42 protein-coding genes are annotated in these 48,043 nt (G+C 71.0%); 17 read left to right on the forward strand and 25 right to left on the reverse strand.

Going from position 1 to position 48,043, the window contains the following annotated elements:
• The 4 genes from ACLBXX_RS17960 to ACLBXX_RS17975 form a co-directional block, all read right to left on the reverse strand.
• A partial coding sequence (locus tag ACLBXX_RS17960) for a translation initiation factor IF-2 N-terminal domain-containing protein (RefSeq protein ID WP_447659142.1) occupies nt 1-216 on the reverse strand: 216 nt, incomplete at its 3' end.
• Nucleotides 217-325: 109 nt separating this feature from the next.
• Nucleotides 326-577 (reverse strand): YlxR family protein, encoded by a 252-nt coding sequence (locus ACLBXX_RS17965; protein WP_447659143.1) that lies wholly within the window; start codon nt 575-577, stop codon nt 326-328.
• 34 nt (nt 578-611) lie between these two features.
• Nucleotides 612-1,601 (reverse strand): transcription termination factor NusA, encoded by a 990-nt coding sequence (gene nusA, locus ACLBXX_RS17970; RefSeq protein WP_116193892.1) that lies wholly within the window; start codon nt 1,599-1,601, stop codon nt 612-614.
• A gap of 131 nt (nt 1,602-1,732) precedes the next feature.
• Nucleotides 1,733-3,592, reverse strand: coding sequence for a lipase family protein (locus ACLBXX_RS17975; protein WP_447659144.1), 1,860 nt, complete (start codon nt 3,590-3,592; stop codon nt 1,733-1,735).
• Between the two features lie 116 nt (nt 3,593-3,708).
• Between ACLBXX_RS17975 and ACLBXX_RS17980 the strand changes: the two genes are divergently transcribed.
• The 3 genes from ACLBXX_RS17980 (at nt 3,709) to ACLBXX_RS17990 (ending at nt 5,915) form a co-directional block, all read left to right on the forward strand.
• Entirely contained in the window at nt 3,709-4,545 is an 837-nt protein-coding gene (locus ACLBXX_RS17980; RefSeq protein WP_447659145.1) for a DUF1206 domain-containing protein, read from the forward strand.
• A gap of 84 nt (nt 4,546-4,629) precedes the next feature.
• On the forward strand, nt 4,630-5,151 hold the full coding sequence (locus ACLBXX_RS17985; RefSeq protein WP_447659146.1) for a pyridoxamine 5'-phosphate oxidase family protein: 522 nt from the start codon (nt 4,630-4,632) through the stop codon (nt 5,149-5,151).
• A gap of 122 nt (nt 5,152-5,273) precedes the next feature.
• Nucleotides 5,274-5,915, forward strand: a complete 642-nt coding sequence (locus ACLBXX_RS17990) for an acetate uptake transporter family protein (RefSeq protein WP_082497080.1) — start codon at nt 5,274-5,276, stop codon at nt 5,913-5,915.
• A 65-nt stretch (nt 5,916-5,980) separates the two neighbouring features.
• Here the strand turns inward: ACLBXX_RS17990 and ACLBXX_RS17995 are convergent, their stop codons facing one another.
• Entirely contained in the window at nt 5,981-8,008 is a 2,028-nt protein-coding gene (locus ACLBXX_RS17995) for a PhoX family protein (protein ID WP_447659176.1), read from the reverse strand.
• 205 nt (nt 8,009-8,213) lie between these two features.
• The gene (locus tag ACLBXX_RS18000; RefSeq protein ID WP_447659147.1) at nt 8,214-9,263 is read right to left on the reverse strand and encodes an LOG family protein; all 1,050 of its coding nucleotides are present in this window, start codon (nt 9,261-9,263) and stop codon (nt 8,214-8,216) included.
• Between the two features lie 198 nt (nt 9,264-9,461).
• Here ACLBXX_RS18000 and ACLBXX_RS18005 point away from each other — a divergent pair, with 198 nt between their 5' ends.
• Together ACLBXX_RS18005 and ACLBXX_RS18010 are read left to right on the forward strand one after the other, a co-directional pair.
• The gene (locus ACLBXX_RS18005) at nt 9,462-10,466 is read left to right on the forward strand and encodes a hypothetical protein (protein WP_447659148.1); all 1,005 of its coding nucleotides are present in this window, start codon (nt 9,462-9,464) and stop codon (nt 10,464-10,466) included.
• Entirely contained in the window at nt 10,466-11,095 is a 630-nt protein-coding gene (locus tag ACLBXX_RS18010) for a hypothetical protein (RefSeq protein WP_447659149.1), read from the forward strand. Before ACLBXX_RS18005 ends, ACLBXX_RS18010 begins: the two co-directional genes overlap by 1 nt.
• On the opposite strand, the gene ACLBXX_RS18015 is transcribed toward ACLBXX_RS18010, so the two are convergent.
• The gene (locus ACLBXX_RS18015) at nt 11,082-12,881 is read right to left on the reverse strand and encodes a proline--tRNA ligase (RefSeq protein WP_447659150.1); all 1,800 of its coding nucleotides are present in this window, start codon (nt 12,879-12,881) and stop codon (nt 11,082-11,084) included. The two genes, ACLBXX_RS18010 and ACLBXX_RS18015, sit on opposite strands and share 14 nt — an antisense overlap.
• 90 nt (nt 12,882-12,971) lie before the next feature.
• Here ACLBXX_RS18015 and ACLBXX_RS18020 point away from each other — a divergent pair, with 90 nt between their 5' ends.
• Nucleotides 12,972-14,414: an RNB domain-containing ribonuclease gene (locus tag ACLBXX_RS18020; protein WP_447659151.1), complete on the forward strand. Its 1,443-nt coding sequence runs from the start codon at nt 12,972-12,974 to the stop codon at nt 14,412-14,414.
• Nucleotides 14,415-14,423: 9 nt separating this feature from the next.
• Nucleotides 14,424-15,059, forward strand: a complete 636-nt coding sequence (pcp, locus tag ACLBXX_RS18025) for a pyroglutamyl-peptidase I (protein ID WP_447659152.1) — start codon at nt 14,424-14,426, stop codon at nt 15,057-15,059.
• Nucleotides 15,060-15,072: 13 nt separating this feature from the next.
• On the opposite strand, the gene ACLBXX_RS18030 is transcribed toward pcp, so the two are convergent.
• Nucleotides 15,073-15,690 carry a TetR/AcrR family transcriptional regulator gene (locus ACLBXX_RS18030; RefSeq protein WP_447659153.1) on the reverse strand — a complete coding sequence of 206 codons (618 nt, stop codon included), beginning with the start codon at nt 15,688-15,690 and terminating at the stop codon, nt 15,073-15,075.
• 115 nt (nt 15,691-15,805) lie between these two features.
• Between ACLBXX_RS18030 and ACLBXX_RS18035 the strand changes: the two genes are divergently transcribed.
• Nucleotides 15,806-16,081 (forward strand): hypothetical protein, encoded by a 276-nt coding sequence (locus ACLBXX_RS18035; protein WP_447659154.1) that lies wholly within the window; start codon nt 15,806-15,808, stop codon nt 16,079-16,081.
• Between the two features lie 25 nt (nt 16,082-16,106).
• Here the strand turns inward: ACLBXX_RS18035 and ACLBXX_RS18040 are convergent, their stop codons facing one another.
• The 3 genes from ACLBXX_RS18040 to ACLBXX_RS18050 are packed head-to-tail and all read right to left on the reverse strand — an operon-like array spanning nt 16,107 to nt 18,922.
• Nucleotides 16,107-17,336, reverse strand: coding sequence for a benzoate/H(+) symporter BenE family transporter (locus ACLBXX_RS18040; RefSeq protein ID WP_447659155.1), 1,230 nt, complete (start codon nt 17,334-17,336; stop codon nt 16,107-16,109).
• A 31-nt stretch (nt 17,337-17,367) separates the two neighbouring features.
• On the reverse strand, nt 17,368-17,991 hold the full coding sequence (locus ACLBXX_RS18045; protein ID WP_447659156.1) for a hypothetical protein: 624 nt from the start codon (nt 17,989-17,991) through the stop codon (nt 17,368-17,370).
• A gap of 46 nt (nt 17,992-18,037) precedes the next feature.
• Nucleotides 18,038-18,922 (reverse strand): phosphotransferase, encoded by an 885-nt coding sequence (locus tag ACLBXX_RS18050; RefSeq protein WP_447659157.1) that lies wholly within the window; start codon nt 18,920-18,922, stop codon nt 18,038-18,040.
• Nucleotides 18,923-18,970: 48 nt separating this feature from the next.
• Here ACLBXX_RS18050 and ACLBXX_RS18055 point away from each other — a divergent pair, with 48 nt between their 5' ends.
• Nucleotides 18,971-19,573 (forward strand): YdcF family protein, encoded by a 603-nt coding sequence (locus ACLBXX_RS18055; RefSeq protein WP_447659158.1) that lies wholly within the window; start codon nt 18,971-18,973, stop codon nt 19,571-19,573.
• Nucleotides 19,574-19,585: 12 nt separating this feature from the next.
• Here the strand turns inward: ACLBXX_RS18055 and ispG are convergent, their stop codons facing one another.
• Complete coding sequence (gene ispG / locus ACLBXX_RS18060) at nt 19,586-20,737, reverse strand: flavodoxin-dependent (E)-4-hydroxy-3-methylbut-2-enyl-diphosphate synthase (RefSeq protein ID WP_375872863.1); 1,152 nt, start codon at nt 20,735-20,737, stop codon at nt 19,586-19,588.
• A 10-nt stretch (nt 20,738-20,747) separates the two neighbouring features.
• Nucleotides 20,748-22,649, reverse strand: coding sequence for a Na+/H+ antiporter NhaA (gene nhaA, locus ACLBXX_RS18065; protein WP_447659159.1), 1,902 nt, complete (start codon nt 22,647-22,649; stop codon nt 20,748-20,750).
• A 234-nt stretch (nt 22,650-22,883) separates the two neighbouring features.
• On the opposite strand from nhaA, the gene ACLBXX_RS18070 reads away from it, so the two are divergent.
• Nucleotides 22,884-24,818, forward strand: a complete 1,935-nt coding sequence (locus ACLBXX_RS18070; protein WP_447659160.1) for an anthranilate synthase family protein — start codon at nt 22,884-22,886, stop codon at nt 24,816-24,818.
• Nucleotides 24,819-24,925: 107 nt separating this feature from the next.
• On the opposite strand, the gene ACLBXX_RS18075 is transcribed toward ACLBXX_RS18070, so the two are convergent.
• The 3 genes from ACLBXX_RS18075 to ACLBXX_RS18085 all read right to left on the reverse strand — a co-directional run bounded on the left by ACLBXX_RS18075 (nt 24,926) and on the right by ACLBXX_RS18085 (nt 27,944).
• On the reverse strand, nt 24,926-26,179 hold the full coding sequence (locus ACLBXX_RS18075) for an RNA polymerase sigma factor (protein WP_447659177.1): 1,254 nt from the start codon (nt 26,177-26,179) through the stop codon (nt 24,926-24,928).
• On the reverse strand, nt 26,179-26,544 hold the full coding sequence (locus ACLBXX_RS18080; RefSeq protein WP_310289688.1) for a YciI family protein: 366 nt from the start codon (nt 26,542-26,544) through the stop codon (nt 26,179-26,181). The genes ACLBXX_RS18075 and ACLBXX_RS18080 overlap by 1 nt, the downstream gene beginning before the upstream one ends.
• A 104-nt stretch (nt 26,545-26,648) precedes the next feature.
• The gene (locus ACLBXX_RS18085; protein WP_447659161.1) at nt 26,649-27,944 is read right to left on the reverse strand and encodes a M50 family metallopeptidase; all 1,296 of its coding nucleotides are present in this window, start codon (nt 27,942-27,944) and stop codon (nt 26,649-26,651) included.
• A gap of 107 nt (nt 27,945-28,051) precedes the next feature.
• Here ACLBXX_RS18085 and ACLBXX_RS18090 point away from each other — a divergent pair, with 107 nt between their 5' ends.
• The 3 genes from ACLBXX_RS18090 to ACLBXX_RS18100 all read left to right on the forward strand — a co-directional run bounded on the left by ACLBXX_RS18090 (nt 28,052) and on the right by ACLBXX_RS18100 (nt 31,208).
• A complete protein-coding gene (locus tag ACLBXX_RS18090) occupies nt 28,052-28,615 on the forward strand; it encodes a hypothetical protein (protein WP_447659162.1) in 564 nt (187 codons plus the stop codon).
• A gap of 135 nt (nt 28,616-28,750) precedes the next feature.
• Nucleotides 28,751-29,467, forward strand: coding sequence for a YcnI family copper-binding membrane protein (locus ACLBXX_RS18095; protein ID WP_447659163.1), 717 nt, complete (start codon nt 28,751-28,753; stop codon nt 29,465-29,467).
• Nucleotides 29,468-29,543: 76 nt separating this feature from the next.
• Nucleotides 29,544-31,208, forward strand: coding sequence for a Mur ligase family protein (locus tag ACLBXX_RS18100; RefSeq protein ID WP_447659164.1), 1,665 nt, complete (start codon nt 29,544-29,546; stop codon nt 31,206-31,208).
• 232 nt (nt 31,209-31,440) lie between these two features.
• Here ACLBXX_RS18100 and dxr read toward each other — a convergent pair whose 3' ends face one another.
• Together dxr and ACLBXX_RS18110 are read right to left on the reverse strand one after the other, a co-directional pair.
• Nucleotides 31,441-32,526 (reverse strand): 1-deoxy-D-xylulose-5-phosphate reductoisomerase, encoded by a 1,086-nt coding sequence (gene dxr / locus ACLBXX_RS18105; protein WP_447659165.1) that lies wholly within the window; start codon nt 32,524-32,526, stop codon nt 31,441-31,443.
• Between the two features lie 40 nt (nt 32,527-32,566).
• Nucleotides 32,567-33,538: an FKBP-type peptidyl-prolyl cis-trans isomerase gene (locus ACLBXX_RS18110; protein ID WP_447659166.1), complete on the reverse strand. Its 972-nt coding sequence runs from the start codon at nt 33,536-33,538 to the stop codon at nt 32,567-32,569.
• Between the two features lie 201 nt (nt 33,539-33,739).
• On the opposite strand from ACLBXX_RS18110, the gene ACLBXX_RS18115 reads away from it, so the two are divergent.
• A complete protein-coding gene (locus tag ACLBXX_RS18115) occupies nt 33,740-34,441 on the forward strand; it encodes a lysophospholipid acyltransferase family protein (protein ID WP_387146990.1) in 702 nt (233 codons plus the stop codon).
• A gap of 24 nt (nt 34,442-34,465) precedes the next feature.
• Here ACLBXX_RS18115 and ACLBXX_RS18120 read toward each other — a convergent pair whose 3' ends face one another.
• Complete coding sequence (locus ACLBXX_RS18120) at nt 34,466-34,945, reverse strand: OsmC family protein (protein WP_447659167.1); 480 nt, start codon at nt 34,943-34,945, stop codon at nt 34,466-34,468.
• Nucleotides 34,946-34,997: 52 nt separating this feature from the next.
• Here ACLBXX_RS18120 and ACLBXX_RS18125 point away from each other — a divergent pair, with 52 nt between their 5' ends.
• The 3 genes from ACLBXX_RS18125 (at nt 34,998) to ACLBXX_RS18135 (ending at nt 37,640) form a co-directional block, all read left to right on the forward strand.
• A complete protein-coding gene (locus ACLBXX_RS18125) occupies nt 34,998-35,987 on the forward strand; it encodes an asparaginase (protein WP_447659168.1) in 990 nt (329 codons plus the stop codon).
• Nucleotides 35,988-36,043: 56 nt separating this feature from the next.
• The gene (gene ald / locus ACLBXX_RS18130; protein WP_447659169.1) at nt 36,044-37,159 is read left to right on the forward strand and encodes an alanine dehydrogenase; all 1,116 of its coding nucleotides are present in this window, start codon (nt 36,044-36,046) and stop codon (nt 37,157-37,159) included.
• Between the two features lie 100 nt (nt 37,160-37,259).
• A complete protein-coding gene (locus tag ACLBXX_RS18135) occupies nt 37,260-37,640 on the forward strand; it encodes a DUF5655 domain-containing protein (RefSeq protein WP_447659170.1) in 381 nt (126 codons plus the stop codon).
• Between the two features lie 30 nt (nt 37,641-37,670).
• On the opposite strand, the gene ACLBXX_RS18140 is transcribed toward ACLBXX_RS18135, so the two are convergent.
• From ACLBXX_RS18140 to ACLBXX_RS18165, 6 genes are all read right to left on the reverse strand, one after another.
• Nucleotides 37,671-39,236 (reverse strand): APC family permease, encoded by a 1,566-nt coding sequence (locus tag ACLBXX_RS18140; protein ID WP_310242120.1) that lies wholly within the window; start codon nt 39,234-39,236, stop codon nt 37,671-37,673.
• Between the two features lie 66 nt (nt 39,237-39,302).
• Nucleotides 39,303-42,119, reverse strand: a complete 2,817-nt coding sequence (locus ACLBXX_RS18145) for an FtsK/SpoIIIE domain-containing protein (RefSeq protein WP_447659171.1) — start codon at nt 42,117-42,119, stop codon at nt 39,303-39,305.
• Between the two features lie 66 nt (nt 42,120-42,185).
• On the reverse strand, nt 42,186-42,983 hold the full coding sequence (locus tag ACLBXX_RS18150; protein WP_447659172.1) for a PP2C family protein-serine/threonine phosphatase: 798 nt from the start codon (nt 42,981-42,983) through the stop codon (nt 42,186-42,188).
• 64 nt (nt 42,984-43,047) lie between these two features.
• Nucleotides 43,048-45,096, reverse strand: coding sequence for an ABC transporter ATP-binding protein (locus ACLBXX_RS18155; RefSeq protein WP_447659173.1), 2,049 nt, complete (start codon nt 45,094-45,096; stop codon nt 43,048-43,050).
• Nucleotides 45,093-46,826, reverse strand: coding sequence for an ABC transporter ATP-binding protein (locus tag ACLBXX_RS18160; RefSeq protein WP_447659174.1), 1,734 nt, complete (start codon nt 46,824-46,826; stop codon nt 45,093-45,095). Before ACLBXX_RS18160 ends, ACLBXX_RS18155 begins: the two co-directional genes overlap by 4 nt.
• Nucleotides 46,827-46,963: 137 nt before the next feature.
• Nucleotides 46,964-47,947 carry an aldo/keto reductase gene (locus tag ACLBXX_RS18165; protein ID WP_447659175.1) on the reverse strand — a complete coding sequence of 328 codons (984 nt, stop codon included), beginning with the start codon at nt 47,945-47,947 and terminating at the stop codon, nt 46,964-46,966.
• Nucleotides 47,948-48,043 lie beyond the last annotated feature (96 nt).

The raw sequence follows: 48,043 nt of genomic DNA on the forward strand, positions 1-48,043 counted from the left end.
CGCCGGCGCGCCGGGAGCCGCAGCCGCGGGCTTCGCCGCAGCGGGCGCCGCGCCAGCGGACTTGGCCGCGCCGTCGGCTTCGAGTGCCGCGCGCAGCTTGCGCGCGACGGGGGGTTCGATGGTGGACGAGGGGCTCTTGACGTATTCGCCGAGCGCCTTCAGCTTCTCGAGGGCGACCTTGCTGTCGACGCCGAGCTCGGAAGCGATCTCATGCACGCGTGGTTTGCCAGCCACAATTCTCCTGTCTGGGGCCTACCCAGACAGGGCAGACCGTTATTGGCGGACGGGTCTCATTTCGAGCCGTTCACTTTGTTTCCATAGCCGTTCAGCCTTTTCGCTGGATGTGCTCTTCGATGGTCTGCGTGTCAAGCGGGCCTGACACACGCAATGCCCGCACGAAGGCGCGGCGCCGAATGGCGGCATCCACGCACTCCGGCGTCTCGTGCACCCACGCGCCTCTTCCGGGCATCGAAGCACGCTCGTCGACGACGAGGTGGGATTCGATGGAGACCACCCTGAGGAGGGTGGTCCGGAGAGCACGCGTGCGGCATCCGACGCACGTTCGTACAGCATCCATGGTACACCCCGGGGCTGGGAGCCAGCGCCGCGGGTCAGCCCTCCTCGAGGATCGAGTCCGGCTGGATGTCGATCTTCGCGCCCGTGAGCTTCGCGGCCAGACGGGCGTTCTGGCCCTCCTTGCCGATCGCGAGCGACAGCTGGTAGTCAGGCACGAGGGCGCGCACAGCCTTGTTCGAGGCATCCAGGATGAAGCTCGACGTCACCTTCGCGGGCGACAGCGCATTCGCGACGAACTTCGCGAGTTCGGGATCGTAGTCGACGATGTCGATCTTCTCGCCGCCGAGCTCCTCGGTGACGGCGCGCACGCGGCGGCCGAGCTCGCCGATGCAGGCGCCCTTGGCGTTGATCGACGGGTCGTTCGCCTTGACCGCGATCTTGGTGCGGTGGCCGGCCTCGCGCGCGAGGGAGACGATCTCGACGAGCCCCGCGGGGATCTCGGGAACCTCGAGCGCGAACAGCTTGCGGACGAGACCCGGGTGCGTGCGCGAGACGGTGATCTGCGGGCCCTTCGTGCCCTTGGCGACCGACGTCACGTACACGCGCAGGCGCGCGCCGTGCGCGTAGTCCTCGCCGGGCACCTGCTCTTCGGGAGGCAGGATCGCCTCGACGGTGCCGAGGTCGACGTGCACCATGCGCGGGTTCGGGCCCTGCTGCACGATGCCCGCGACGATGTCGCCCTCCTTGCCGCGGAACTCACCCAGCACGGCGTCGTCGGCGATGTCGCGGAGACGCTGGCTGATGACCTGCTTCGCGGCGAACGCGGCGATGCGGCCGAAGTCCTCGGGAGTCGACTCCTCCTCGCCGACGACCGCGCCCTCCTCGTCGAGCAGCGGGATGAACACGGCCACGTGACCGGTCTTGCGGTCGAGTTCTGCGCGCGCGCCCTCCGGCAGCTCGCCCGTGGGCGAGGTGTGCTTCGCGTACGCGGTCAGGATCGCCTGTTCGATGATGCGCACGAGCTCGTCGAAGGGGATCTCCTTCTCGCGCTCGACAGTCCGCAGCAGTCCGAGATCGATGTCCACAGTGGCCTCCGTATTCAGCTCTCACCAGCACGTCGACGCGCGCCGGAACCCTCCAACATTACCGGATGCCGCGTCCCACGGTTCTGCGAGTCGGCTCCACACCCTGCGCAGCGTCCGGCACCCTCGTCCCCTCACCTGGCGCAGTCGTCGACGTGGGTGCCGGAGTGGCGGAACCGGGCGTCCGTCCACTCGATGAGCACGGGCACGAAGTGCGATCCGGGCAGCAGCGTGCGCAGATGGTCGTAGCCGCGGTACTCGAGGCTGCGCACCTGGTTCCCCTCCGCACACAGCCGGTCGACGAACTCGCGCTGCAGGTGGGGCGGGATGACCTCGTCCTGGTCCCCCCACGCGACGAGGATCGGCTGCGTCCAGGGACCTGTCGGCGTGTTGTCCTCGAGGCGGCGGCCGAGCGCGCCCGCGGTGAGGTCGCCGACGTAGAGCGGGCGGTCCTCCGAGACGCCGAGCGCTGTCGCGACGGACACGATCACGCCGGGCTCGGACGGGCACCGCTGCGTCATCTCGCGGACGATCACCTCGGAGCCCGGTGCGATGTAGCGGGTGAGGTCGACGTCGTCGTAAGTGTCGGCGTAGGGCACGAGCACCCACGAGATGAGGATCGACAGCAGGGCGTTCGCGTCGCCGCTGGTGAGTTCCTCGGCGAGCGCGACCGGCTCTGCAGCCGGTGCGAGCAGGGCTGTGCCCCGCACATCCAGATCCGGCGCGTAGTCGTCGGCGATCTGCGAGGTCCAGAGGGCGGCGTGCCCGCCCTGGGAGTGCCCCCAGACCACGGTGCGGCTCGACAGCGTGACACCGTCGAGTTCACGCGCGGCGATGACGGCGTCGAGCGACGAGCGCGCCTCGCCGCGGCCGATGAGGTACGGGAACACGCCGGGCGCTCCCTGTCCCGAGTAGTCGGACGCCACGACCACCCAGCCGTTCGCGATCGCCTGGTCCAGTCCGGGGATCGCCCACTTCGTCGCCGACGCATCGCGCAGGCTTGGCGCGCACCCGCGGGCGACGCCGGTGGTGCCGTGGTTCCACACGACGACCGGTCGTGGGCCGGGAGGCGGGTCCTGCGGCACGATGACCAGTGCGCTGGCCACCGCCGGCTGGCCGTTGGCGTCGCGGGTCGTGTAGAGGATGCGGCGGACGTCGGCGCCGGCAGGCTTCTGCCCCGAGAAGTCGTCGCTGCGGATCAGGCGCCCGTGGTCGTACGGCACGATGGCGGGCGGGTCGTAGAACGCGTCGACCACCTGGGCGCCGTCCTCGAACCACGAGTTCGCCCACCACCCGCCGACCGCGAGCACCACCAGCAGCGCCGAGAGCGCGTAGCGCCCCACGGCCAGCCACGCCGCGCCCGCACGGCGGCGACGCGTCGTGGATTCCGGAACGGATGCTGCGGGCAGCCCTGTCGCCGGAACGGAACGGCGTCCCTCCACGAAGGCGCGCACCGCACGGACCAGCAGGGTCGCGCCGAACACGATCGTGCGGACACCGAAGATCACCGCGACGAGGAGGATCGTGACATCGGGCCATGCGTACGACAGCACGCCGAATGCGATCTGGGTACCGCCCCAAACCCCGGCGAGCACGCGCTGGCTCACGCTGCCGCGGGACACCGCGTCGTAGAGGGACGCGAGGCCACCCAGCACGAGGAGCACCGCGATGATCTCGGGCAGCAGCTCGAGCGTGCGGCCGAGACCGAAGAGCACCGCCAGGCCGAGCGCGATCCACAGGCCGCCGAACACCAGTCGGGACCAGAGCGGCGTCTCGGGCGCGGCGAAGATGCGCGCAAGTCCTGAGAAGACGGCGCTGAGTCCCACGTACACGGTCAGCAGCACGAGGGACGTGAGCGGTCGCGTCACGATGAGCAGCCCGACCAGGAGCGAGAGCGCGCCCACGACGACGAGCACGACGGGAGGAGCTCCACGCACCAGGCGAGGTACGACGCTCCAGCCGGTCGCCGGCGGTCGACGGCCCTCGCGGATCATCCGCCCCATCTTAGATTGCGTGCGTATGAGGTCGCGGTGTCCCTTGGCGGGTTCCACCGCTTGTGGGCGTCGTCAAGCCCCTGCTCGCCCTGACACCGGGAGTTAGCGTGAGGTGGGTGGGGACCGGCGACGAGGTGAAGGCGGGCGCGAAGCAGCTCGCCCGCGAGGCGGAATCGAACTCGGTCTTCGAGGTGCTCGCTCGCGCGGGCTACGTCGCCAATGCGATCATCCACGCGCTGATCGGCGTCATCGTGCTTGTCATCGCCTCGGGCGGCAAAGGCGAGGGCGACCAGGCAGGCGCCATGAAGGCCGTGGCGGGTGCCCCCGCGGGGTTCGTCGTGCTGTGGCTCATCGCGGCCGGGCTGTGCGCGCTCGGAATATGGCACACCGCAGAGGGACTCCTGGCGCGAGATCGGTCGGGCGACACGAAGGGCGCCGCCCGGAAGTGGGGGCGCCGGCTTGCCGAATGGGGGCAGGCCGTGGTCTTCCTCGTGCTCGGTCTGATCTCGGCGGCAGTGGCTGTCGGCGCGCGACCGAACGCGGACAAGACCGCCGAGGATGCCAGCCGCGAGCTGCTTCGCATTCCCGGAGGCTCGATCGTCCTGGCGATCATCGGCCTCGCTGTCGGGATCGCCGGCGTCGTCTTCGTGGTCATGGGCGCGGGGCGCAGCTTCCGCACGCGCATGCGGATTCCGGACGGCACGCCGGCACGATGGGTCACGCTGTTGGGGGTCGTGGGATTCGTCGCGAAGGGCGTCGCCCTCACGACCCTCGGCGTGCTCGTCTTCGTCGCAGCCTTCGTCACCGACGCCGAGGCCGCGGGCAGTCTCGACGGCGCCATCGATGCGCTCCTGACACTGCCGCTCGGTCCGGCGCTCGCTTGGACGATCGGCATCGGCTTCTTCGCCTACGCCGCCTTCACCATCGCCCGCGCCCGCTTCGCGCGGATGTGACCGGACGATGCGACCGCGGTAGGCCCCAGCATCCTTGGTGTCAATGGTCTGGCGTCCACCGACGACCCGGTCGAGCCTGGGGGCATGACGCACACAGAGGAAGATCTCGTCACCGGCCCCGATGCGATCGCGCGGGTCAAGGAACTCGTCGAGGACATCGACTTCACCATGCTGACCACTCGCGACTCCGCGGGGAACCTCGTCAGCCGGCCGATGAGCACACGCCAGATGGATGGCAAGGGCGACATCTGGTTCTTCACGCTCGCCGACACGGCGAAGGTGTCGGAGAGTCAGGCGGATCCGCAGCATGATGTGGGCCTGTCGTACCTCGATTCCAAAGGACACCGCTACGTCTCTGTCGCCGGCCGGGCCCAGGTCGTTCGCGATGCGGCGAAGATGAAGGAGCTGTACTCCCCCAGCCTCGACATCTGGTTCGAGAACGGACTCGAGACGCCCGGCATCGTTCTGCTGCGCGTGACGCCCGTCGAGTGCGAGTTCTGGGAGCCCCGGCACGGCAAACTCGTCACCGCGGCGGGCATGCTGAAGGCGCTCGTGACGAGGGACACGCCCGACGACACCATGTCGCACGGCAGGGTCAGCTGCTGACGCCCGCCAGTCGTCGGCCGTCACGCCGCTGACCGGCGCGGACACTCTGCCGGTCCCCTCCGCTCCGCCATACTGGCCGTGCACGACTCAGGCGGCAGTGGCGATCCACAGGGGGCACGGGCATGACCGACGGCACGACGAACATCGCGATCACCGACGCCATCCGCGTTCCTCGCGGCGGCGGTCTGCGCGTCGCAGACCCCGGGCTCATCGGTCTGCTGGGCTTCGTGATCGCCACCGTCACGGCGCAGCTCGCGCATCTCGGCCTTCAGGACGACGCGCCCGTGTTCTGGGTGGGCGCCGTGTTCGGCGGCGTCGTGCAGGTGACAGCGGGCATGCTGTCGTACTTCGCGGGCGACAACTTCCACTTCATCGTGTACAACGCCTTCGGCTGGTACTGGATCGTGGTCCCGGGATTCCTCCTCGGTGAGGAGCTCGGCTTCTTCGAGGTGACCGCCCAGGCGCGTGGGCTCTTCTCGCTCGTGTTCGCGATCCTGGCGCTGCTCTTCACGCCCGCGGGCGCGGTGCACAACTCCGTGCTGCCGATCACGCTGCTGAGCGTCTCGCTCGGGCTGGGACTCCAGTCGGTCGCGGCGTTCACCGCGACGGAGGGTCTCGCGATCACCGGCTCGATCCTCCTGATGGTGGCCTCTGCGCTCGCGGCCTACATGCTCGTCGAGAAGTTCTACTGGCGGACCATGGGGCGCCGCGTCGTCCCGCTGGGACCGCCCTGGATCCTGGGCGATCCCAACCCGGAGTCGTGACGCCACGACGAGGGCGCCGCCCCACCTGACGAAGGCGGGGCGGCGTCTCGTTCCGGCGTCCGAGCTCAGGCGCGGTAGACCTGCACCACCGACGGGCGGGGCGCGGTGGCGACGGCGCCCGACGCCGACGAGCCGTAATCCGGGAAGAGGGACGTCGGTGCGGCGAACGTGCCGCCCTCACCCGGGTGCTGCACGGCGACGAACACGAGGCCGTCCTTGTCGTGGATGACGGGACCGCAGGTCTCGGCCTCGCGCGGCACCGACAGGAACTGCTGAACGTGGCCCCGCTCGGCGCCCTCGAGCGGCACGAGGAACAGGCCGTCGTTGTAGCCGATCGTGCTCGGCGCGCCGTCGGTCGAGATCCAGAGGTTGCCGGCCGAGTCGAAGGCGACGTTGTCGGGGCACGAGATCGGCGACACGAGCTCCTTGGGGAAGCCGGCGAAGTACGAGTTGCCGAAGACCGCGGGGTCGCCGCAGAGGAGCAGGATGCTCCAGCCGAACGTGGTGCCCGACTGCCCGGCCGTCTCGGTCAGCTCGACAACGTGGCCGTAGCGGTTCCCGGTGACGGGGTTCGCCTCATCGAGGGTCGCCACCGATCGCGCCGAGTTGTTCGTGAGCGCCAGGTACACCTTGCCGGTCTTGGGGCTGGGCTCGACGTCCTCCGGACGGTCCATCTTGGTCGCGCCCACGGCATCGGCCGCCAGACGCGTGTAGACGAGCACCTGCTCCGTCGTGAATCCCGGGACGACGCTCTCGCCGTTCTGCGTGAGCGGGATCCAGGTGCCCGAGCCGTCGAACTTGCCGTCGGCCGGCAAGGCGCCGGTGCCGGTGATCTGGTTCGCCGGCGAGTTGCCCGAGAACTTGGCGACGTACAGGTCGCCCTCGCTCAGCAGCTGGAGGTTCTTCTTGCGCGATCCCGAGATCTTGTTCTTCGAGACGAACTTGTAGAGGTAGTCGTTGCGCTCGTCGTCGCCCATGTACGCGACCACGCGGCCGTCCTCCGCGACGATGACGTTGGCGCCCTCGTGCTTGAAGCGGCCCATCGCGGTGTGCTTGCGCGGGGTCGAGGTGGGGTCCTGCGGGTCGATCTCGACGATGTAGCCGAAGCGGTTCGGCTCGTTGACATAGTCGGCGTTGTGCGCGTCGAAGCGGGGGTCGTACTTGTCCCAGCCGGTCGACGTCGAGGTCGACGACGAGGACTGGTAACGCTTCTGCGCGGCGGTGTCGGCGGCCCACGCGAAGTAGCCGTTGAAGTTCTCCTCGCCCGACAGGATCGTGCCCCACGGAGTGGTGCCCCCGGCACAGTTGCCGAGGGTGCCGTGCACCCAGCGGCCCTCGGGGTCGGCCGCAGTCTTCACGAGGTCGCTGCCCGCGGCGGGTCCGGTCAGCTCGAACACCGTCTCGACCGTGATGCGGCGGTTGCGCTTGCCGTCGACGACGTACGACCACGGCTCGCCGGTGCGCTTGCGGGTGATCTCGACGACCGACATGCCCTGCGCGGCCTTGTAGATATCGCCTCGACGCTGCAGTTCGGCGGCGTCGGCGGTCGGCGGGAACATGATCTCGGGATTGACGTACTCGTGGTTGTTCACCAGCACACCCGTCTTGCCGCTCGGGTCGGCGACGATGTCGAGATAGTCGCTGTTGTAGCCGAACTGCACGGCCTGCGCGGAGGGCGTCTGCGCGTTGATGTCGAAGACCGGGGCGTTCGAGAAGAGCGGGTCGCCCCATCGGATGATCGGACGCCAGGTGTACCCGGCCGGCACGGTGAACTCGTCGACCAGACGGTTCACGGGCGCGATCGGGTCGAAGGGGAGGCTGCCGCCCGCGGGTCGCGCGAATGCGGCACCCGCTCCCCCGACACCCGACGAGCCCGGGCCCGACAGCGGCGTCTGCCCGCGGAGGCCGCCGACGGCGACGGCGACGGCACCCGCGGCACCGAGGCCGAGGAGCGCGCGACGCGACAGCGCGGCTGCGGCGACCTCCTGGAAGGTCTCGTTGTGCGACGAGTTGCACTCGGGGCCCAGGCACGCGTTGGCGCACTTGTACTGGCAGGTCACGGCGAGGCGCTTGCCTCGTGCGTGGTCTGCCATGGGCAGGGAACGGCGGAATCCTTCGATGATGCTCACGAGCGTCCTCTCGGCATGCATGGCAACGGGCTGGCGTGGGGTGGCGCCAGCCTCGCCGCGTGCGGCGAAGCTCGCCGGAACCGGAGGTGAACGCCCGGCGACGAGGACATGAGAACGGCTTCATCGAGACGGATGCCGCATCCCCCGGGTGTGCGGCGACCTCGAGGCGTCAGCCGGCCGGTGCGGATTCGAGCGAGTTGATCGCCCGGATGAGGCGGTACAGCTCGCCCACGCGGAATTGGTTCAGCCGCAGGACCAGCCGCGGCCACTGCAGCTCGTCGTCGTCCTCGATCTCGACGGTGAGCGGTCCGCGCCGTTCGATGCCGCCCTCGGTGACGAGGTCGCCGAACTGGGCGTTGAGCGCCTCGACCTCAGCATCCGTCGGCTCCGCCTTCACGCGCAGCACGAGCCGCTTGCCGACCCAGCGCAGCGAGTCGTAGTTGCGGTAGAACCCGGTCAGCTCGTCGACCGCGGACGGCACCGAGTCGGTGATGAGCACCCGATCGAAGTCGCCCTTCGAGATCACGCCCGACGGAATCAGGTGATCGTCGACGAATCGGCGCAGCCCCGTCCAGAACGTGCCGCCGGGCGCGTCGAGCAGGACGATCGGCGTCGGATCGGCCTTGCCGGTCTGCTGCAGCGTCAGCAGCTCGAACATCTCGTCCAGCGTTCCGAACCCGCCCGGAACGCAGACGAAGCCGCTCGACTCCTTCACGAGCATGAGCTTGCGCGTGAAGAAGTACTTCATCGCCACATTGCGGGCGTTCGCGCCCACGATCGCGTTCGGCTTCTCCTCGAAGGGGAGGCGGATCGACACGCCGAGCGAGTTGTGAGGCCCGGCACCCTCGGCGGCGGCCTGCATGATGCCCGGCCCCGCACCGGTCACCACCAGCCAGCCGCGATCAGCGAGCGCCGTGGCCACGTCCGACGCCTGACCGTAGTGGGCGTCCTCGGGCAGCGTGCGCGCCGAGCCGAAGATCGTGACCTTCGGGATCCCCCGGTACGGCGCGAACAGCCGGAACGCGGCGCGCATCTCGCTGAGCGCAGCCGAGGTGATCTTGAGGTCGAGGCGGTCGGTGTCGTCGATCCCCATCCCGATGCCCGTCGCGAGGATGCGTGCCACCAGGTCGGTGCTCTCGGTGATGCCCGCGGCGGCGATGGTCGCGCGCAGTTCCTCGGTCACGGGGTGCGGGATGGTTCCGGTGTCGCTGGGGCCCATGACGCCCAGAGTGCCACGCGGAGCCGCCGTTCGGTGGACGACGCGTGAACGTTCTCGTCACGCGGCGCGGGGCGCAGGGCGCAGGGCGCGGCCGGGTCGATTCGGATACACCGTTGTATCAAAACGCTTGTCGGGTGCATCATTCTGCGTGGGGACACATGGCATGCGCGAGGGAGCGGATGCCACTGGGGGTGCGACATGAGCGCTGATGAGCCGTGGAGCCACGGCGGGGACGCCGGTGGCGGCGACGTCGGCTACAGCCCCGCACCACGAGCGGCCGCCGAGGGGGTGGTGGTGCAGCAGGAAGCTGCCCCGACTGCATACGTCATCCCCCCGGTCGGTCCGCCGCCGGCCCTCGACAGAGGGTCGGCGGCGCCCGCTCGATCGCAGCTGCCCGCCGTCCTCGCGCTCGCACTCGGCGCCGCGGCGTTGCTCTCGTGCCTGCTCCTACTGTTCGCAGGGTGGGGCCGGACCGCAGGGCCGTCCGTCACCGTCGCTCTCGCCGTCGCCGCGATCGCGGCGGGCGTCGTCGCGCTGGAAGGCCGCGGGCGTCGCTCAGCGGCCGCGGTCGCGGGGGTGGTGATGGCACTGGTCGCAGGAGTGTTCGGCACCGCGAGCGCCATCCCGCAGCCCGATCTCGGCGTCCACGTGTACGGCTACGCGGACTGCCAGCTGCTCTCGGGAACCCCGCCGGACAACGTCGACGCCGACGCCTACTCCTCGGCCTTCTTCGCACCGGACCTGGTGGGCGTCGACACCATCTCCGAACCCTCGTTCCCGTACGGCAGGACGATCACGGTCGCGCCGACCGCAGCGGCCGAACCGCGCGACATCGCGACCTTCACGGTGGACGCCCCGGTGGACGTCACCGAGAAGGCCGCGGCGCCTCCGCAGAACGGGGTGTATGTCGCCGTGCCCGTGACGATCGAGGCGACACCCGACGGCGGGCTGGACTGCTTCTCGTGGACGGCGCCTCCGAGCTACTGGTTCGTCTACGACGGCGACTACACGGACTACACGACGGTCTCGATCCCCGGGTATCCGACCATCGAGGACGGCGGGCGCGACAACGGCGACGGCACCCTCACGTACTACGACATCTTCGACGTCTCGCAAGAGGACGTCTCGAATGGCGGCTACGAGTTCGATCTGCTCGAACCCGACGGGACGGTCAAGCCGGTCTTCTGGGCGGAGACACCGTGATGAGCACACCGATCACCCTGGAAGCGCCTGCCGGAGCTGAGCTTCCGCGGCCACGCGCGCCATGGCCGGTGGTCGCGGCGTTCTACCTCTGGTGGGTGCTGATCTTCGTGCAGTCCGTCGGACTCGCGTGGATGGGGCTCGTCTTCGGTCAGGCCGCAGAGGTCGGCGGTCCTGCCTGGGACATCCTCTTCGTATACGTGCCGATCGGCCTGCCGACGCTCGCGCTGGTGGTCGTCGAGGTGATCTTCGTGCTGCGGCTGCGGCGCGCGAGCCGCGCGGCGCGCGTGGTGCTGGCCGTCCTCGCCCTCCCGGCCGCGGGCTTCGCGATGGTGATCGTGTCGAACCAGTGGTGGGCGTGGCAGGCCGCGGCATCGTCGGTGTCGTTCGTCGGCCCCGATGTCGGCGGCGACACGACGTTCTGGGTGGTCGTGGGCGCCCTGGTCCTCATGGCAATCGCCGCGGCGATCCTGCCGTTCCTGCGACCCGTCGGCCACTACTTCCGGAAGAAGCCCCGCGTCACTCCCCCGCCGGTGCCACCCGTGCCCGAGCACGTGATCGAGCCCGGGCCCGGGCCCGAGCGCGAGACCGCGCCCGTGAAGGAGGAGCCGCCGCCCTTCAGCGAGCGCTGAGGCGGGCGACGGCGTCGGCGACCGAGACGACCTCGCGGTCGCCGGTGCGACGGTCCCAGAGCTCGACCTGGCCCTCGGCGGCACCGCGGCCCACGATGACGATCTTCGGCACGCCGACGAGCTCGGCGTCGCCGAACTTCACGCCGGGCGAGACCTTGGGCCGGTCGTCGTAGAGCACGTCGAGGCCGGCGGCCTCGAGGTCGGCCGACAGCTGCGCGGCCACATCGAACATCACCGGCTCGCGGCCGGCCGCGACGACGTGGACATCGAACGGCGCGACCGACGCGGGCCAGATGAGACCCTTGTCGTCGTTGTTGAGCTCGGCGATGATCGCGAGGATGCGGGTCACGCCGATGCCGTACGAGCCCATCGTGACGGTCACGAGCTTGCCGTTCTCGTCGAGGACCTTGAGGCCCAGCGCGTCGGCGTACTTGCGGCCGAGCTGGAAGACGTGCCCGATCTCCATGCCACGGGCGAGCTCGACCGGACCCGAGCCGTCGGGCGCGGGGTCGCCCGCACGGACGCTGGCGACCTCGACGAATCCGTCGCCGATGAAGTCGCGGCCCGCGACCAGGGTGTGCACGTGCTTCTGGTCGATGTTGGCGCCGGTGACCCACGCGGTGCCGTCGACGACGCGGGGGTCGAGGAGGAACCGGATGCCGGTCGCGGACTCCTCGCCGAGCACGGCGCCGGTCTCCGACCAGGGGCCGATGTAGCCCTTCACGAGGAGCGGGTGCTTCTCGAAGTCCTCGGGCGTCGCGGGCTCGACCTCGGCCGGCGCGAACGCGACCTCGACGCGCTTGTCGTCGACGTCGCGGTCGCCGGGCACGCCGACGATCACGAGCTCGCGCGTGCCGTCGAGGTGGGTGAGCGCCAGCACGACGTTCTTGAGCGTGTGCGCGGCCGTCCACTCGGTGACGCCGTCGGTGGCGGGGCCGGCGATCCCTGACGCGGGTGCGTCCAGATGCGCGTTCGAGTGGTCGACGAGCGTCTGGATGGTCGGCGTGTTCGGCGAGTCGAAGATCACCGGACCACCGAGCCCGTCGAGGGCGATCGGCTCCGGCGCGACGGTCGTGAACGCCTCGACGTTGGCCGCGTACCCGCCGGCCGAGCGCACGAACGTGTCTTCGCCGACGGCGGTCGGGTGCAGGAACTCTTCGGAGCGCGAACCGCCCATCGCTCCCGCATCCGCCTGCACGATGACGTATTCGAGACCGAGGCGCTGGAAGATGCGCTCGTAGGCGTCGCGCTGCAGCATGTAGCTCGCGTCGAGGCCGGCGTCCGACGAGTCGAACGAGTACGCGTCCTTCATGGTGAACTCGCGGCCGCGCAGGAGCCCTGCGCGGGGGCGCGCCTCGTCGCGGTACTTGTCCTGGATCTGGTAGATCGTGAGCGGCAGGTCCTTATACGACGAGTACAGGTCCTTCACGAGGAGCGTGAAGACCTCTTCGTGCGTGGGCGCCAGCAGGTAGTCGGCGTCCTTGCGGTCCTTGAGGCGGAAGATGCCGTCGCCGTACTCCTCCCACCGATTGGTGATCTCGTAGGGCTCGCGCGGCAGCAGCGCCGGGAAGTGCACCTCGTACGCTCCCGCGTTCGTCATCTCCTCGCGGACGACCTGTTCGACCTTCGCCTTCACGCGCAGACCCAGCGGGAGCCACGCGAAGATGCCTGGCGCCTGGCGCCGGATGTAGCCGGCGCGCACGAGCAGCTTGTGGCTCGTGACCTCGGCGTCAGCGGGGTCTTCACGGAGCGTGCGGAGGAAGAAGTGCGACAGACGGGTGACCACGAGGGTCAAGTTTAGGGCGAATGGATGCTGCGCCCCCGCGCCGATGTCAATCCTGGGCGTCGCACGTGCCCCGGTGCCTACACTGATCGGGTGCCCGCACGCCGACCTCGACTCGCTCCCGCACAGGCCCACGACGAGCTCCTCGAGTCGCTCGCGCACCTGCACGAGGAGTTGGAGCTTCCGGCCGGCTTCCCCGCCGACGTGGAGGCCGAGGCGCAGCGCGCCGCAGGCGCGGTCTCTGTCGATCCGGCGACGGCGGAGCTCGATGACCTGCGCGACATCGAGTTCCTGACGATCGATCCCGCGGGCTCCACCGACCTCGACCAGGCCCTCCACCTCGAGCGCACGGCGACCGGGGCGGTGCTGCACTATGCGATCGCCGACCTCCCCGCCTTCGTGGCCCCAGGCGGTGCGATGGACGCGGAGGCGCGGGTGCGCGGGCAGACCCTGTACGCGGCGGATGGTCGGATCCCTCTGCATCCCGTCGTCATCAGCGAGGGCGCGGCGTCACTGCTGCCGGATCAGGACCGTCGGGCGTTCGTCTGGAGATTCGTCCTCGACGACGGGGCTCGCCCCGTCGAGACGACCCTGCGATGCGCCGTGATCCGGTCGCGGGCGCAGTGGACCTACGTCGACGCCCAGGCCGCGATCGACGCCGGCAGTGCTCCGCCGAGCCTCGCGGCGCTCCCCTGGTTCGGCCAGGAGCGGCTCGCTCGCGAGGTCGAGCGCGGCGGTGCGAGCCTGAACGTGCCCGAGACCCGCATCGTCGCCGAGGACGGCGGCTACCGCCTCGAACGCGACGCTCCGCTCGTCCTCGAGGACTGGAACGCCCAGGTCTCGCTCCTCACCGGAATGGCCGCCGCCGACATCATGCTGAAGGGTCGCGTGGGGATCCTGCGGACGATGCCCGCTGCCGAGGCCGACGACGTCGCCGCGTTCCGAGCGCAGACGGTGGCGCTCGGCATCCCGTGGCCGGCCGACGTCTCGTACGGCGACTACCTGCGCGGTCTCGAGCGCGATTCGCCCGCCGCGCTCGCGATTCTCGATGCCGCCGCGGGTCTCTTCCGCGGTGCGGGGTACGCGGCGTTCGACGGCGCACCGCCCGCCGACCCGCTGCAGGCGGCGATCGGCGCGCCTTATGCCCACACCACGGCGCCGCTGCGGCGGCTCGTCGATCGCTGGTCGCTCGTGATCTGCGAGGCGCTCGCGAACGGGCGGGAGGTGCCCGCGTGGGCGCGGGAGAGCCTTGCGTCGCTGCCGAAGATCATGGCGCGCAGCGACGGCGTGGCGAATCGTCTCGGGGCGGCGACCGTCGATCGGGTCGAAGCGGCGCTCCTGTCCGGCCACGAGGACCAGGTCTTCGAAGCCGTGGTGCTGGGCCTGCGCGGCGACGGCGCCCGCGTGCAGCTCACGGATCCGCCGGTCACCGCGAAGGTCGCGGGGCTCGACGCGGCGGCGGGGGCGACCGTGCGACTGCGCCTCGAGTCCGTCGACATCGACTCGGGCACCGTCGTGCTCGAGCACAGCGAATAGCGTGGTCGCATGACGACAGTGCTGCTCACCGGGTTCGAGCCGTTCGGCGGCGACTCCTCCAATCCGTCGGGAGCCGCCGTGAGTCTCGTGGCCTCACGGTGGGAAGGGCCGGAAGCACTCGTCACCGCTGTGCTGCCGGTGACGTTCGCGGGCGCAGCGGAGCGGATGCGTGCGCTGCTGGCAGAGCACAGGCCCGACATCGTGATCGCCGCCGGGCTCGCGGGCGGTCGTGCCGCGATCGGCGTCGAGCGCGTGGCCGTGAACCTCGTCGATGCGCGCATCCCCGACAACGACGGCGACCAGCCCGTCGACGTGCCGAGCGTTCCCGGTGCCGCGACCGCCCATTTCGCGACGCTCCCCGTGAAGGAGATCGCACGGCGCATCGCCGGCGCCGGGATCCCCGCCCAGGTGTCGTACTCGGCCGGCACGTTCGTGTGCAACCACGTGTTCTTCACGGCGCTCGAGGCGGCGGCCTCCGGAACCCGTGCCGGATTCGTGCACGTGCCCTGGTCTGCCGAGCACGCGCCGACGACGGAATCTGCCGCCCTGCCGCTCTCGGACATCGCTCGCGCGCTCGAGATCGCGGTCCAGACGAGCCTTGACGTGACCGCGGACACCGCCGTGCCGGGCGGGACGCTGCACTGACCGCCCTCGGGCGTCAGCGCGCGGCGGGCTCGGCCGAGGCGGACGCCGCCACCGCCGTTGCGGCAGCCGTCACCGTGGCGACGATCGCGGCGCGTCGTGCCGCCATGCGCGCGGCTCCGTCGCCGGCGTCGGGCACAATGAGCGCGTCGAGCTGCGGCAGCACCGGCCAGGCGTTGACGAGGCTCACCAAGGTGAGCAGCAGCTCCCCCGCCTCGACGCGATCGACACCCGGCAGCATGCGCTGGATGCGCGTGACCTTCTCGGCGTGGAACTCGGCTCGCACCGGACTGTCGGCCGCCGCGATGCCGCGTTCGAGTCCTTCCCAGTAGACGAGGCGCGGGATGTGGCCGTTCGCCATGTGGTGGTCGAACAGCCGCGCGGCGTAGTCGCCCACCGCCTGAGGCCCGGTGCCCTCGACCTGCACCGCCTGCAACGCGACCTGGAGCGCTTCGGCGAGCACGGTGGCGAAGAACTCGTCCTTCTTGCCGAAGTACTGGTAGATGCGCTCTTTGTTCACGCCGGCGGCGGCGGCGATGCGGTCCACGCGTGCTCCGGCGAGCCCGTGCTCGCTGAACTCCACCGTCGCCGCGTCGAGCAGAAGCCGCCTCGTGCGCTCGGTATCCCACGCCATGCGCCCATGGTATCCAACAACTCCAACTGAGTGGTTGCGGAATACTCTGCGCGGTGGTTCACTTACAACCAGCCAGTTGCAACCATTCAGTTGGCTTTTCGGAAGGATGCCGCACATGTCCCTTTCTTCGCGCACGGAGCCCGTTCACGTGGCCGCCCCCGCTCCCGCGCCGTCCGTCCACGTACGCGCCGTGATCACATGGCTGGCGATCTTCCCTCTCGTGTCGGTGGGGATGCTGCTGCTCGGACCCGTGTCGGAGTCGTGGCATCCCATCCTCCGCGCGCTGGTGCTGACCGCCGTCGTCGTGCCGCTCGCGGTCTACGTCGTCGTGCCGCGCCTCCTCGGCGTCTACACGTCGCTTCGCCGGCGCCGCGCGCCCCGCCAGGACTGACGTCGCGCCGTCCTGAGCGGAGGGGTCAGCGCGAGCGGCGGCCGAAGTGGAGCACTTCACGCACGACGAGACCTGCGACCAGGGCCCAGAACGCGGCGCTCACCCCCGCGATCGCCACGCCCGACGCGGCCACGAGGAACGTCACCACCGCCGGCAGCCGCTCCCCCGGGTCGTCGATCGCCTGCTGCACGGCGGAGCCGAAGGCGCCGAACAGCGCGATGCCGGCGACCGCCGGGATGACAGCCTCCGGCGCCACCACCACCAGTGCGACGAGCGCCGCCGACAGCCCGCCGAGCACGATGCCGCTCGCGCCCGTCGACACACCCGCGACCCAGCGCCGCTTCGGGTCAGGATCGGCGTCAGGTGCGGCGGCGAGCGCCGCGCTGATCGCGGCGAGGTTGATCGCGTGTCCGCCGGCCGTCGCGCCGAGGGCGGTGCCGACGCCGGTCACGATCATCGCCGGCCGCCACGGCACCTGGTAGCCGAAGCTGCGCATGATCGCGATGCCGGGCACGTTCTGCGACGCCATCGTCACCAGGAACAGCGGCAGCGCGAGTCCGACGACGGCGCCGAAGGTGAGCGTCGGCGCGGTGAACTCCAGTCGGGGAACCAGCAGCGCCGGGTCGATCGTCGCGCCCGTGACCGCGACATCCACCGCCACGACGACGGATGCCGCGACGAACGCGAGCGGCACCGCCCACCGCGGCGCGAGCCGCACGAACAGGAGCCACGTGACGAGGACCGGCACGACACCCCACGGGTTCAGCACCAGCCCGGAGATCGGGGCGAGACACAGCGGGAGCAGCACTCCGGCGAGCATCGCCTGCGCGATCGACGGCGGGATCCGAGCGATGAGCCGGCCGAGCTGCGGCCAGAGCGCCGTCAGCAGGATGAGGCCGGCGGTCACGAGGAACGCGCCGACCGCCGCGGGCCAACCGCCCTCGACGGCCCCGGTGGCGGCGAGCACAGCGGCGCCGGGCGTGGACCACGCGACGGTGATCGGCATGCGGTAGCGCCATGCCAGCAGGATCGCCGACGCCCCCATCGTGAGGCAGAGCACGAGGAGGCCGCTCGCCGCCTGCGCGCGTGATGCCCCGACGGCGTCGAGGCCCGTGAGCACCACGGCGAAAGAGCTCGTGACGCCGACGAGCGAGGTCACGATGCCCGCGACGATCGGCCGCGACAGCGGTGCGGTCTCGGGCTGGGCGGGCGAAGGATCCGGCGCCGTGGCGCCGGTCGAGGTGTCCTCGGTCATCCCTCGTGCCGTCGCGATCGGCGAGAGGGGCTCATGAAGCGCCTCCCGCGATGCCGACGACCGCGAGGACCACGACCAGGCAGGTCACCGCGATCATGACCACGTTGACGCGACGAACGGTATCGGACGGAGGATCGGCGACGCCGACCTGCCCCGCTCCGGCCGCAGCCAGTCTGCGCGCGATCGACGCCGCGACCTGGCCCGCGGGGGTGGTCGCCGTGCCGACCGTCAGCTCGGAGACCCGCCTGACGGGCTGGAACCCGCTCGCATGCGCGTCCGCGGAACGCATCGCCTCCATGGCGAGGTTCTGCTGGCCGGGCACCGCCCATGCGCGCACGCGCCGCCCCCCGCGCAGGAGGAAGTCGAGCGTGAAGCCCGACGCCACGCCGTCGAGCGCGGAGAACGCGAACCGCGTGGTCGTGAACGTGTTCCGCACGAGCACGGCGTCGGTCTCGACGGTCACGCGAGGCCACACCGCGAACGCCCAGAGCAGCCACAGCACAAGCCCCAGCCCGGCCGAGAACGCGAGGTAACGCGGGTCGAACACCGGCAGCAGCGCGAGGACGACGCCCGCGACCGCCGCCCCGACGGTGAACGGCACGAAGCGCAGGCGCTCGTACACCTCGACATCGCCGGCCCTGCGCAAGTGCACCATGCGCTCACAGTAACGGAGCCCTCGCGCGGCTCCGCGCGGCCGGGCCTCAGCGCGTCTCGTACTCCGCGAGCACATCCGAGATCATGCGGTGCCCCTGCGCCTCGAACTCGGCGTCGCCGACCTGATGCGCCCAGCAGGCCGTTCCGATGGCCTCGCGTGATCGCATGAGGATCCAGTCGGACGCATGCCGGGGGTCCTGGCCGTAGCCATCGAGGAACGCCGCCTCGCACGCGGGGTTCTCACGCCACTCCTGCGCGGCGAGGCGCACGAAGTCCGTGGCGGCGGGGCGGAATGCGAAGCGTCCGAAGTCGATGACGCGGACCTCGTCGCCGTCGACCAGCCAATTGCGCGGCTGCCAGTCTCCGTGGGTCGGAACGAGGTCGTCCTCGATCGGGGGCAGGGCGGCCAGCATGGCTCGCAGGCGGCGCTCCACGTCCGGCGCGATCGCGTGGGGCGCATCCAGCCAGGCGATCGCGCGGCGGGTGGCGGCAGCATCCATCCCCTCCGACGGCCGCGTCGCCTGCGCGTGGAACCGCCGCAGCAACGCGCCCGCGCGGCGATGGATCTCGGGGTCGACGCCCGCCGCCGTGCGGTACGCCAGCTCGCCGGGAAGCCAGTCGAGGACCAGGAGGCGGGCCTCACGATCGGCCCATCGCAGCCTCGCCGCGTGACCGCGCTCCGCCCACGGAGAGACGTAACCGCCCTCGTGCGCGTCGAGCTCGCGGCCGAGGTGGTGGTCGGTGTCGCCTCCCGCCTTGACGATGAGCGTGCGATCACCCTGGCGCACCTGCAGCACGACGGTCTCTACCTGGTTCCAACTGAGGTCGGCGATGACCTCGACGCCGGGGAGCCACGCGGCGACCAGGGCACGCTGCCGCGGCGACAGACGTCCGAGGCCGGCGGCGTCGGGCGGCGTCGAGGGATGGTGCACCCTCGGATCCTGCCATGCACGCCGTGACCGTGCCCGTAGGGTCGGGGTGTGCGTCGACTCATCCCCCTGCTCGCGGTCGCCGCGACCGCAGCGGGCCTGAGCCTGCTCGCGTGGGCGGAGTACGTGAACTGGCGCGCCTCGCACCGCGCGCTCGGCGTCAGCGCCGCCGCGGACGGCATCGAGGCGGTGGTGATCCTCGGGTACCGCGATCGAGGGCCGAAGGCGAACTTCGTCAACCGGTACCGCGTTCGCGTCGGGCTGCGTTCGCAGAGTCCTCGGGCACGCGAGAGCGTGCTGGTGCTGTGCGGCGGCAGCGTCGGCGGCGACATCCCTGAAGCCGAGCTGATGGCGCGCTACGCCCGGAGTCGCGGGTACGCCGGGCGGATCCTGCTCGACTCGACGAGCACGACCACGCAGGAGAACATCGAGAACGCGATCGCGCTCGTCGAGGACGCGGATGCCATCAAGGTGGTGTCGAACTCGCCCCACGCCGCGGTCGGACGTGAGCACCTCCGCAGCCTGAGGCCCGACCTCGCCGACCGTCTCGCGCGCGGCGCCGACTACCGGTTCGGCGAGGCGCCGCTGCTCAAGGTCGCGGCGGCGGTCATCGCAGGCCGGTACCACGCGCGACGGCGGGCCGAACCGCGATGACGGGCGCCCGCGCTAGGACGTGACGACCTGCGCGGTGCCGATCGGCGCGTCGGGGCCCATCTCGTCGGCGATGCGGTTCGCCTCTTCGATGAGGGTCGCGACGATGTCGGCCTCGGGCACCGTCTTGATGACCTGGCCCTTCACGAAGATCTGGCCCTTGCCGTTGCCCGATGCGACCCCGAGGTCGGCCTCGCGGGCCTCGCCCGGGCCGTTCACGACGCAGCCCATGACCGCGACGCGCAGCGGGACGGTCATGTCCTTGAGGCCCTCGGTGACGTTGTCGGCCAGCGTGTAGACGTCGACCTGGGCGCGGCCGCACGACGGGCACGAGACGATCTCGAGCTTGCGCTCGCGCAGGTTGAGCGACTGCAGGATCTGGTGTCCGACCTTGACCTCTTCGGCCGGCGGAGCCGACAGCGACACGCGGATCGTGTCGCCGATGCCCTCGGCGAGGAGGATGCCGAACGCCGTGGCGCTCTTGATCGTCCCCTGGAACGCCGGGCCCGCCTCGGTCACGCCGAGGTGGAGGGGCCAGTCGCCCCGCTCGGAGAGGAGCCGGTACGCCTTCACCATGACGATCGGGTCGTTGTGCTTGACCGAGATCTTGAAGTCGTGGAAGTCGTGCTCCTCGAAGAGGGATGCCTCCCACACGGCGCTCTCGACGAGCGCTTCGGGCGTCGCCTTGCCGTACTTCTCGAGCAGACGCTTGTCGAGCGAGCCGGCGTTCACGCCGATGCGCAGGGACACGCCCGCGGCCTTCGCGGCGGCGGCGATCGCGCCCACCTGGTCGTCGAACTTGCGGATGTTGCCGGGGTTCACGCGCACCGCGCCGCACCCGGCGTCGATCGCCTGGAAGACGTACTTCGGCTGGAAGTGGATGTCGGCGATCACCGGGATCTGGCTCTTCGCCGCGATGATGTGCAGCACGTCGGCGTCGTCCTGCGAGGGGACGGCGACCCGGACGATCTCGCAGCCCGAGGCGGTGAGCTCGGCGATCTGCTGGAGGGTGGCGTTGATGTTGGTCGTCGGAGTCGTCGTCATCGACTGGACGCTCACGGGGGCATCACCACCGACCAGCACTTTTCCCACCTTGATCTGGCGGGTCTTGCGACGGGGGGCGAGCGTTTCGGGGACCTTGGGCATCCCGATGTTGACGGCTGGCACGTCTGACAGCCTACGCGTCGGCGCGGGGCGCGGGCGGGGCGCCGGCCCCTTCCGCCTCCGAGCCCGTGAGCGCGCGCACGAGCGTGCGTGCATCGTACGGCCCCACGTGCCGTACGCCGTTGATGAAGAACGTCGGCACCGACGTGATGTCCATCGCCTCGGCATCCAGCATGTCGTCGCGCACCCGCTCGGTCACCTTGGGCGAGCTGAGATCCTCCTCGAAGCGCTCGACGTCGAGACCGAGCTCGCGGGCGCGCCGGATGATGTCGGACGGCAGCTGGTGGTCCTGATCGGCGAACAGGCTGCGTGAGAACTCCGGCAGCTTGCCCTGCAGATTCGCGGCTTCGGCGGCCTCCGCCGCGGCGAGCGCGTTCGGATGCTGCCGCTCGAGCGGGGCGTGCCGCCAGACGTAGCGCAGCCGGTCGCCGAGCTCGCGGCGCACCTCTTCGATCGATCCGGACGCCTTGAGGCAGAACGGGCACTGGAAGTCGCCGTACTCGACGATCGTGAGCGGCGCGTTCACGTCGCCGTAGATGTGGTCGCGCTTGGGGTCGACCGCACGCACCAGGGTGCGTCCGCCGTCGTCGTCGGGCCGTCGCGCATCCGAGATGCGGAACATGATGGCCGCGAGGATGAACGCGAGGACGGATGCTGCGAGCACGCCGACGCGCGCCTCGTTCTGCACGCCGGGGTCGTCGATCGCGAGATCGATGATGAAGAGCGAGATCGTGAACCCGATGCCGCACAGCATCGCGCCGCCGGCGATCCGGTCGAGGGTGAGCCCGAGTCCGAACTCGCCGAGCTTGAACACCTTCATGATCGCGGCCGCGCCGAAGACGCCGACGAACTTGCCGACCACGAGCCCGACGATGATGGCCCACGTGACCGGCGACTGCACCGCCGCCGCGAGGATCGGCCCCGAGATCTCGACGCCCGCGTTGGCGAGCGCGAACAGCGGGAGGATGACGTAGGCCACGTACGGGGAGTACGCCGACTGCAGCCGCTCGTTGATGGAGATCGATTCGCGCAGGCTGTTCGCCGCCTGCCGGGCGTACTCGGTGTTGGGCGACTGGCGGAACACCCGGGCGAGCTCGAGCGCCTGCTCCACGTCGCGGCGATTCGGCCGGTAGACCGGGATCAGCAGCGCGATGGCGACACCGGCGAGCGTCGGGTGCACGCCGGACGCGAGGAACGCCAGCCACACGATGATCGACAGGGTCGCGTAGATCGGGCCGCGGCCGCGGCGCACGTAGCGGGTGAAATAGATGCCCGCGAGCCCGACCGCGGCGACGACGAGCGGCAACGGCGTGAAGTTCTCGGTGTAGAAGAGCGCGATGATGCTCAGCGCCCCGATGTCGTCCACGACCGCGAGCGCGAGCAGGAAGACGCGCAATCGGCCGGAGGCGCGAGGCCCGATGAGGGCGAGCGCGCCGACGAGGAACGCGGTGTCGGTCGAGATCACGACGCCCCACGCGTGCTCGCTGCCGGATCCTGCGGCGATCGCGAGGAAGAGCCCGGCCGGCACGAGCAGCCCCGCGATGGCGGCCATGACGGGGATCATCGCGCGCGACCAGCTCGTGAGCTCGCCGATCGCGAACTCCCGACGCACCTCGAGCCCGACGGTGAAGAAGAAGATCGCCATGAGCGCGTCGTTGACGAGCGCATGCAGGGTGAACTCGAGGTGGATGTCGCCGAACCCGACGGTCAGCTCCGTCTCCCAGAAGTCGTGGTAGGACGTCGCGGAGATGTTCGCCCACACGATCGCGACGAGCGTCGCGAGCACCAGCAGCAGCGCGCCGGTGCGCTGCTCCCCCATGTTGCGGATGCGGTCGGCGATCGACGGACCGCGGCGGCGCGGACGCGCCGGCCGCTCGGGTTCGGGCGAGCGCTCGGTGATGGTCAGCTGGGTCATGGCGTACCTCCGCGGCGCGGTGATGGGAGGAGACGGGGCTCGCCTCAGTATGGTGCGTAACGCGGGGCCGGTGGGCCGATGACCGGATCGGGCGTGTGGTAGGTTCGGCGCATGTCCGCGCACCTCTCCTGGTGGCTCACCGCATAGGCGGTGGGTTTCGCGTGACCACAGACCGCCCACGGGGCGGTCTTCTTTTTCGTACGGGACTCCGCCCCACGACGAAAGACGACGCACATGTCCGGGCCCGCTTCCCCGTCCCTTCCCGACCTCGCCGCGAGCGGTCTTCCGTTCGCGCTCATCGCGCGTGACGACCGCACGGTCGAGGTGCTGACCGGCGACGTCGTCGACGTCGACCTCCTCGCCGACATCCCACTGACGGGAGCGTCCGGCGCGCCGAACGAGGTGCTCGCCCTGGTCCCGTTCCGTCAGGTGCGCGAGCGCGGGTTCGAGTGCCACGACGACGGTGCGCCGCTGCGCTGCCTCGTCGTCGAGAATCGCGCGTCGCTCCCCCGCGACGAGGCCCTCTCGCAGCTGCCGACCTCCGCTGTCCCCCTCGACGGCCCCGGCTTCGACATCGCCGACGAGGAGTATGCCGACATCGTGCGGCGCGTGATCGCCGACGAGATCGGTCGCGGCGAGGGCGCCAACTTCGTCATCCGTCGCGATTTCACCGCGGGAGTGTCGACGGATGCCGCCACTGCCGCCCTGACGTGGTTCCGGGCCCTCCTCGAGCACGAGCGGGGCGCGTACTGGACCTTCGCGGTCGTCACCCCCGGCCATGTCGCGGTGGGCGCGAGCCCCGAGGCGCACGTGAGCGCACGCGACGGCGTCGTGACGATGAACCCGATCTCCGGCACGTTCCGCCACCCGGCGGGAGGCGCGACCCCCGAGACGCTCAGCGAGTTCCTCCGCTCGACGAAGGAGACCGAGGAGCTCTTCATGGTCGTCGACGAGGAGCTCAAGATGATGAGCGCCGTCTGCTCGGACGGCGGCCGCATCACGGGGCCCCACCTCAAGGAGATGTCGCGGCTCACCCACACCGAGTACGTGCTGCGGGGCCGCAGCAAGCTCGACCCGCGTGACATCCTGCGCGAGACGATGTTCGCGCCCACGGTGACCGGCTCGCCCATGCAGAACGCGTGCACGGTCATCACCCGTCATGAGACGACCCCCCGCGGCTACTACTCGGGCGTCGCGGCGCTCTTCACTCCCCGTGAGACGCTCGCGGCGGGCGAGGCGACGCACGACCTCGACGCGCCGATCCTCATCCGCACCGCCTACCTGCAGGACGGCCGGCTGCGCGTGCCGGTCGGGGCCACGCTCGTGCGCCACTCCGACCCGTACGGCGAGGTCGGCGAGACCCATGGCAAGGCCGCCGGCGTGCTCGGCGCGATCGGCGCCGTTGCCCGCGACACCGCGGCCGAGTCCGCGGCCGCGCGCAGCGAGGTCATCGACGAGGACGCCCCCGCGGCGGCCCCCCGACGCCTCGCCGACGACCCCGCGATCGCTGAGCTGCTGGCGTCGCGCAACGGTCGCCTCGCCGAGTTCTGGCTGAACCCGCAGGGCTCGGGCGAACCCGGATCCTTCGAGGGGCGGTCGGCGCTCGTCGTCGACGCCGAGGACCGCTTCACCACGATGCTCGCCCACCAGTTGCGCCACCTCGGGCTCGAGGTCGAGATCTCGCCGTGGAGCGAGGTCACCGACGCGCAGATCGATGCGGCGGAGCTCCTCGTGACCGGCCCGGGGCCGGGTGACCCCCGCGACGCGTCGAGCCCGCGCATCCGTCGCATGCGCGAGGTCGTCGCACGTCGCCGCGCCGCCGGCCGGCCGCTCCTCGCGGTGTGTCTGAGCCACCAGATCCTCGCCGACACGTTCGGCATCGACCTCGCTCCGCTCGACGCGCCGCACCAGGGACTTCAGAAGTCGGTCGACGTGTTCGGCGTGCCGGCATCGATCGGCTTCTACAACACCTTCACCGCACGCGTCCCCGCCGGAACGACGCGCGTGGGCGAAGCGGAGGTCGCAGCCGATGCCTCGGGCGACGTGTACGCGCTGCGTGGCCCCGGATTCGCGTCCGTGCAGGGTCACCTCGAGTCGATCCTGTCGCGCGACGGCATGACGACGCTCCAGCGCCTGGTCGAACAGGCCCTGGCGCCCGTCCCCGCCTGAGCCACGCACCGGCCGCAGTCGGCGGCTCACGCCCGATCCACCTGACGCATTCGGGCGCGCAGCCTCGGGTGCGCGACCGAAAGCGCCAGGTGAACGGATGCTGCGGCTCAGCGCGCGGCGCGGGCGGCGAGTAGGCGGCGCTCGGCCTCGTTGGCCGTGAGCTCGAGCGCGCGGAGGTCCGCGGCGAGCGCCTCGTCGTCGCGTCCGAGGTCCCGCAGCAGCGACGCCCGCACGGCGTGCCACAGATGCGATCGTGCGAGCGGATCTTCGAGTGCGTCCACCTCGGCGAGCGCGGCCGCGGCGCCGTCGACCCTCGCGAGCGCCACCGCGCGGTTCAGCCGCACCACCGGCGAGCGGTCGTACCCGAGCAGCATGTCGTAGAGCGTCAGCACCTGCAGCCAGTCGGTGGACGCCGCATCGGCGGCATCCGCGTGGCACGCCGCGATCGCCGCGTGCAGCTGCCAGCGTCCGGGCCGCCGCAGGCGCGCCGCACGCCCGAGAGCGTCGCGCGCGCCGGCGAGCAGCGTCGCGTCCCACCGTGTGCGGTCCTGTTCCGCGAGCAGCACGAGCTCGCCGTCGACGGACCGTGCCGACTCGCGGGCCCGGTGGAACCGCAGCAGCGACAGCAGTCCCCACGCCTCCGCGGCGCGAGGAAGCGCCTCGGCGACCACGCGGGCGAGCCACAGCGCATCGTCGGCGAGGTCGCGGTCTGCCGCGGCATCCGCCCCCGCCACGAAGTGGGCCTCGCTGTACATCACCGACACGATCGTGAGCACCAGGTCGAGGCGCGCGGCGGCGTCCGCGCCCTCGGGAACGCGCAGGGGAATGCCGCTGTCGGCGATCTTGCGCTTGGCCCGCGAGATCCGCTGTCCGGTGGCGGGCTCGGTCGAGAACGTGGCCCGGGCGATCTGCGCGGTCGTGAGGCCGCACACCGCCCGCAGCGTGAGGGCGAGCTGGGCGTCGGGCGCGAGCGCGGGGTGGCAGCATCCGAAGAGGAGCGGGAGCCGCTCGTCCGCCGGCGCGCCGTCGGACGACGGCTCCGGCTGGAGCAGCGCGACCTTGTCCCGGAGCACGCGCTCGCGCCGCACCCGGTCGAGGGCGTTGTGCCGCGCGGCCTGCATGAGCCACGCGCCGGGCTTCGGCGGGATCCCCCGGCCGCGCCACTCGCGCAGCGCCTCCTCCACCGCTTCGGCGACCGCTTCCTCGGCCACGTCGAAGCTCCCGAACGAGACGGTCAGCGCCGCCGTGATGCGCGCGGACTCCTCGCGCACCACTCCGGCGAGGAGCCGATCGGATGCCGCGGCCCCGGCGTCGCCCGGGTGTTCCGGGTCGCGCGGGGTCGCGGCATCCGTTCCGGACATCACTCGAACTGGCTGTAGTCCGTCACCATCGGGCGGATCTCGATGGCGATGCCGGGGAACTCCATCGACGGCCACGTCTTGACGAGACCGATCGCGGCGTCGAGGTCGGGGACGTCGAGCACGCTGAACCCGCCGACGACCTCCTTCGCCTCGGAGAACGGCCCGTCGACCACGACGGGGCCGTCGGGTCCGTACTTCACCGTGGTCGCGGTGGAGAGGGGCATCAGCTCGGCGCCCCCATCGGAGATCTGCTCCGAGTTGGTCTGGAACCACTCGTAGATCCGCCCGTAGACCTCCTGGCGGCGCTCATCCGGGACGGCGGCGTCGAGCTCGGGGGTCGAGGTGAACATGATCACGTACTTCACGGTCGTGTCCTTTCGTCAGTGGAACCGTTGCATTCCTACAGCGAACGGACAAGACCGATTTCGACACGACCGACCAAGATCGTCCGCGGCCGGTGCGCGGGGCGTCAGAAGAGCGTGACGGGGTTGAAGAGGTCGGCGAGGATGAGGATGCCGCCCATCACGAGCAGCGCGACGAAGACGGCGAACGTGAGCGGCACGAGCTTGGTCGCATCCACCGGCTTCGGCGGCGGGCGCCGGAACAGCTTCGCCCACACCCGCTTGATGCCCTCCCAGAGGGCCACCGCGATGTGGCCGCCGTCCAGCGGCAGCAGCGGGATGAGGTTGAACACGAACAGGGCGATGTTCAGCGACGCGAGCAGCGACAGGAATCCCGCGACGCGGTTGAGCACGGGCGAGTCCGCGGCGGCGACCTCACCGGAGAGCCGGCCCGCGCCGACGATGCTCAGCGGCCCGTTCGGATCGCGCGGCTGCCCCGTGACGAGGTCGACGCCGGTCTGCCACACCTTCGCCGGCAGCTGCCAGATGATGCCCGCGACCGCGCCGACGTTCTGAACGGCCATCTGCGGTCCTGCCCAGATCGGCTGCTGCACGTACTCGACGGTGGGGCCGATGCCCACGAAGCCGACCTCCTGGGTGGTGGTCGTACCGTCGGCGGCCGTCACCTCGGTCTGGATCGTGGCCGGGGTGATCTGCAGGGTCTGCTCGCTGCCGTCGCGTTCGACGACGAAGGTCAGCTGCTCGCCGGGCGACGAGCGGATGATGGCGGATGCCTCGGCGAAGTCCGCGACCGGCTCCCCGTCGATCGAGACGATGACGTCGCCGGGCTGGATGCCGGCGGCCTCGGCCGGAGCAGCGGCAGACGCATCGGTGCACTCGGTCGAGCTCGTCGTGGGGACGCACTCCGACAGTCGCGCGACCTCGGTCGTCGCGGTCTGCACGCCGATACCGGTGAGCAGGATCGCGAACAGCACGATCGCGAAGAAGAAGTTCATCAGCGGACCGCCGAGCATCACGACGATGCGCTTCCAGATCGGGAGGCGGTAGAAGACGTGCGTGTCGTCATCGCCGTGCAGCGTCTCGTCGTTCGCGTCCCGGGCGTCCTGGACCATGGTCGCGAAGAAGCCCCCGGCGGCCCGGCCGTCGCGTCTCGCCGCCTGCGGCGACGGCGGGTACATTCCGGCCATCGAGATGTAGCCGCCGAGCGGGATCGCCTTGAATCCGTACTCGGTGCCGCGCCACCGCTTCGACCACAGCGTCGGGCCGAACCCGATCATGTACTGGCCGACGCGCACGCCGAACTTCTTGGCCGGCCACAGGTGGCCGAGCTCGTGCAGCGCGATCGACACCGCGAGGCCCACGACCATGAGGGCGACACCGATGACGAACGCGAGGATCTCCACACGCTCACGGTACCCGCGCCAGCCTTTGAGTTGGGTGTGACGACGGACCACCGTGGGCGCGCCGGCGGCGCCTCGCTCCTCCCGTAGGCTCGACACGAGGAGGAGCCGTGACCCCACGCCACGTGCGCGCGCTGCGCGGCACCGCTGCCGCGTGGGTCGCGACCGTCGTCGCCGCCACGGCGCACACCCTCGGCGGGGGCGGCGCACCGTCACCCGCCTTCGTCGCGGCGGTCGGCATCCTCGCCGCTCCCGTCGCGGTCGCCCTCATCGGCCGGCGGCTCACCGCGTGGCGCGTCGGCGCCACCGTTCTCGCGAGCCAGGGCCTGTTCCACGTCGCGTTCGCCGTGACCGCCGACGCCGACCCGGCGGCGCTCCACGGCCACCACGTGACGCACCTCGGCGGCGACCTCAGCGCCGTCGTCCTCCCCGATGCCCCCATGCTCGCCGCGCACGTGCTCGCGGCGATCGCGACCATCGCCGCGCTGTACGGCGGCGAACGGATGCTGCGCGCACTGGGCCGCGGCATCCGTTCGCTCTTCTCGCGCGCCCGCGCGATCGCGCCACGGCCGACGATGCCGCGGTTCGTGCCGGCACCCGCCGGCACTGCGCTCGTCGCGGCGGGCGTCGTCCTGTCCGACGTCTCGCGGCGCGGTCCTCCCGCACTCGTCTGAGCGGCGCCGCGCGCCGCACCGTCGCCGGCCCGCGCCCGATGCGCGCTCCGGAACCCTCTCGCGCGTCCGGCTCCCGCCGGCGCGCCCCGATCGGCGATCCCGCCGACGGCCCAGACGAAAGACGACAGCACAGTCATGACCGATTCCACCTCCCGTTCCTCCCGCACCCGCCGCGTCGTGATCGGCGTCACCGCCGGCCTCGCCCTCGCGATCGGCGCGCCGCTCGCCGCATCCGCCCACGTCCACGTCACCCCCGAGACGGCGGCCGCGGGCGGCACCGAAACGCTCACCTTCTCGTTCTCGCACGGCTGCGACGGCTCGCCGACGACAGCCGTCGCGGTCGACATCCCCGCAGGCGTCGGCAACGCGACGCCCCTCGTGCAGGGCGGCTGGACCATCACGCGCGAACTCGGCACCGACGGCGTGCCGACCCGCGTCGTGTACACCGCCGACACCCCGGTCGAGGACGGGTTCAAAGCGGCCGTCTCGATGGACGTGCTCTTCACCGAGGGCACGGCCGACACGACCCTCGCGTTCCCGGTGACGCAGACGTGTGCGGAGGGCGAGACCGCCTGGACCCAGATCGCCGAGGACGGCGAGGACCCGCACGACCTCGACGCACCCGCGCCACTGGTCGCGGTGGGCGACGTGGCGGATGCGGACGCCGGACACGGTGACGCCGACGGTTCCGGCCACTCATCGGACGACGCGGTCGCAGCCGCCGCAGATGCCGAAGCCGCGGCATCCGTCCCCTCCGCCGACCCGGTCGCGCGCTGGCTGGCGGCCGGCGGACTCGCCGCCGGGATCGCGGCGCTCGTGGTCGTCCTGGTGCGCGGACGCCGCAAGGCCTGACACGAGGCCACGCCGGTCATCGGGCGAGCGCACCCCGCCGCTCGATGACCGGCCCCCATGCGAAGATGGATGCGCCATGCCGACCGACGCGCCTTCGAACCTGCCCCCGGTACTCCGTCCCGACGCGCCGCCGACACACTCGCTCGCAGACCTCGCGGCACGCTTCGCCGTCGACGTCCGCGGTGACGTCGCCGACGCCACGCTGACGGGCCTCACCCTCGCGACCGCCGATCTCCGCCCCGGCGACGTGTTCGTCGCGGTGCAGGGCGTCAACCGCCACGGCGCCGAGTTCTCCGCCACGGCCGCCGAGAAGGGTGCCGTCGCGGTGGTGACGGATGCCGCCGGAGCCGACGCCGCGGCCGCGAGCGGGTTGCCCGTGGTGCTCGTCGACAACCCTCGCGCGGTCCTGGGCGAGCTGTCGGCCTGGGTGTACAGCACGGGCCGCGACGACGACCTCCCCACGCTGTTCGGCACGACCGGCACGAACGGCAAGACGAGCGTCTCGCACCTGCTCGAGGGCATCCTCGGGCAGCTCGGCGTGACGACCGGACTGTCGTCGACCGCCGAGCGCCACATCGCCGGGCAGGTCGTCGTGTCGCGCCTCACGACCCCCGAGGCGTACGAGATGCACGCGCTCCTCGCGCTCATGCGCGAGCGCGGCGTGGAAGCGGTCGCCGTCGAGGTGAGCGCACAGGCGCTCAGCCGCCGTCGCGTCGACGGCATCGTGTTCGACGTCGCCGGCTTCACGAACCTCACCCACGACCACCTCGACGACTACGCCGACATGCGCGAGTACTTCGAGGCGAAGCTCCCGTTGTTCCGCACCGACCGCGCGCGTCGTGCCGTCGTCTGCGTCGACTCCGAGCCCGGAGCCGAGGTCGTCGCGCGCAGCGAAGTGCCGACGGTCACCGTCGGCACGCCTGCCCTCGCGTCGGATCCGGATGCCGCAGCTGCCGCCGACTGGGTGGTCGAGATCCTCGACGAGCGCCAGGTCGGCACCGAGTTCCGCCTCACCGCCCGCGACGGGCGCACGCTGACCACGCTCGTCCCCGTGATCGGCCGGCACATGGCGGCCAACGCCGGGCTCGCGATCGTGATGATCCACGAGGGCGGCTACACCTGGGAGCGCCTGGTGGAGGCTCTCGACGGCGGCCGGATCGAGGCCTACCTGCCCGGTCGCACCGAGCTCGTCTCGGGCGAGACCGGCCCCGCGGTGTACGTCGACTTCGGCCACTCCCCCGACGCCTTCGAGAAGACGCTCTCGGCGGTGCGCCGCGTGACCCCGGGCAAGGTCGTCATGCTGTTCGGCGCCGACGGCGACCGCGACGCCACGAAGCGCCACGACATGGGCCGCACCGGCGTCGAGGGCAGCGACATCCTCGTGATCACCGACCACCACCCTCGCCACGAGGACCCGGACTCGATCCGCGCGACCCTGGTCGAAGGTGCGCGTCGCGCGCAGCCGGATGCCGAGATCCACGAGTTCTCGCCGCCTGAGCGCGCGATCATCGAGGCCGTCGCGCTCGTCGGCGACGGCGACGCGATCCTGTGGGCCGGTCCCGGTCACCAGGATTACCGTGACATCCGCGGCGTCCGCACGCCCTACTCGGCGCGCGAGCTCGCCCGCCGCGCGCTGCGCGAGGCCGGCTGGCCCGTGCCCGAGCCGCACTGGCCGGTGCCGTACCCGGAGCATGAGACCCCGGCATCCGACCCCCTGCGTCCGGTCTATCCGGAGGCCTGAGCCCGCGCCCGCCGGTAGGCGCCGCTCATCGCGTCCTGCGCCGCGCTGACTCCCCGCTCCTCAATTGAGGACGGTCGCCGCTCATCGCGTCCTGCGCAACGCTGACTCCCCGCTCCTCAATTGAGGAGCGTTGCCGAGATGCAGAGACGCTCGCCGATCGCGATCAGCATTCCGGCAACGCTCCTCAATTGAGGACGCGCATCGACCCGGGATGACGGAGACGCCGGGCGGATCAGGATGCTGCGGCGATGACCTTGTCGGCTTTGCGGCGTGCCCAGTCCTCGGCGTCGGCGAGAGCGTCCCGGGTGAGGGCGTCAGGGGCGTCGTGCTTGTCGACCACGCGCTCGATCACATCGATGATGCCGAGGAAGCTCAGGCGTCCTTCGTGGAACGCGTCGACCGCCTGTTCGTTGGCGGCGTTGAACACGGCGGGGTACGTGCCTCCGGCGCGCCCGACCTGCTTCGCCAGGCGCACGGCCGGGAAGGCGGCGTCGTCGAGCGGCTCGAAGGTCCACGAGGTCGCGGTGGTCCAGTCGAGCGGTCGGCCGACCCCGGCAACGCGGTTGGGCCAGTCGAGCCCGAGCGAGATCGGCAGGCGCATGTCGGGAGGCGAGGCCTGCGCGATCGTCGAGCCGTCGACGAACTCGACCATCGAGTGCACGATCGACTGCGGATGCACGACGACATCGATCTCGGAGTAGGGCACGGAGAAGAGCAGATGGGCCTCGATGACCTCGAGGCCCTTGTTGACGAGGGTCGCCGAGTTGGTCGTCACGACGCGGCCCATGTCCCATGTCGGGTGCGCCAGGGCCTCGGCCGGGGTCACGCCCTCGAGCGAGGCGCGGGTGCGGCCCCGGAAGGGACCCCCGGATGCCGTCAGCACGAGCCGACGGACCTCGCTGCGCTCCCCCGACCGCAGCGCCTGTGCGATGGCGGAGTGCTCGGAGTCGACCGGGACGATCTGCCCGGGGCGTGCGACCGCCGTGACGAGGTCGCCGCCCACGATGAGCGATTCCTTGTTCGCGAGGGCGAGCGTGCGACCTGTCTCGAGCGCGGCGAGGGTCGGACCGAGACCGACGGAGCCGGTGATGCCGTTGAGCACGACATCGGCGTCGACATCGCGCACGAGCTGCTCGGCCTCGACAGCCCCGAGTGCGGTGCTCTCGACGCCGAACTCGGTCGCCTGCGCCTCGAGCGTCTCGCGGTCGGATCCCGCAGAGAGACCCACCACCTCGAACCGCCGGGGGTTGGCCCGCACGACGTCGAGCGCCTGCGTGCCGATGGAACCGGTCGAGCCGAGGATGAGGACGCGCCGCATCCGGCCAGCCTATCGCCGGGCCGGATGCGGCCGCCTCGGGTTACTGCTGGGCGGCGGCGCGCTGCACGCCGAGGATGTCGACGACGAAGACGAGCGTCTCGTTCTGCAGCTCGTGGCCGTCCTGAGCGCCGTAGCCGAACTCCGGCGGGATCACGACGAGCACCTGCGAGCCGACCGCCTGTCCTTCGAGCGCCTGCTGGAAGCCGGCGACGACGCCGGTCGTCTGGAAGGCCGAGGGCTGCCCGCGGTCCCAGCTGGAGTCGAAGACGGAGCCGTCCGACCACTTGACGCCGGTGTACTGCACGAACACGGTGTCACCGGACTCGACGAGGGGGCCGTCGCCCTCCTTGAGGTCCGCGATCTGCACCTCGGTGGGCGGCTCGGTGGCCTCGGGGATCGTGATGGTCGGCGCGCCGTTGTCGGCGAGCTCGACGGTCGGCATGCCGTCGACCGGGTCCTGCTCGGCTCCGTCCGCGGTGGTCGGGAGGAAGTCGGTCGTCTCGGCGACGATCACGACGGGCGAGGCGCCCTCGCCGAACGCGCTCCCCGGGATCGACATCGCGACCGTCGAGCCGATCGGCGCGCACTCGAGCGCCGCGACGAACAGCGAGTACTGCTGCGGGTCCATGATGATCGGGACCTCGCCGGAGTCGTCCGCCGACGTCTCGGACGAGTCCTGAAGGACCTCGCCGGTCGATCCGTCGTAGATCGTGTAGAAGCCGCTGACGAGGTCACCCGACACGACGTCGTCGCCGGAGCCCTCGGTCACGATCGTGCGCTCGACGCCCTCGAAGGCGAGGTCGTCGGGGACGGTCGCCGCGAGATCCGCACCGTCGCCCGTGACCTTGATGGCATCGGAGTCCGAACCAGGCTGCGCGTCGAGCAGGCACTCGGAGGAAGCCGTCGACGTCGGCGTCGGAGTGGCGTTCGGATCGGCCGACCCGGTGCACCCGGCGAGCAGCAGAGTCGACACGGCGACGACGGACAGGGCGGCGAACGGGCGAATGCGCACGGAACAACCTCGAGTCAGGGGGAAGGGAAGCCTCCATCCTTTCGCATCTTTCCTCTGTTCGCGCTGGGAAACGGCATGCCGATACCGGAATGCAATCGGGAGTACCCTCTACGGGTGACTTCCGACCTCGTGCCCGGCGCCGAAGACACCGCCGACGAGACGGCGGAAGAACCCGAATCCTCCGCCGTTCCGGCGCGCCGCATGGGCTTCACGTACGCGCTGGGGCGCAGCATCCTGACTCCGCTGGCCAGAATCGTGTACCGCCCTCGGATCGAGGGCAAGGCCAACGTCCCCAAGTCCGGCCCGGTGATCTTCGCGAGCAACCACCTGTCGTTCATCGACTCGATCGCGATCCCGGTCGCGGCACCCCGCCCCGTGCACTTCCTGGCGAAGTCGAGCTACTTCGACAAGCCGGCCTCGCGGTGGTTCTTCACGTCGATCGGCGCGATCCCGGTGCAGCGCGGCGCCGGGCAGGCCGCGCTCGACGCGCTCGACCAGCAGCGCGCCCTGCTCGATGACGGCAAGGCCGTCGCGCTCTACCCGGAGGGCACCCGCTCGCTCGACGGCCGCCTCTACAAGGGCCGCACCGGCGTCGCCTTCCTCGCACTGCAGTCGAGCGCCCGCGTGGTGCCGGTGGGACTCATCGGCACCGACAAGGTCATGCCGGTGGGGGCGAAGAAGCCGTCGTTCCGGCACCGCATCACGGTCAGGTTCGGCGAGCCGCTCGACCTCGCCCACCACGGCCCCGCGTCTTCAGGCAAGGCACGCCGTCTCGCGACGGACGAGATCATGGCCGCGATCCACGCGCTGTCGGGCCAGGAACTCGCGAACGCCTACAACGAGGTCCCCGCGCACAACACGATCGACCGCATCAAACAGGTCCTCCCCCACGAGCGCCGCTGACGCCGTTCGGGCTCGCTGCGTCGGTCAGCGACCGGCAGCGACCAGGATCGTTGGCTCGTGGCGCACCGGGAAGTTCACCGAGTTCGCGATGAAGCACCACTCGTTCGCCTGCGCATGCGCGGCGGCCGCGGCATCCGTCATCGACGCGTCCGCGACGGTCACGCGCGGCCGCAGCACGACCTCGCGGAAGGCGCCGCCGCCGCGGCCGTCCTCGACCATGAGTCCGGAGGCCTCGTCCTCGTAGCCCACGACCACGACTCCTGCCTGCACGCACGCGTGGAGGTACGACAGCAGGTGGCACTCGCTGAGCGACGCCAGCAGCATGTCCTCGGGGTTCCACCGCGACGGGTCGCCGCGGAACGGCTTGTCGGAGGAGGCGAGCAGCGCAGGCTTGCCGTCGATCTCGATGGTCGTCGCCCGGTCGTAGTCCCGGTAGCCCGATGTGCCGGTGCCGCGGTCACCGGTCCACGTCGTCCGGACGGAGTATCGATGCTCGCCCCACATGAGCACAGTCTGTCATGCGGGCGAAGGGCCCCTCCGGCGGTAGGCTGTCGGGGTGCCGCAGACCTTCGCCGCGACCGACGCCGTCGAGCTCGCCGTCGTCGAACGCAGCGGTTTCGTCGAGTCGCGCCACGCCGGCATCGCCATCGTGCTCGCCGCCGACGGCACCATCGCCGAGAAGCTCGGCGATCCTTCGGCGCTGATCCTCCCCCGCTCCAGCCTCAAGCCGCTGCAGGCGCTCGCGTGCCTCTCGGCCGGCGCGCCCCTCGAGGGCGAGCGATTGGGCCTCGCCACCGCGAGCCATTCCGGCACCGACCGTCACGTCGCGGTGGTCCGCGACATCCTGTCGCTCGCCGAACTCGGCGAGGACGCACTGGGATGCCCCGCCGCCTGGCCCGGCGACACGGCGACGCGCGACGAGCTGGTGCGCGAACTCGGACAGCCGTCGCGCATCCGGATGAACTGCTCCGGCAAGCACGCCACGATGCTCCTCACCAGCGTCCTGAACGGGTGGGATCCCGAGAGCTACCTCGCGCCGGATCATCCGGTGCAGATCCTCGTCCGCGAGACCGTCGAACGCCTCATCGGCGAGAAGGTCGCCGCGACCGCCGTCGACGGCTGCGGCGCTCCCGTCTACGCGATGACCCTGTTCGGTCTCGCGCGCGCGATCCACCGGATCGGCAACTCGTCGACGACGTCCCCCTTCGCGCTGCACCGGAGCGCCGGCGCACTCGTCGAGGCGGTGCGCGCCGACCCGTGGACGATCGACGGCCCCGGCCGCGCCGACACGGTCGTCATCGAACGGCTCGGCGTCTTCGCCAAGGGCGGCGCCGAGGGCGTCATGGTGATGGTCGCCCCGAACGGCACGACGGTGGCACTCAAGATGCTCGACGGCAGCGGCCGCGCCGCGACCGCCGTCGCTCTGCGCCTGCTCGAGCGGCACGGCGCGCTGGCGTCGGCGGATGTCGCCGACACGATGTCGAGGCTTCCGCTGGCCGTCACCGGCGGCGGACAGGATGTCGGGGCCATCCGCCCCGCTTTCTAGAGGCGCTCCCACGAGGAGCCCGAGCGCTCCAACGGCGGAGCGGAAAGGATCACACGATGCGGATCAGCGTCCCCACCGAGGTGAAGAACAACGAGTATCGGGTCGCCCTCACACCTGCGGGCGTGCACGACCTGGTCGCCTCCGGCCATGAGGTGTTCGTGCAGCGCGGCGCGGGCGAGGGCTCGTCGATGCCGGATGCCGAGTACGCGGACGCGGGGGCGGTGCTCCTCGACGACGCCGCCGAGGTGTGGGCGCGCGCCGAGCTGCTCCTCAAGGTCAAGGAGCCGATCGCGAGCGAGTACGACTACTTCCGCGACGACCTCGCGCTGTTCACCTACCTCCACCTCGCGGCAGACCGTCCGCTGACCGAGCGCCTCGTCGCCGACGGCGTGACCGCGATCGCCTACGAGACCGTCCAGCTGGCCGGTGGCGGGCTCCCGCTGCTCGCGCCCATGAGCGAGGTCGCCGGGCGTCTCGCCCCGACGGTCGGCGCCGCGACGCTGATGCGCTCCGCCGGAGGCCTCGGCCTGCTGATGTCCGGGGTGCCGGGCACGCGCCCGGCCACGGTCACCGTCATCGGCGGCGGTGTCGCCGGCGCCAACGCCGCGGTGATCGCGGTGGGCATGGGAGCCGATGTCACGGTGTTCGACACCAACGTGCAGCGTCTGCGCTACCTCGACGACCATTTCCAGGGCAGGGTCAAGACCGCGGCGTCGAACCCGCTCGATCTCGATCGGGCGGTCACCGCCTCGGATCTCGTGATCGGCTCGGTGCTGATCCCCGGCGCGAAGGCGCCGAAGCTCGTGACCAACGACATGGTCTCGCGCATGCGGCCGGGCTCCGTGCTCGTCGACATCGCGGTCGACCAGGGCGGCTGCTTCGAGGACACGCACCCGACCACGCACGCCGATCCGACCTTCCCGGTGCACGGCAGCATCTTCTACTGCGTCGCGAACATGCCGGGCGCGGTGCCGAACACCTCCACTTCGGCGCTGACCAACGCCACCCTCCCCTACATCCGCCAGATCGCGCGGCGCGGGTGGAAGGAAGCACTTCGAGCGGATGCTGCGCTCGCGGGCGGTCTCAACACCGTCGGCGGTCGCGTGGTCAACGCGGGCGTGGCGACGGCTCACGAACTCGAGCTCGCCCCGCTGGACGCCGCCCTGGTCTGACGCGGTCCCGGCTTCAAAAGCCCCGGACTCCTTCGGGGGTCCGGGGCTTCTGCCTGCCTGCAGGGGTGCGCGTGTCTGCGCCCTGGCGGAGACTGGGGGGATGACGGACGCGCACGTGTGGACGGTGGAGGATCACCTAAAGGATGCGGACCCCGCCGCGGTGAAGCTGTGGCACCGCATCGACGAGCTGATCCGGTCGTTCGGCCCGGTGACGCACTCGGTCGCGAAGACGACGATCACGTTCAAGGGACCGCGCCGCGGCTTCGCCGGCGTCAGGCCGTGGCGCGCGGGAGTGCGCGGCTACTTCGACATCATGCGCAAGCTCCCGCCCGACCCCCGCATCCTCAGCGCGTCGCCGTACGGACGACGTCTCTTCGTGCACCAGTTCCGCCTCGCCGACGAGGGCGAATTCGACGAGGACGTCGCGGCCTGGCTGCGCGAGGCGTACGACGTCGGGTGCGGAGCCCACCTCGGCCCGTGACGGCGTGGCGCCGAACGGCGGCGCTCGGGCTCAGACGAGCCCGCCGTCGATCGACCGGGCGAAGTCTGCCGGGTCCTCGGGGACGAGCACCGGCGTGTCGCGGTTGAGGCTCTCGCCCCGGAAGAACGCCTTCGCCCGGGGGAACAGGAACCACAGGACCATGAGCAGCACGCCGAATGCGAGCGAGCCGATGCCCAGGACGAACGTGCCGCCGATGCCCAGCAGGACGGTGTAGCCGTAGTCCACGTCGTACATGTCGATCGCCGACTGCACGAACGCGTACGTCAGCATCAGCGACCCCAGCAGCGGGAAGAGGAACCGGTAGAAGAAGTTCCTCGCGCTGTTGAACAGCTCCCGCCGGAAGTACCACACGCAGGCGTAGCCGGTGATGGCGTAGTAGAAGGCGATCGCGAGCCCGAGGGACAGGATGGAGTCCTGCAGGATGTTGTCGCTGATCAAGGTCATGCCGACGTAGTAGACGATCGCGACGACGCCCATGACGAGCGTCGAGAACGACGGCGTCTTGTACCGCGGGTGCACCGTGGCGAACCGGCGGGGCAGCGCCTTGTAGGCGGCCATCGAGAGCGTGCCGCGGGCCGTCGGCAGGATCGTGGTCTGCGTGGACGAGATCGCCGAGATCATCACCGCGACCACCAGCACCCAGCCCAGCGGCCCGAGCAGGCCGTCCTTGATCGCGAGGAAGAAGTCGTCGGCGTTCGCCTCGTTGCCGAGGCCCGTCCCCGTCTCGCCGAGACCTGCGTACATCATCGCGGCCACCGTCACGCCGACATAGGTGAAGAGCAGGATGACCGTCGTCAGCAGAGCCGCACGACCGGGGATGCGCTTGGGGTCCTTGGTCTCCTCGTTGAGGGCGAGGCACGTGTCCCAGCCCCAGTAGATGAAGAGCGCGAGCAGCACCGCCTCGACGAATCCGCTCCACTCGGTGAACGCGAACGGGTTGAACCACGACCAGTCGAACGGCGTCGGGTCCGGCGCCGTGCCGGCGAAGAACTGCCAGAGCGCGGCCACCACGAAGATCGCGAGGGCGAGGTACTGGATCGCCAGCAGCACGTTCTGGATGCGCTCGCCGATCTCGACGCCCCTCCAGCTCACCCACGTCATCGCGGCGATGAACACCACCCCGGTCGCCGTGACGAGCGGGACGTTGTCGGCGAGGAGTGCATCCTCGGGATTGCCCACGATGCCGTCCACGAGCGCCCAGAAGTAGATGCCGGCGATCTGCGCGAGGTTCGCCAGCACGACCATGCCTGCGACGGCGACGCCCCATCCGCCCATCCAGCCGACCCAGGGCCCGAAGGCCTTGGTGCCCCACGTGAAGGTGGTGCCGCAGTCGGGGACGTCGTTGTTGAGCTCGCGATAGGCGAAGGCGATGAAGAGCATCGGGATGAACGCGATGACGAACGCGATGGGCGCCTGCGCTCCGACCGCCAGCACGACGAACCCGAGGGTCGCCACCAGGGAGTAGACGGGCGCGGTCGACGCGAGGCCGATGACGGTGGAACCCCACAGGCCCAGCGTGCCCGCGGCGAGTCCCTTGCCTTCGGGGCGGTGCAGATCGATCGGGGATGTAGCCACATGGTGACGCTATGGCGTGCGAGAAGCACGGGTCAAGACACCTGCCCGACGGTCAGGCCAGACATCTCACGACGGGAGGACAATGCGCACGGGATCCGCTCCGGCCGAGGTGAGCCACGCGCGCGCGGAACCGGGCTCGCAGTACGGCGGTGCCCCGCGGAATCCCGTGAGGACGCGGAGCTCGGACGCGCACGACGCGTCGATCACGAGGTCGTGGTCGCCGCGCACATCGGCGAGCAGGCGCCACTGCCGCTGCCAGTCGTCGGGCTCCCCCACGACGACCACGCGTCCCGTGGCCGCGGCACCCGGCTCCGCCACGTAAGCCTCCACGCCGAGCACCCGCACGCCGCGCTCCTCCCAGGCGGCGAGCGCGCGTCGGCCGGCAGGCGAGCGCCGAGCGACGACTCCGGTGAGCGCGGCGGAGGGGATCCACGCAGCGTCGGCCTCGAACGGCTCACGGGGCGCGGACGGCGCCAGCGCGAGCTGGAGCGGGCGTCCGTCGAGTCGCCCCCGCCCGGCAGGCGCGGCCGGATCGAACGTCGAGGGATCGCCGCCGGCCGATGCGTGATCGACGCGCGTGGCGTACGACAGCATGAGCCGACGCGGGAAGAGCTCGGCGATGCGCGACATGGGACCGGTCAGCCGGTGTGCACCCACCACCATGAGCACGCCGGCGTCGGCGGCCCGGCGCACGAGCCCTTCGATGCGCTCCGTGACGATCTGCGCGTACTCGGGCGGAAGCCGCAGTGCGACCCCGTCGAAGTCATCGACGAGCACTGCAGAACCGGGGCGCGGCAGCTCCTCGTGCAGCGCGGCGACGGCATCCCAGAGCCGCTCGGGGTGGGCCGGCAGGCGCACCGCCGCCCCGCGCAGCTGGGCTTCGACGAGGTCGAGCGCGTTCGACACCCCGGACGCCGGGCCTCCGAGCACCAGCAGCCCCCGGTCGGACGGGCCCAGGAACGCGACCGGCTGCCGCTGGCGCTCGGGCTCGTCGGCCAGCCCGAGAAGCACGGCGCCCGCGGGAGGGGCAACCCGCTCCGCCATCGAGCGATCCACGAGATCGTCGAGGGTCAGCAGTCCCGGCAACTCGGGCAGCCAGGGCCGACGGGGCGCACGGCGCCCGATCCGGAGCGCGGCCGCCGCGACGTCGTCGGGGCCGGACAGCGCGATGCGCAGCTGCTGCGGACTCGCATCGCCGGCGCGGCGGACGAACGCCGTTCCACGACCCGAGACCCCGCCGGGCAGGCGCGCGGCATCCTCCGTGCCGAGCAGTGCGCGACTGTCCGCCGCGTCGGTCACGCGCAGGCTGATGCGCAGCGGGCAGTTCGCCACCAGGTTGTCGCGGATCACCCCCGCCGCTCGCTGTGTGCCGAGGATGAGATGGATCCCGAGGGCTCTGCCGCGCGCCGCGAGATCGGCGAACAGGCCGTGCAGCTCGGGGTGGTCGCCCAGGAGAGCCGCGAACTCGTCGACCACCACGACGAGCCGCGGCAGCCGTACCCGCGGGTCGCCGATGTCACGGGCGCCGGCCGCGGCGATCGCCGCTTCGCGCCGGCGGAGCTCGGCCCGCAGGCTCTCGATGGCGCGGCGGGCGCCCGAACCGTCGAGGTCGGTGATGACCCCGGTGACATGGGGAACGCCGGCGAGGCCGTCGAACGCCGTGCCGCCCTTGAAGTCCGCGAGCAGGAAGGTCACCTCGTCTGCAGAGCGGGTGGCGCAGAGCGCGAGGATCCAGGTGATCAGCAGCTCGCTCTTGCCGGCCCCGGTGACTCCCGCGACCACCGCGTGAGGTCCGTCGGCGACGAGGTCGACGAGCACCGGCTCGCCACGACTCGCGCCGATGACCGCAGGGAGCCCGCCCACCGTTGCCGGCACGGCGGCCAGCAGCGGCGCCAGCGCGATCGGCTCCGGCGCCCCGCGCCGCAGTCCCAGGCTGTGCGCCGCGCGGGTGGCGAGCTCGGCGGCGATCTCCTCCGCCTGTCCCCGGGACACCGCCTCGACGCGCACCGGGACGACCTCGCCGGCGTGCTCCAGACGCGCGACGCCTGGCGAGGAGATCGTGAGCACCGCCTGGCACCTCGGTGGGAGCGGCGCACCGCGTCGACCGCGCGCGATGACGAGATCGGCGTCCGCAGGGACCAGTTCACCGGGGCCGACGACCGCCAGCTGTGATCCGCCCCGGCCGTCGCGGTGCGGCAGCGCGTCCATCCAGTCGAGACCGCGCCCGAGCGGCGGGGCGACATGCAGCTCGTCCGGGGCGAACGCGAGGCACGCCTGCAGGACGAGCGCCCGCTGAACGGCGGCCGCCAGCGTCTCACCGCCCACCACAGCCACGCCGGCGGCGAGAGGGAGCGTCACCGGCGCCCCCGAGACGCGGGCCGCGCGGCGACGCAGCTCCGCAGCACCCGGATCCCCGTCTCCGCCGGTCACGCGGACGACGCTCGCGCGCTCGCCCTCGCCGACCACGAGGCACGCATCGCGGCCGCCGCGCCAGATCTCGCCGTCGCGGGTGACGAGGCGCGCGACATCGGGGTGCCGCGCCCACAGCTGCGCCCGCTCGCTCTCGTGGCGCGCCGTCACGGCAGAGGCGACCTCGTCGCGGGCGCGCATCGCGTCGGCTGCGGCGCGCCGCCCGTCGCGGCGCGCGGCGCGGCGTGCGTCGAGCATGGTCGCCGCCGCGATCAGCGGGCCGAGGAGCGCGAACCAGAGGGAGAAGAGGGAGCCGGTGACGAGCCAGAGCGCGACGGCGCCGACCACGGGCACGATCGCGGCCACGAGCGGCAGCGGGGGGCGCGGCGGAGGGTTCCACGCCACAGGGAGGGCGAGCGGCTCATCGTCGAGAACGCCACCGGTCGCGAGGGTCGAAGGAACGGTCGAGCGCATGCGCCCAGTCCAGCGCAAGCCCGATCGATCCGGAGCCCGGCAAGCAGGATCTGTGGATCCCGGAGGTCAGTCCTCGTCTGTGGAGGAGTCGTGGTCGGCCGGGCGACCCACATCGAGGACGATGATGGTGATGTTGTCGCGGCCGCCGTTCTCGAGCGCCGCCTCGAGCATGGCGGATGCCGCGTCGCCCGCGTCGGGGTTCTCCTCGAGGAAGTGGCGGATCCCGTAGTCGGTGAGCTCCTTCGTCAGCCCGTCGGAGCAGATGACGAAGCGGTCGCCGTCGAGCGCGTCCAGCCGCACGTAGTCGGGTGTGACGCCCTCGCTCGGGCCCACGGCGCGGGTGATGACGTTGCCGTACGGGTGGTTCTCGGCCTCTTCGGGACTCAGTCGTCCTGCGGCGACGAGTTCCTGCACGACCGAGTGGTCGGTGGTGATCTGCACGATCGCGCCATCGCGCACGAGATACACCCGCGAGTCGCCGATGTTCAGCGTGACCCAGTGGGCGGCATCCCCCGAGGTGTCGAGGAACACGCCGGTCACCGTGGTGCCCGTGCCGTCGTCCGTGGCCTCCGGGTGCGACGCGATGTCCTTGACGGCGCGCGCGAGCGCCTTCTCGATGGTCTTCGGCGTCACCGTTCCGCTGTCGGCGACGGCGTGGAGTCGCTCGATCGCGCTCGCGCTGGCGATCTCGCCCCCGACATGCCCACCCATGCCGTCGGCGACGACGAACAGCGGATACGCCGCGAACATCGCATCCTGGTTCACCTCGCGGCGGCGTCCGGTGTCGGTCACGGCGGCCCAGGAGAGCTCGAGCACGCCACCGGGAACCGGGACGGCGAGAGACTGGGTGGAAACTTCGGGCACGCCCTGTCCTCCCCGTCGGAATACGCCGGAACCCTTCGCCCCCGCGTCCTCACATACTAGTGGGTTACTCGACGGCGTCTTCGGACTCGGCGAGCGCTTCGACGACGATCTGCGCCGTCGTGGGCGGTGGCGACAGCGGCACGGTCGGCACCTCGACCACTTCCTCCTCTTCGGCCGCGCCCTCGAACTGCGCGTTGTAGAGGCGCCAGTACGCGCCCTTCTGCGCGAGCAGCTCGTTGTGCGGCCCCTGCTCGACGATCGCGCCGTTCTCCATCACGAGGATGAGGTCGGCGTCCCGGATCGTCGACAGCCGGTGCGCGATCACGAACGCCGTCCGATCCTCGCGCAGGCGCGACATCGCTCGCTGGATGAGCAGCTCGGTGCGGGTGTCCACCGACGACGTCGCCTCGTCCAGGATGAGGATGCGCGGATCGGCCAGGAACGCCCGGGCGATCGTCACGAGCTGACGCTCGCCCACGCTGAGGTTGGTGGCCTCGTCGTCGAGCATCGTGTCGTAGCCGTCGGGCAGCGCGTGCACGAAGCGGTCGACGTAGGCCGCCGTCGCCGCCGCGACGATCTCCTCCTCGGACGCCTCCGGTCGCCCGTACGCGATGTTCTCGCGGATGGTGCCCGCGAACAGCCACGTGTCCTGCAGCACCATCCCGGTGCGCGCGCGGAGGTCGTCGCGCGTCATGCGCCGGGTGTCGACGCCGTCCAGCACGATGCGGCCCGCGTCCACGTCGTAGAAGCGCATGATGAGGTTCACGAGCGTCGTCTTGCCGGCGCCGGTGGGCCCGACGATCGCGACGGTGCTGCCGGGCCGCGCGGCGAGCGTCAGCGAGTCGATGAGCGGCTTGTCCGGCGTGTACCGGAAGGAGACGTCCTCGAACTCCAGCCTGCTCGCCGACTCCGGCGCCGTCTCGGCCGGGTCGTCGTCGGGCGTCTGCTCCTCTTCGTCGAGCAGTTCGAACACGCGCTCGGCGCTGGCGACGCCGGACTGCAGCAGGTTCGCCATCGATCCGAGCTGGCTGAGCGGCTGGGTGAACTGCCGGGAGTACTGGATGAACGCCTGCACGTCGCCGATGGACATGAGCCCCGCGGCGACCTGGAGTCCGCCGACGACCGCGATCGCGACGTACACGAGGTTGCCGATGAACATCATCGAGGGCATGATCACGCCCGAGAGGAACTGCGCCCCGAAGCTCGACCGGTACAGCTCCTCGTTCTCGGCGCGGAAGTCCGCCTCCACCTCCTTCTGGTGGCCGAACACCTTCACGACCGAGTGGCCGGAGAACGTCTCCTCGACCCGGGCGTTGAGCACGCCTGTCGTCTTCCACTGCTGCACGAAGAGCTTCTGCGAGCGCTTGGCCACGAGCACGGTGATGAGGATGGTCAGCGGGATGGTGACGAGGGCGATGACCGCCAGCAGCGGCGAGATGATGAACATCATCGTGAGCACGCCGATCACGGTCAGCAGGGAGATGACGACCTGCGACAGGGTCTGCTGCATCGTCTGCCCGATGTTGTCGACGTCGTTCGTGACGCGGCTGAGCAGCTCGCCGCGCTGCACGCGGTCGAAGTACGACAATGGCAGGCGGTGCACCTTGTCTTCGACCTGCAGACGCAGCCGGTGCATCGCGCGCTGCACCACGCCATTGAGGATGCGCGCCTGCAGCCAGCCGAAGAGGCTCGAGAACACGTACACGAGCAGCACCAGTGTCAGGATCCGCGCGAGCTGGTCGAAGTCGATGCCCGCTCCCGGCACGAAGTCCATCGCGGCGACCATGTTCGCCTGGTCCTGGTTGCCCGAGGCGACGAGCTGGTCGACGACCTGCTGCTTGGTCACGCCCGCCGGCACCTGCAGCGAGATGAAGCCCGCGAACACCACGTTCGTGCCCTCGCCGAGCAGCTTCGGGCCGATCACCGAGAGCGTGACCGACAGGATGCTGAACACGAGCACCACGACCAGCAGCAGCCTGTCGGGGCGCAGGGTCGCGAGCAGGCGCTTCGCGCTCGGACCGAAGTTCTGCGCCTTCTCGCCACCCGTCGCCTGCCCCATCGGTCCGCGGCCGATCGGCATGCGCTGCGGCGCCGCCCGCCCCGGCCCGCTCATGCCGCCGCCTCCGCCGCGAACTGGGATTCCACGATCTCGCGGTACGTCTCGTTGGTCTCGACGAGGTCGTCGTGCGTGCCCATCCCGACGATGCGGCCGTGATCGAGCACGAGGATCTGGTCGGCGTGCTGGATCGTCGAGACGCGCTGCGCGACGACGAGCCGGGTCGCGTCGGGCAGGTGGGTGTCGAGCGCGCGGCGGAGCGCAGCATCCGTCCTCAGATCCAGCGCCGAGAACGAGTCGTCGAAGATGTACGACTCGGGGCGTTTCACGAGCGCCCGCGCGATCGCGAGGCGCTGGCGCTGCCCACCCGACACGTTCGTGCCGCCCTGGGCGATCGGCGCCTCGAGCCCCTCCGGCAGCGCGCGGACGAAGTCGGCCGCCTGCGCGAGCTCGAGCGCGGTCCACAGCTGCTCGTCGGTCGCGTCGTGGTCGCCGTAGCGCAGGTTCGACGCGATCGTGCCCGAGAACAGGAAGGCGCGCTGCGGGACGAGTCCGACGCGCGTCCAGAGCTCATCGGGGTCGTAGTCGCGCACGTCGACGCCGTCGACGCGGACGCTGCCGGCGGTCACGTCGAACAGTCGCGGCACGAGGCTGACGAGCGTCGTCTTGCCCGATCCGGTCGAGCCGATGACCGCCGTCGTCGTGCCGGGCTCGACCGTGAAGGTCACGTCGTGCAGCACGGCCTCCTCGGCGCCGGGGTACGCGAAGTCGACATGGTCGAACTCGATCCGGCCGTAAGGAGCGGGAGCGGATGCTGCGGCCTCGGGCGCCGACACCGACGGCGCGGTTTCGAGCACCTCGCCGATGCGGTTCGCGCACACCGCGGCGCGCGGGATCATCACGAACATGAAGGTCGCCATCATCACGCCCATGAGGATCTGCATGAGGTAGGTGAGGAACGCGAACAGCGTGCCGATCTGCACGCCGTTGTTCTGCACCTGGAAGGCGCCGAACCAGATGACCGCGACGCTCGAGACGTTCATGACGAGCATCACCGCGGGGAACATCAGCGCCATGAGGTTGCCGGCGCGCAGGCCGGTCGCCTTCACGTCGTCGCTCGCCGACTCGAAGCGTGCCCGCTCCTCGCGCTCGCGCACGAACGCCCGCACGACGCGGATGCCGCTCAGCTGCTCGCGCATGATCTGGTTGACGCGGTCGATGCGCTTCTGCATCTGGGTGAACGCCGGCACCATGCGCCACACGATGAGCCCGACGATGATGAGCAGCACCGGGATCGCCACCGCCATCAGCCACGACAGGCCGACGTCCTGGCTGATGGCCATGATCACGCCGCCGATCGCGAGCATCGGCGCCGAGATCATGAGCGTCGCCGACACCTGCACCAGCATCTGCACCTGCTGCACGTCGTTGGTGTTGCGCGTGATGAGCGACGGGGCGCCGAACTGACCGACCTCCCGCTGCGAGAACGCGACCACGCGATGGAACAGGTCGCCACGGAGGTCCCGGCCCATGCCCATCGCGAGGCGCGACCCGAAGTACACCGCGACGATCGCGCACACCACCTGCACGAGGCTCACGATCAGCATGACGCCGCCGGTCGACCAGATGTACGGGATGTCGCCGGTGACGACGCCGTTGTCGATGATGTCGGCGTTCAGGGTCGGCAGCCACAGCGACGCGATCGACTGCGCCAGCTGGAAGACGACCACCGCCACGATGAGCGGCCACGCGGGACTCAGATACCGCACCAGGAGCTTGCCGAGCACGACGGTCCTTTCCGGCGCGCGGAGTCGTCCGCTCACACGGACCGCGCACGGATAGCGACGCTACGCCTGCGTGCGCGCCGCCGACAGTCCGGCGCCTACGCCGTCGGCGAACTCACCCGACGCGGTGCGTCGCGTCGTCAGGCGGCGGCCTCCGGCGGCGGGAACAGCGCGTCGATCGCCGCGAGGTCCGCGGCCGTCGGAGTCCACGCCGAGGCCGCCGCGGCATTCGCCCGGACCTGCTCGGGAGTGGTCGCACCGGCGATGACGCTCGAGAGCGCCGGACGCGACAGCAGCCACCCGAAGGTCGCCTCGAGCATCGTGATGCTCCGCTCGTCGCAGAACGCCTGATACCCCTCGAGCGCCTCCCACGGCGCATCGTCGTAGATGTGGCGACGCTGCCGGATGATGCGCGTGTCGGCGGGCGCCGCATCCCGCGTGAACTTCCCGGTCAGCAGCCCGTTGTGGAGTGGGAAGTAGGGGAAGAAGCCGAGACCGTAGCGCTCGACGGCCCGCAGCACGTTCCGCTCGGCACCGCGCGCCAGCAGGCTGTACTCGTTCTGCGCCGACACGAAGGGCACGCCGTGGCGCATGAGCGCCGTGAAATGACCCTCCGCCACCTGCCAGCCCGAGAAGTTCGTGTGCCCGATGTAGCGCACCTTGCCCTCGCGAACGAGGTCGCCGAGCGCGTCGAGCGTCTCCTCCATCGGCGTGTCGTTGTCGGGCACGTGCAGCTGGTACAGGTCGATCCAGTCGGTCTTGAGACGGGTGAGGGATGCCTCGACCGCGCGCCGGATGTACGACCGCGAGCCCTTCGCACCCGACGACGGGTAGCCCATGTCGCGTCCCGGGTGACCGAACTTGGTCGCGAGGATCACCTGGTCGCGCCGGCCCTGGAGCGCCTCACCCATGAGCGTCTCGGACTGACCCGGTTCGCCGCCGTACATGTCGGCGGTGTCGAGGAACGTCACGCCGGCGTCGATCGCCGCGTCGAGCACCTCGCGCGTGCCGTCGAGGGTCTCGGTGCGGGTACCGGGGCGACCGAAGTTGTTGCAGCCGAGGCCGACGGCGGAGACGAGCAGGCCGGAGGCGCCGACACGGCGCAGGGGAACAGTCGAGGTCATGCCCTCCACGCTATCTCCGGCGACGGATGCTTCGGCCCCCGCACAACGCGACAGCCCCTCGCCGTCCGGGGAGGGGGTGGCGGTTTGGGTACGGCC

The sequence above is a fragment of the Microbacterium sp. C23T genome (assembly GCF_053345975.1).

Bases quoted from the DNA above. Each gene is read 5' to 3' on its own strand.
- ACLBXX_RS18095 (WP_447659163.1), top strand. From the start codon at position 28,751: ATGACCGATTCCACCTCCCGTTCCTCCCGCACCCGCCGCGTCGTGATC.
- ACLBXX_RS18005 (WP_447659148.1), top strand. From the start codon at position 9,462: ATGAGCGCTGATGAGCCGTGGAGCCACGGCGGGGACGCCGGTGGCGGC.
- ACLBXX_RS18075 (WP_447659177.1), bottom strand. From the start codon at position 26,179: ATGTCCGGAACGGATGCCGCGACCCCGCGCGACCCGGAACACCCGGGC.
- ald (WP_447659169.1), top strand. From the start codon at position 36,044: ATGCGGATCAGCGTCCCCACCGAGGTGAAGAACAACGAGTATCGGGTC.
- ACLBXX_RS18165 (WP_447659175.1), bottom strand. From the start codon at position 47,947: ATGACCTCGACTGTTCCCCTGCGCCGTGTCGGCGCCTCCGGCCTGCTC.
- ACLBXX_RS18115 (WP_387146990.1), top strand. From the start codon at position 33,740: ATGGGCTTCACGTACGCGCTGGGGCGCAGCATCCTGACTCCGCTGGCC.
- ACLBXX_RS18070 (WP_447659160.1), top strand. From the start codon at position 22,884: ATGTCCGGGCCCGCTTCCCCGTCCCTTCCCGACCTCGCCGCGAGCGGT.
- ACLBXX_RS18120 (WP_447659167.1), bottom strand. From the start codon at position 34,945: ATGTGGGGCGAGCATCGATACTCCGTCCGGACGACGTGGACCGGTGAC.
- ACLBXX_RS18030 (WP_447659153.1), bottom strand. From the start codon at position 15,690: ATGGCGTGGGATACCGAGCGCACGAGGCGGCTTCTGCTCGACGCGGCG.
- pcp (WP_447659152.1), top strand. From the start codon at position 14,424: ATGACGACAGTGCTGCTCACCGGGTTCGAGCCGTTCGGCGGCGACTCC.
- ACLBXX_RS18145 (WP_447659171.1), bottom strand. From the start codon at position 42,119: ATGCGCTCGACCGTTCCTTCGACCCTCGCGACCGGTGGCGTTCTCGAC.
- ACLBXX_RS18010 (WP_447659149.1), top strand. From the start codon at position 10,466: ATGAGCACACCGATCACCCTGGAAGCGCCTGCCGGAGCTGAGCTTCCG.
- ACLBXX_RS18040 (WP_447659155.1), bottom strand. From the start codon at position 17,336: ATGACCGAGGACACCTCGACCGGCGCCACGGCGCCGGATCCTTCGCCC.
- ACLBXX_RS18135 (WP_447659170.1), top strand. From the start codon at position 37,260: ATGACGGACGCGCACGTGTGGACGGTGGAGGATCACCTAAAGGATGCG.
- ACLBXX_RS18100 (WP_447659164.1), top strand. From the start codon at position 29,544: ATGCCGACCGACGCGCCTTCGAACCTGCCCCCGGTACTCCGTCCCGAC.
- ACLBXX_RS17975 (WP_447659144.1), bottom strand. From the start codon at position 3,592: ATGATCCGCGAGGGCCGTCGACCGCCGGCGACCGGCTGGAGCGTCGTA.
- ACLBXX_RS17995 (WP_447659176.1), bottom strand. From the start codon at position 8,008: ATGGCAGACCACGCACGAGGCAAGCGCCTCGCCGTGACCTGCCAGTAC.
- ACLBXX_RS18045 (WP_447659156.1), bottom strand. From the start codon at position 17,991: ATGGTGCACTTGCGCAGGGCCGGCGATGTCGAGGTGTACGAGCGCCTG.
- ACLBXX_RS17965 (WP_447659143.1), bottom strand. From the start codon at position 577: ATGGATGCTGTACGAACGTGCGTCGGATGCCGCACGCGTGCTCTCCGG.
- dxr (WP_447659165.1), bottom strand. From the start codon at position 32,526: ATGCGGCGCGTCCTCATCCTCGGCTCGACCGGTTCCATCGGCACGCAG.
- nhaA (WP_447659159.1), bottom strand. From the start codon at position 22,649: ATGACCCAGCTGACCATCACCGAGCGCTCGCCCGAACCCGAGCGGCCG.
- ACLBXX_RS18035 (WP_447659154.1), top strand. From the start codon at position 15,806: ATGTCCCTTTCTTCGCGCACGGAGCCCGTTCACGTGGCCGCCCCCGCT.
- ACLBXX_RS17990 (WP_082497080.1), top strand. From the start codon at position 5,274: ATGACCGACGGCACGACGAACATCGCGATCACCGACGCCATCCGCGTT.
- ACLBXX_RS17985 (WP_447659146.1), top strand. From the start codon at position 4,630: ATGACGCACACAGAGGAAGATCTCGTCACCGGCCCCGATGCGATCGCG.
- ACLBXX_RS18000 (WP_447659147.1), bottom strand. From the start codon at position 9,263: ATGGGCCCCAGCGACACCGGAACCATCCCGCACCCCGTGACCGAGGAA.
- ACLBXX_RS18155 (WP_447659173.1), bottom strand. From the start codon at position 45,096: ATGAGCGGGCCGGGGCGGGCGGCGCCGCAGCGCATGCCGATCGGCCGC.